This is a genomic window from Nocardioides marmoribigeumensis (assembly GCF_031458325.1).
Classification (GTDB): domain Bacteria; phylum Actinomycetota; class Actinomycetes; order Propionibacteriales; family Nocardioidaceae; genus Marmoricola_A; species Marmoricola_A marmoribigeumensis.
Map to the genome: position 1 here is coordinate 4,176,029 of NZ_JAVDYG010000001.1, position 54,148 is coordinate 4,230,176.

The window sequence follows — 54,148 nt, forward strand, 5'->3', positions numbered from 1 at the left end:
AGCTTGTCGGCGGGGAAGACGTCCTCGTCGACGATCGAGGTGGTCGCGGTCGAGAGCAGCTTGAGGAACGTGGTGTCCGGGGTGTTGAGGTGGAACGTCACGGTGGTGTCGTCCGGCGTCTCGATCGAGTCCGCACGGAACTTGCCGTCCTTGTCGGTCAGCTGGCCGAGGAGCACCGCGGAGCCGTTGGGGTCGGCGATGTCGATGTTGCGCTTGAAGCTGAAGAGCACGTCGGAGGACGTCAGCTCGTCGCCGTTGGAGAACTTCAGCCCGCTCGTGAGCTTGCAGGTGACGGTCTGGGGGTCGTCGTAGTCGCAGCTCGCGGCGTCGGCGACCGGCTCGGTCTCGTTGGCGTTGATCGTCATCAGCTGCTGGAAGATGGCGTACTGCATGTTCCACGAGCCGAAGTCGTAGGAACCGGCCGGGTCCATCGCGGTGACGGACTCGGTGGTGCCGAGGATGTACTTGCTGCCGTCGCCTCCCCCGCCGCCGGTGTTGCTGCTGCTGCCTCCGTCGTCGCCGCCGCACGCGGCGAGCGAGGCGACCATGACGCCCGCGCTGACCGCCGCGAGCATGCCCCTCTTGCGCATCACTTCGTACCTCTTCAGGTCGTTGTTCGAGTCGAGAGCTCCGCCGCCGGCGGAGCCCGGCTCGCAAGGTAACGCTGAGCGGGGAGCCTCGACCACCACTGAAACGGCACGGGAAGGTCGCGAATCGACAACGATTCCGGATCCGGCCCGGTGATCGGGCCCTCCGGCCCCGGTGATCGGGCTCAGTCGAGGTCCAGCGACCTGAGCTGGTCGAGGCCGACGACGGCCAGCGTCTCGCGGAACACGCGGCGGTCGCTCGGCGCCACCGGCACGTGGTTCTCGATCACCAGCACCACGCAGCCGGCAGCCTCGGCGGAGCGCGCGCCGGTGTTGGAGTCCTCGATGGCCACGCAGTCCTCGGGGCGTACGCCGAGCAGCCGTGCGGCCTGGAGGTAGGGCTCGGGGTGGGGCTTGCCGAACTCGACCTGGTCACCGGTCACGACCTCGGCGAACGAGCCCTCGGGCAGCGAGGCGAGCACCGGCTCCACGAACCGCTGGTAGGACATCGTGACCAGCGCGCACGGGACGCCGGCGACGCGGAGCTCCTCGAGCAGCTCCCGTGCCCCGGGCCGCCACGGCACCGAGCGCTGCACCCGGGCCACGACGCCGTCGAGCAGCAGGTCGACGATGACCTCCGGCTCGAGGTCGATGCCGGACTTGTCGCGCAGCATCGTCGCGGACACGATCAGCTCGTTGCCGACCAGGTCGAGCGCCTGGTCGTGGCTCCACGTGCCGCCGTGCGCCTCGACCACCTCGGTCTCGACGGCGATCCAGTAGGGCTCGGTGTCGACCAGGGTGCCGTCCATGTCCCACAGGACGGCCGCGGGGAACCGGCCCGGACCTCGTCGGTCGGCCGGGGTCGGGTCGTCCACCTCAGTCCTCGGGCTCGTAGCCGAGGTTGGGGGCGAGCCACCGCTCGGCCTCCTTGAGCGTCCACCCCTTGCGGCGGGCGTAGTCGGCGACCTGGTCGGGGCCGAGGCGGCCGACGACGAAGTACTGCGAGTCGGGGTGGGAGAGGTACCAGCCGCTCACCGAGGCGCCCGGCCACATCGCCATGCTCTCGGTCAGCCGGATGCCGACCCGCTCCTCCACGTCGAGCAGCTCCCACAGGGTGGCCTTCTCGGTGTGGTCGGGGCAGGCGGGGTAGCCGGGCGCCGGCCGGATGCCGGCGTACTCCTCCTTGATGAGCTGGCGGTTGTCGAGGTGCTCGTCGGGCGCGTAGCCCCAGACCTCGGTGCGCACGCGCTCGTGGAGGCGCTCGGCGAAGGCCTCGGCGAGCCGGTCGGCGAGCGACTCCAGGAGGATCGCGTTGTAGTCGTCGAGCTCCGTGCGCAGCCGCGCGACCTCCTCGGACGAACCGATGCCCGCGGTGACCGCGAACCCACCGACGTGGTCGTGCAGGCCGGACCCCTTGGGCGCGACGAAGTCGGCCAGGCAGCGGTGCGGGAGCCCGTGGCGCTGCTCGCCCTGCTGACGCAGGTGGTGCAGCACGGCACGCACCTCCTGGCGCTCGTCGTCGGCGTAGACCTCGACGTCGTCACCGGTGGAGGCGGCCGGGAAGAGGCCGACCACCCCGTTGGCGCGCAGGATGCCCGAGGTCTCGAGCCGGTCGAGCATGGCCAGCCCGTCGTCGTACAGCCGGCGTGCGGCCTCGCCGGACGTCGGTGCGTTGAGCAGGTCGGGGAAGCGCCCGCGGATCTCCCAGGCGTTGAAGAACGGCTGCCAGTCGATGTAGGTGCGCAGCTCGGCGAGGTCCTGGTCGAGGACCAGCAGCTCGCGGCTCTTGGGCTGCGGCGGGAGGTACGTCGTCCAGTCGAGCTGGGCCTTGTTGGCGCGGGCCTTGTCGATGGGCGTCAGCGGACGGCGCTTCTGCCGGCTGGCGTGGCGCTCCCGGATCGAGTCGAAGTCCTCCTTGACGTCAGCGAGCAGCGCGTCGCGGCGCTCGTCGGACAGCAGCTGGCTGACCACCGGCACCGACCGGGAGGCGTCCTTCACCCAGACGACCGGGCCGTCGTACGACTGGTCGATCTTGACCGCGGTGTGCGCCCGGCTCGTCGTCGCGCCGCCGATGAGCAGTGGGATCTCGAAGCCCTGCCGCTTCATCTCCGTGGCGACGTTGACCATCTCGTCGAGCGAGGGGGTGATCAGGCCGGACAGGCCGATGATGTCGGCCTTCTCCTCGCGCGCGGCCTCGAGGATCTTCTGCGCGGGCACCATGACGCCGAGGTCGACCACGTCGTAGTTGTTGCACTGCAGCACGACCCCGACGATGTTCTTGCCGATGTCGTGGACGTCGCCCTTGACGGTCGCGGTGACGATCTTGCCCTTGGCCTTCACCGGCGCGTCGGGGTCCTTCTCGGCCTCGATGAACGGGATGAGGTAGGCCACCGCCTTCTTCATCACGCGGGCCGACTTCACCACCTGGGGCAGGAACATCTTGCCGGCGCCGAAGAGGTCGCCGACGACGTTCATGCCGTCCATCAGCGGGCCCTCGATCACCTCGAGCGGCTTGCCACCACGCTCGGAGATGAGGGCGCGCAGCTCCTCGGTGTCGGCCTCGACGTGGTCGTCGATGCCCTTGACCAGCGCGTGGGTGATGCGCTCGTCGACCGGCAGGTCGCGCCAGGCCTCGGTGGCCTGCTCGGCCTCGGCGCCGTCGGAGCGGTAGGACTCGGCGATCTCCAGCAGGCGCTCGGCGGCGTCGGGCCGGCGGTTGAGGATGACGTCCTCGATGCGGTCGCGCAGCTCCGGGTCGATCTCGTCGTAGACCACGAGGGCACCGGCGTTGACGATGCCCATGTCGAGGCCCGCCTCGATCGCGTGGAACAGGAAGACCGCGTGGATCGCCTCGCGCACCGCGTTGTTGCCGCGGAACGAGAACGAGACGTTGGAGATGCCACCGGAGGTCAGCGCGCCGGGGAGGTTCTGCTTGATCCACCGGACGGCCTCGATGAAGTCGACACCGTAGTTGGCGTGCTCCTCGATGCCGGTCGCGACCGCGAACACGTTGGGGTCGAAGACGATGTCGCGCGGGTCGAACCCGACCTTGTCGACGAGCAGGCGGTAGGCCCGCTCGCACACCTCGACCCGTCGCTGCAACGAGTCGGCCTGGCCGTCCTCGTCGAAGGCCATGACGACCGCCGCGGCGCCGTACTTGCGGCACAGGCGGGCGTGCTCGAGGAACTTCTCCTCGCCCTCCTTGAGGGAGATCGAGTTGACGATGCACTTGCCCTGGGTGGTGCGCAGGCCCGCCTCGATCACCTCCCACTTGGAGGAGTCGATCATCAGCGGGACCTTGCTGATGTCGGGCTCGGTGGCGATGAGCTTGGTGAAGCGGTCCATGGCCGCGACGCCGTCGATCATGCCCTCGTCCATGTTGACGTCGATGACCTGCGCACCGGACTCGACCTGCTGCCGCGCGACCTGCAGGGCCGTCCCGTAGTCCTCGGCCTTGATCAGGTTGCGGAAGCGGGCCGACCCGGTGATGTTGGTCCGCTCCCCCACGTTGACGAACAGCGAGTCGCCGGTGATGTTGAACGGCTCGAGGCCGGAGGTCCGGGTCGCCGGAGGTACGACGGGCAGGGTGCGCGTCGTGCCCGCTCGCGCCGCCGACTCGATCGCGGCGATGTGCTCCGGGGTGGTGCCGCAGCAGCCGCCGAGGATGTTGACCAGCCCCGAGGAGGCGAACTCGCCGAGCACCTCGGCCATCTGGTCGGGCGACTCGTCGTACTCCCCGAACTCGTTGGGCAGGCCGGCGTTGGGGTAGGCCGAGACGAAGCAGTCCGCGACGCGGGAGAGCTCGGCGACGTAGGGCCGAAGGTCGGCCGCGCCCAGTGCGCAGTTGAGGCCGACAGCGAGCGGGCGGACGTGGCGCACGGAGTTCCAGAACGCCTCGGTGACCTGGCCGGACAGCGTGCGGCCGGAGGCGTCGGTGATGGTGCCGGACACGACGACCGGCCAGCGGCGGCCGTGCTCCTCGAACAGCGTCTCCAGGGCGAAGATCGCGGCCTTGGCGTTGAGGGTGTCGAAGATCGTCTCGACCAGGAGCAGGTCGGCGCCGCCCTCGACGAGCCCGCGGGCCTGCTCGAGGTAGGCCTCGACCAGGTCGGTGAAGGAGACGTTGCGCGCCCCCGGGTCGTTGACGTCGGGCGAGATCGACGCGGTCCGGTTGGTCGGGCCGATGGCACCGGCGACGTAGCGGGGCCGGGAGGTGTCCTCCGCGGTCACCGCGTCGCAGGCCTGCCGGGCCAGCCGGGCCGAGGCCAGGTTGAGCTCGCGGGACAGCTCCTCCATGCCGTAGTCGGCCTGGGAGATGCGCTGGGCGTTGAAGGTGTTGGTGGCGACGATGTCCGCGCCCGCCTCGAGGTAGGCGCGGTGGATCTCCTCGATGATCTGCGGCTGGCTGAGCGAGAGCAGCTCGTTGTTGCCCTGGACGTCCCGGTCCCAGTCGGCGAACCGCTCGCCGCGGTAGCCCGCCTCGTCGAGGTGGTGCCGCTGGATCAGCGTGCCCATCGCTCCGTCGATGACCAGGACGCGCTCGGCCATCACGTCCGCCAGGGCAGCGGTGGCGTCGGGTCGCAGGTCGGCAGCGTGGCTCACGGGGTTCCTTCACAGGTGGGGGACGGATCAACGGTAACGACCGCAGGCACGCAGGCGCGCCCGCATCTCATGCCCGTGGTTCGCAGGTGCCCAGGTCATAGGCTGGTCATGTGATCGAGATCGAGCCGGTGGGCCCGCTGCGCGACCCCGTCCTGGTCGCCGCCTTCGAGGGGTGGAACGACGCCGCCGACGCCGCGTCGGGGGTCGTCGACCACCTCCTGTCGGTCTGGGAGAGCACGCTCGTCGCGGTGATGGACCCCGAGGACTTCTACGACTTCCAGATGAACCGCCCGCTCATCGAGACCGACGAGCACGGCCACCGCCGGATCACCTGGCCCTCGACCCAGCTGTCCGTCGTGTCTCCCCCGGGCTCCCTGCGTGACGTGATCCTGCTGCGCGGGATCGAGCCCAACATGCGCTGGCGGCAGTTCTGCGCCGAGCTGCTGGCCGCGGCCGACGAGCTCGAGGTCAGCCACGTGGTGACCTTCGGTGCCCTGCTCGCCGACAGCCCGCACACGCGGCCCATCCCGATCTCCGGCAGCTCCACCGAGCCGGGGATCCAGGACCGGCTGGGCCTCGAGCCCTCCCACTACGAGGGCCCGACCGGCATCGTCGGGGTCTTCCAGGACGCCTGCATCCGCACCGACATGCCGGCCACGTCGTTCTGGGCGGCGGTCCCCCACTACGTCGCCCAGCCACCCTGCCCCAAGGCCACGCTCGCCCTGCTCGGCCAGCTCGAGGAGCTGCTCGAGATCCCGATCCCGCTGGGCGACCTGCAGGAGGAGTCGCGGGCCTGGGAGCGCGGGGTCACCGAGCTCGCCGAGGAGGACGCCGAGATCGGGGAGTACGTCCGCGCCCTCGAGGAGTCCCGTGACACCGCCGACCTGCCCGAGGCCAGCGGTGAGTCCATCGCCCGTGAGTTCGAGCGCTTCCTCCGCCGCCAGGACCCCCCGGCCGGCAGCTGAGCGGGCGCCGCGACGTACGCCCGCCCCACCCGCGGCCCGCGCGTACTCCGACGTACGCGTGGTCAATGTCCATAATGTCCAGCGCGTACGTCGGAGTACGCGCGGCGGGGCGCGGTGGGTCAGAGGAGGATGCCGAGGCGGGCGTCGATGAGCTCGCGGACGGTCTCGGCCCCGGAGCCGTCGCCGGGGTACCACCCCTCGGCCCAGTCGTCGAGCAGCTTGATCGCCCGGGGGGTGTCGAGGTCACCGGCCAGCGCCTGGCGGACCGAGACGACGAGCTGGTTGGCCTGGACCTGGGTGGTGGAGCCCAGCTGGGCCCGCCACGCGGCGAGCCGCTTCTCGGCCTCGGCCAGGTCGTCGTCGTGCCACTCCCAGTCGGAGCGGTAGTGGTGGGCGAGCAGCGCCAGGCGCAGCACCATCGGGTCGACGCCCTGCTCGCGCAGCCGGGAGACGAAGACCAGGTTGCCCAGCGACTTGGACATCTTCTCGCCCTCGTAGCCGACCATCCCGGTGTGCACGTAGTTGCGGGCGAAGAGCAGGCCGGGGAACGCCGCCTGCGCCTCGGAGGCGCTCATCTCGTGGTGCGGGAAGACCAGGTCGTTGCCGCCGCCCTGGACGTCGAAGTGCTCCCCCAGGGTGCTGAGCGCGATGGCGCTGCACTCGATGTGCCAGCCCGGTCGGCCACGGCCGAGCGGGGTGTCCCAGGCGGGCTCGCCGGGCCGCTCGGCGCGCCAGAGCAGGCAGTCGAGGGCGTGGCGCTTGCCGGGGCGGTCGGGGTCGCCGCCCCGCTCGCCGAAGGTCTCGAGCATCTCGGCGTCGGTGAGCTTGGCGAGCTGGCCGAAGGCCGGGTCGGCGTGCACGTCGAAGTACCAGTCGTCGTCGACCTGGTAGGCGTGGCCGAGGTGCTGCAGCTGCTGGACGAGCTCGACCACGAGGGGGATCGTCTCGACGGCGCCGAGGTACTCCGCCGGCGGGAGGATGCGCAGCGCCTCCATGTCGCCGCGGAACCGCTCGATCTCGCGGTCGGCGACGTCGCGCCAGTCCTCGCCGTCACGCTCGGCGCGCTCGAGCAGCGGGTCGTCGACGTCGGTGACGTTCTGGACGTAGCGCACCTGCAGGCCCATGTCGCGCCAGGCACGGACCACGAGGTCGAAGGCGAGGTAGGTCGCGGCGTGCCCGAGGTGGGTGGCGTCGTAGGGCGTGATGCCGCAGACGTAGATGCGCGCCTCGTCCCTCGCCGTGGTCGAGGGGCGGAGCGCGCGACGCTGGGTGTCGAAGAGCTGGAGGGTCGGGGAACGCCCGTGTCGCTCCAACGACGGCACGTCCGTGCCCTTCCAAGCCCGCATGGACCAGAGCCTACAAGTCCGGCCGCAGTCAGAACGCGGGCCACGGGATCGACGGCCAGCCGCGTCCCGGGACGGGCATCGAGCCTGCCCGCAGCAGCCGCTCCGCACGTCGTTCGAGGACCACGACCTCGGCCGCGGTGAGCAGGTCGGCGAGCCGGTCGCGCAGCCCGTCGGGCTCGCGCAGGGCCGCCAGCACACGGCGTACGCCGGACTCCACGTCGTCGTCCAGCGCCTGGCCGGCCCAGCCCCACAGGACGGTGCGCAGCTTGTTCTCGACGTGGAAGCACACCCCGTGGTCGACGCCGTAGCGGTGGCCGTCGCCCATCGCCAGGACGTGGCCCCCCTTGCGGTCCGCGTTGTTGACCAGCACGTCGAAGGCGGCCATGCGCCGCATCGGGCGGGAGTCCTCGTGGATCAGCGAGACGTCGTTGCCGGCGCCGTCCTCGGCGTCGAGGACGTGCAGGAAGCCGGCCGGGACCCGCCCCCGGGGGCACAGGTCGACCGGGTCGGGCACGCCCGGCCTGGGCTCGGCGGGCTCCTGCCACTGCTGGACCATCCCCGGACCGTGGGGCCCGTCGCGCAGCAGCGTCAGCGGCACGACGTCCCAGCCGAGGGCGTCGGAGACGAGGTAGGCCGCCCGCTCGCGCCCGGCGAGCGTGCCGTCCGGGAAGTCCCACAGCGGCCGCTCCCCCGCCACCGGCTTGTAGATGCAGGCGACGGACACCTCACCCAGCACCGCGTCGGCGAGGAAGGCGGCGTTGGAGGCGGGCAGGATGCGCCCGCGGAGCTCCAGGTCACCCTCGGCGAGGGCGCGGTCGGTCGACGGCGAGGTCAACGGCGACGGAAGCCGTTCATGCGCGGGCACAGGTGGCCGTCGGGGTCGAGCGGGTTGCCGCAGAAGTCGCAGCTAGGCCGCCCCGCCGAGACCACGACCTTGGCGCGCTCGCAGAACGCCCGCGCCGCCGTGGGCGGCAGGACGACGACCACGACCTCGCGCTCGGTCTCGGGATCGACCAGGTCCTCGGGCCCCGCGACGTCCTCCTCGATCGCGAACACCTCGACGATCACCCGCTGGGCGTCGTCGTCCCAGGCCAGCGTCATCGTGCCGGCCCGGAACTCCTCCTCGATCGGGGTGTCCAGGGGCTCGCGGTCGACCGAGTCCTCGGGGGTCAGCGCCGGGACGATCTGCTCGTCGGAGGCACCGGTCAGGGTCTGCAGCAGGTCGTCGAGCATCGCCTCGATGCGCTCGGCGAGCAGCTGCACCTGCTGCTTCTCCAGCGCGATGCTCACCAGCCGTCCCTGGGCGCGCGCCTGGATGAAGAACGTGCGCTGCCCCGGCTCGCCGACGGTGCCGGCGACGAAGCGGTCAGGTGGGTCGAAGCGGTGCTCCATGCCAGTGACCCTATCCAGGCCTCACGCACCGCCGCCGACGACGGCGTCGGAGGAGCGGCGGGCCGGCGTGCGGCCCTTCTTCTGCGGCGGGGTGAGCCCGGCCAGGTCACCCGCCGTGGTGTTGCTCATCAGCACGAAGGGCCGCTCGGGGGTGTAGCGGACCACCGAGATCGAGGCGGGCTCCACGTGGATGCGCTGGAAGGCGTCGAGGTGCATCCCCAGCGCGTCGGCGAGCACCGCCTTGATCGGGTCGCCGTGGCTCACCGCGACCCAGACCGCCCCCGGGCCGTGCTCGGCCTCGACCTCCGCGTCCAGCCGGCGCACGGCGGAGACCACGCGGGCGGACATCGCCGCGAGCCCCTCGCCCTCGGGGAACGTGGCTGCCGACGGCTGGGCCTGGACGACGCGCCAGAGCTTCTCCTTGGCCAGGTCCTTGAGGGCCCGGTTGGTCCACTCGCCGTAGTCGACCTCGACGAGGCCCCGGTCGCTGGACAGGGGCACGTCGGGGTGCGCCCTGGCCAGCGGCCGGGCGGTCTCCCGGCACCGCTCCAGGGGGCTGGTGACGATCCGCGCGACGCGCGTGCCGGCGAGCCGCTCGGCGGCCCGCTCGGCCTGCCCGCGTCCGGTGTCGTCGAGGTGGACCCCCTTGGTGCGTCCGGCGAGGACGTGGGCGGTGTTGGCGGTGCTGCGCCCGTGGCGCAGAAGGACGACCGTAGCCATGGGCTCACCGTAGAGTGCCGGTCATGATCGTGGACTGCGCGTGGTACCGCGACTGCAAGCGCCGCGCGGTGGACGTGACCCCGGGGCTCCTCGAGCGCATCCGCGAGGAGCCCGCCGAGACCCGCGGCTTCGTCTGGGTCGGGCTGCACGAGCCGTCGCAGGACGAGATGCAGCTGATGCAGAACGTCTTCGACCTCCACCCCCTCGCGGTCGAGGACGCGATGTCCAACCGGCAGCGGCCCAAGGTCGAGCCCTACTCCGACATGCTCTTCATGGTCCTCAAGACCCTTTGGTACGTCGACGAGCGCGACGAGGTCGAGACCGGCCAGGTGGCGATCTTCCTCGGCCCGGACTTCGTGGTCACCGTCCGCCAGGGCGCCGGTGTCCAGCTCGGCAGCATCCGCCACGACCTCGAGCAGCGCGACGACCTGCTCACCCACGGGCCGACCGCGGTGGCGTACTCGGTCTGCGACCGGATCGTCGACGGCTACGAGGACGTCGCGGCCGAGCTGGAGGTCGACGTCGACGAGGTCGAGGAGTCGGTGTTCTCCCCCGGGCGCACCCGTGACTCCCAGCGCATCTACGTCCTGAAGCGGGAGGTCGCCGAGGCTCGTCGGGCGGTCCACCCGCTGCGGGTCCCGATGGGTCGCTTCGCGTCGGCGTCGTACGCCTTCCTGCACGAGGACTCCGCGCCCTTCTGGCGCGACATCGCCGACCACGTGGTCCGTGTGGACGAGGCGGTCGAGACCCTCGACCAGCTGCTGTCGACGGCGTTCGACGCGCACCTCGCGCGGATCTCGGTCGACCAGAACGAGGACATGCGCAAGATCTCGGCCTGGGTCGCGATCGCCGGTGTGATGACGCTGGTGGCCGGCGTCTACGGGATGAACTTCCAGCACATGCCCGAGCTCGGCTGGCACTTCGGCTACGCCTACGCGCTCGGCCTCATGGCGGGGCTCTCGGCGATCCTCTACCGGATCTTCAAGAAGTCCGGGTGGCTCTAGCGGGTCAGCCGCCGACGGTGAGGACGCCCGCCCAGGCGAGGAGCAGCGTGGCCGCACCGAGGGCGATGCGGTAGACCACGAACGGTGTGTAGGAGTGCGTGGTGACGTAGCGCAGCAGCCACGCGATCACGCTGTAGCCGACCACGAAGGAGACGATCGTCGCGACCAGGGTCGGGCCGCCGCCGTAGGCGTTGGCGCAGGTGTCGGTGGAGGACCCGTCGCACTGGAGCACGTCGAGCAGCTCGAAGACGCCGGCCCCGATGACCGCGGGGATCGCCAGCAGGAACGCGAAGCGGGTGGCCGCCTCGCGGTCGTAGCCGAGGAAGCGGCCCATGCTGATCGTGGCGCCCGAGCGCGAGACGCCCGGGATGAGCGCGAGGGCCTGCGCGGCGCCGTAGAGCACCGCGTGCGGGAGCGTGAGCGACTCCGTCGTGCGCTCGGTGCGGCCGACGCGGTCGGCGATGCCCAGCACGATGCCCAGCACGATCAGCGTCGTGCCGATGATCCACAGGCTGCGGAAGTCCTTCTCGATGACGTCCTTGAGCAGCACGCCGAGGACCACGATCGGCAGGGAGCCGATGATGACGTACCACCCCATGCGGGCGTCCTGGTGGCCGCGCCACGCCGGCTGGACCAGCGAGCGCAGCCACGCCGAGGCGATGCGCCAGATGTCCTTGGCGAAGTAGAGGAGGACCGCGACCTCGGTGCCGATCTGGATGATCGCGGTGAACGCCGCGCCCGGGTCGCCCCAGCCGAACAGGTCGGGGAAGATCCGCAGGTGGGCGCTGCTGGAGATCGGGAGGAACTCCGTCAGCCCCTGGATCAGGCCGAGCACGATCGCCTCGAGGTAGTCCTGCACGGCCTCTCCTGAGGGTCCGGTGGTTGGGCGGCCGACAGCCTACGGTCCCGGACCTGCCAACCACCGCAACGGGTGTACGGCGAGCCGCGCGGCCCGCCGGCGCGCGCCGCCGTACCGTGTCGGCATGCAGCAGCGCCACCTCGGCCGCACGGGGCTGACCGTCTCCCGGCTCGGTCTGGGCACCCTGACCTGGGGGCGCGACACCGACGAGCACGAGGCCCGCGACCAGCTCAAGGCGTTCGTGGAGGTGGGCGGGACCCTGCTCGACACCGCGGCGGGCTACGGCGACGGCGCCTCGGAGGAGCTGCTCGGCTCGCTGCTCGGCGACGTCGTCGACCGCGACGACGTCGTGCTCGCGACCAAGGCCGGTGTGCAGCGCACGCGCGGCGCGCGCCAGGTCAACGTCTCCCGCGGCCACCTCCTGCGCACCCTCGACGCCTCCCTGCGGCGTCTGGGCACCGACCACGTCGACCTGTGGCAGGTCCACGCCTGGTCCGACGAGACGCCCTGGGAGGAGACGCTCGCCGCCGTCGACACCGCGGTGTCCTCGGGCCGTGCGGCCTACGCCGGGGTCTCCAACTACTCCGCCTGGCAGATGGCGCAGGCGGCGACCTGGCAGTCGGCCGTGCCGGGCCGCGCTCCGATCGCCTCCAACCAGGTCGAGGTCTCGCTGCTCAACCGGGGCGCCGAGACCGAGCTGCTGCCCGGGGCGCAGGCGATGGGCGTCGGGGTGCTGGCCTGGTCGCCGCTGGGCCGGGGGGTCCTGACCGGCAAGTACCGCTCCGGCACTCCTGCGGACTCCCGGGCCGCCTCCCCGCACTTCACCAACTTCGTCGGCGCCTACCTCGACCCGCGCTGCACCCGCATCGTCGAGGCGGTCGCCCGCGCGGCCGACGGCCTGCAGTGGTCCCCGCTCGAGGTCTCCCTCGCCTGGGTGCGCGACCTGCCCGGCGTCACCTCGGCGATCGTGGGCGCGCGCACCGCGGCCCAGCTGCGCGGCTCGCTGACCGTCGAGGAGTGCACCCTGCCGACCGAGATCCGCCGGGCGCTGGACGACGTCTCGTCCGGGGTGGCCTCAGACGACCGCTGACCCTGGTCAGACGGCGGTGCGGGTCTGCCGGATGATCCGGCGGCGCAGGATCACCTTGCGGGTGCCGTCGTGCAGCACGCGCAGCCGGTCGATCTCCCAGCCACCGTGCTCGGCCCGGTCGACCAGCAGCCGGGTGACGTAGCTGCGGGAGAAGTCGCGCGGGATCGTGATGCGGTCGAACTCGTACTCGGTGGCGCTGCGGCTCGGTGCGCCGTACTTCCTCGTGCCGGTGGTGTGCAGCGAGTGCACAGGGGGGCGCGCCATGCGGCCCATCGTAGGCGTGGGTCAGAGGCTTTCCAGCACCGCCACGGTGCGATCCCACGCGGCGCTGGAGGGGTCGATGACGACGAAGTGGTCCCCCTCGACGGCCACCAGCTCCGCGGTGCCCCCCGCCGCGGTGGCCGCGCGCACGTAGTCGCGGGAGTACGCCGGTGGCACGACCGTGTCGGCGTCCCCGTGCACGCACCACGCCGGGACGTCGAGCGGGACCTGCGCCTGCGGGTCCGCCTGGGCGTACGACGGGTCACCGGGTCCGGCGCCCATGAAGGCGGCCACCGCTCCCCCGCCGAGCCCCTCCTCGTGGGCCCGGGCCAGGTCGAGCACGCCGGCCTGGGAGATGACGTGGGTGACCGGGACCCCGCCCTTCCACCGGTCGAAGCGGCCGCGAGCGGCGGCCCAGGTGGCGAGGTGCCCGCCGGCCGAGTGGCCGAGGGTGACGACCGTGTCGAGCGAGAGCCCGTCGACCCCGCGGAGCAGGTCGAGGCCGGCGGCGACGTCGTCGCACGTGGCCGGCCAGCCCCCGCCGCCCCCGGGGCCGGAGCCGACCCGGCGGTACTCCAGGTTGAGCACCGTCCACCCGCGCTCGACGAGGTCGGCCGCGAGGGGCTCGCCCAGCGAGGCGTCGTACTCCGCCTTCCAGAAGCCGCCGTGGATCACCACCACGACCCCCTTCGACGGGCCATCGGGCCGGCTGAGGTCGGCCCACTGGGACGGGTCGTCGCCGTAGGTGAGGCGCTGGGTGGTCACGTCGTTGCTCCTTCGCGGGGTGACGGCGGGGGTGCCGGACGGGGTGACAGCCGGGGTGACGGACGGGGTCTCGGCCCGGCCGGTGCCGCAGGCGGCCAGCGGCGCGGCCAGCGCGCCCGCCAGGAGGACGCGCCGCGTGAGTCGCATCAGAAGCGCTCCTGCCGCAGCCGCTTGGTCTGCCCGCGCTGCTTCTTGGCGTCGAGGCGGCGCTGCTGGGAGCCCTTGGTGGGCCTGGTCGGCCGACGCTTCCTGGGTGGCGGCGCGAGCGCCTCCTCGACCAGGGCGGCGAGCCGGTCGCGGGCCTCGCGCCGGTTGAGCAGCTGGCTGCGCTCGGTCTCGGAGGTCACCGAGAGGACCCCGCCGGTCAGCCGCCCGGCGAGCCGCTCGAGGACCCGGTCACGCCGCGCCGGGGACAGCGCCGTGGTGGCGCCGACGTCCCAGGACAGGGTGACGCGGCTGTCACTGGTGTTCACGCTCTGACCTCCCGGACCCGACGACCTCGAGAAGCGTTCGCGCAGCTCGCCCCCGGGGATGGTCAGGCCGCGGCCGACGGGCAGGTCGTCGGGCATGTGGTCCGCGCCGTCAGTAGAGGTCGAGGAAGCGGTCGAAGGTGCGTGCGCCGAACTCGAGCGCGTCGGTCGGCACCCGCTCGTCGACCCCGTGGAACAGCGCGGTGAAGTCGAGGTCGGCCGGCAGCCGCAGCGGCGCGAAGCCGTAGCAGGCGATGCCCGCCTTGGCCCAGTGCTTGCCGTCGGTGCCGCCCGGCATGAGGTAGGGCACGACCTGCCCGTCGGGGTCCTCGGCGAGGATCGAGCGGGTGATCGCGGTCGCGACGTCACCGGCGTACGGCGTCTCGACGGCCTGCTGCTTGGACAGGAAGTCGATCTCGATCCCGTCGCCGACCAGCTCGGAGAGGGTGGCGAAGAACTCGTCCTCGTGACCGGGGAGGAACCGTCCGTCGACGTGCGCGCTCGCGCGGCCCGGGATGACGTTGACCTTGTAGCCGGCGTCGAGCATCGTCGGCGCCGCCGAGTTGCGGATGACCGCGCTGAGCATCCGTGCGGCGGAGCCGAACTCCTCGATCAGGTCCGCAGCGTTCTCCGGGGTCGCCTCGGTCCCGGCGAGGTCGGCGACGGCGGCCAGGCAGACCTCCATCGCCGGCGTGAGCCGCACCGGCCACTGGTGGGCGCCGATGCGGGCGACCGCGGCCGCCAGCCGCGTCACGGCGTTGTCGGGGTTGCGCATGGAGCCGTGGCCCGCGGTGCCGGTGGCGGTCAGGCGCATCCACGCCATGCCCTTCTCGGCCGCCTGGATGAGGTAGAGCCGCTGGTCGCGGACCGTGGCACTGAAGCCGCCGACCTCGCCGACGGCCGTCGTCACGCCGTCGAGCCACTCGCGGCGGTGCAGGAGGACCTGCTCGGCCCCCTGGTGGCCGCCTGCCTCCTCGTCGGCGGTGAAGGCCAGCACCAGCGGCCGGGCGGGCAGGCGGCCGGCCCGGGCCCGGGCGCGGACCACGGCGAGCATGATCGCGTCGAAGTCCTTCATGTCGACCGCGCCGCGGCCCCAGAGGCAGCCGTCCTGGATCTCGCCGGAGAACGGGTCGACCTGCCAGTCCGCGGCGTCGGCCGGCACCACGTCGAGGTGGCCGTGCACGAGCAGCGCGTCCCTGTCGGACGCGGCGGAGCCGTCACCGCCCCACCTCGCGAGCACGTTGGTGCGCCCCGGGACGCCCTCGTAGAGCTCGGCGGTGATGCCGACCTCCTCGAGCAGCCCGGCGACGTGCTCGGCGGCCTTGCGCTCCCCCGGTCCCTGGCCGTCGCCGGTGTTGGTCGTGTCGATCCGGATCAGGTCGCGGCACAGGTCGACGACCTCGGCGTCGACGTCGGGGGTGGTGGCTTCCTGGGAGGGGCTGCGGTCGCTCACCCGGCCATCCTCACACGCAGCCCCCGGTCGGTCCCCGATGCGGGAAGGACGGCCCGGCTTTGCTAGAGTTTCGGTCGCACTCGTCCGGGTGGCGGAATAGGCAGACGCGCTAGCTTGAGGTGCTAGTGCCCCAAAAGGGCGTGGGGGTTCAAGTCCCCCCTCGGACACCAGCCAGCACGACGAACCCGCAGGTCATCGACCTGCGGGTTCGTTGTTTCCCCAGGTCGGGTCAGGCGGGGTTCTCGACCACGAGGACGGCGATGTCGTCGTCGGCGGCGGAGCCGACCATGCGGTCGATCACGGCCTCGGTCAGGTCGGCGGTGGAGACCTGCTCACGCAGGCAGTCGCCGACGACCTGCGTGAGACGGGCGAGGCCGGCGTCCAGGGGCTCGTCGCGTCGCTCGACGAGGCCGTCGGTGTAGAGCAGGACCCGAGCCCCCGGCTCGAGCAGCGTCGTGGTGTCGGTGCGGCCGACCCGGTGCTGCACCCCGAGCAGCAGGCCGTCGGGGACCTCGATCAGCTCCACCTCGCCGCCGGGGTGGATCAGCAGCGGCGGCGGGTGACCGGCGCTGGACCAGCTCATCGCGAGCATCCCGGGAGACACCTCCGGCACTCGGGTCACCCGACCCACCAGCGCGCTGGCCATCACCTCCAGCCGGAGCCCGAGGACCGCCAGGTCGAGGCGACGAAGGACGCTGGCGGGGCTGGTGTCCTCCATCCAGGTGAGGACCCGCAGCATGCTCTTGAGCTGGCCCATGGACGCCGCCGCCCGGGTGTCGTGCCCCAGCACGTCGCCGATCACGATGGTGGTCGCCGTGGGGAGGTCGATGACGTCGTACCAGTCGCCGCCGACCTGGTCCACCGCAGGGCGGTAGCTCGCGACCAGGCCGAGGTGCTCCACCTCGGGCAGGGCGCTGAGCAGGGCGGTCTGGAGGGTCGCGGCGATGGACCGGTCGTGGGCGAGGGCCTCGGCGAGCTGCCGGTTGACCGTCTCCAGCTCCGCGGCCCGGAGCCGGAGGGCGTCCTGGGCCTCGTCGACCTGCAGCTGCAGGCCCTCGGAGATCGTGTCCGCCAGCACCCTGGCGGCGCGCGCGTCGACCAGCTCGGTGACGTCCTCGGTGTAGTGCACGACCAGGTCGGCGCGACCGTCCGCGCCCATGAGCGGCACCTCGACGACGTTCCACAGCCGACGGTCGAACGCGCCGGAGGCGTTGGGGATGTTGTAGGGGTACTCCTGGAGCCGCTGCGTGCGCCCGTGCTCGATCGCGCCCATCATCACGTTCTTCAGCGACTGGGCCTGGCTCGGGCCCGGTGCCTCGGGGTCGTCACCGAAGACGTCGAAGACGTTGCGGCCCGCGATGTCCTCCAGCTCCATGCCGACGGCCTGGAGGTACGCCGGGTTGGCGTGCACCATCGTCAGGTCCCGGTCGAAGACGAGGAGCGCGACCGGGGTCGCGTCGAAGACGTCCGCCAGCCGATCAGGACTGATCGGGGGCATGCTCACCGAGCACCTCGTTCCGGGTCGTCTCGCCGAGGGTGATGGCCGCCCGACCCCCTCGGTGGGCCATCATGCCTCCCCGCAGGTGCGCTGTCCCCGATTGACGGTGCGCCGGAGTGGGAGAGCGCTCTGACAGGCTGGACGCATGATGATCCGGCCCGCCGAGCTCGCGGCGATCAAGCGGGGGGAGATCGACCTGGCCTTCCGCCGGTGGGACAGGCCGCGGGTCAAGGTCGGGACCCGGCTCCGCACGGGGGTCGGGCTGGTCGAGATCACCTCGGTCGAGCGGGTGACGGTCTCGTCGCTGCGTGCCGACGACGCCCGGAGAGCGGGGGCGGCGAGCCTGGCCGCGCTCAAGGAGGCCGTGTCCTACCGCGACGACCGCCCGCTGTGGCGCATCGGCCTGCGTCATGCCGGTCCCGACCCGCGCGAGGCCCTGCGCGACCAGGTGCCGGACGCCACCGAGGTGGCCGAGATCCTCGCGTGGCTGGACCGCCTCGACCAGGCTGCGCCGCACGGTCCCTGGACGAGGGCGACGCTGGAGGCCATCGACCGCTCCCCCGGCGTCCGGGCACCCGAGCTGGCGGCCGCGCTCGGTCGCGAGACCCAGGAGTGGAAGCGGGACGTCCGCAAGCTCAAGGAGAAGGGCCTCACCGAGTCGCTCGCCATCGGCTACCGGCTGGCCCCGCGGGGCGAGGTGGTCCTCGACCACGGCGGCCCACCCCGGGAGCGGGCACCGCGGCCCTCGGGCACACCGCTGCCTCGCAGCATCGGCGCCCCGGCGACCCGCGCGCTGCGCGCCCAGGCGGTGCACTCGCTCGAGCAGCTCGTGGACTGGTCGGAGAGCGAGCTGCGCGCGCTGCACGGCGTGGGGCCGCTGGCCGTCGCCCGGCTGCGTGAGGCCCTCGCGGAGCAGGGCAGAGGGCTGCGCGGCGACTGACCCCGGCTCACAGGTGGCGGACAGGTCGAGCCCACGTCCGCCCCATGGTGCCGGGTCACGCTGAGGTCATCACGACCTGAGGAGACGACCGTGGCGGTCACGCACACCCCCCACCCGGGCAGGATCGTCCACCGGAGGGCGCGGCACCCGCTGGGGAGCCGTGCGCGGCGCGACGCCGCCGTCCGCACGGGCGCGGGGGTCGCCCTGTGGTCGGGCCTGCTGCTGGTCTCCTACTGGTGGGCGACCGGCGGTGGGGTCGGCGACGTCCTCGCCTCCTGGGCCCAGGCTCTGGTGTCGGTCGGGCGGCTATGCGGTCTGGTCGCCAGCGTGCTGCTGCTGGTCCAGGTGGTCCTCATGGCCCGCGTGCCGCTGCTCGAGCGAGCCTTCGGCCAGGACCGGCTGGCACGCGACCACCGCATCATCGGGTTCACCTCGTTCAACCTCATGTGGCTGCACATCGTCGCGATCACGTGGGGGTACGCCGGCGGGTCGACGCCCAACGTGCCCGCGATGCTGTGGCGGCTGGTCGTCGACTACCCCGGCATGCTGCTCGCCGCCGCCGGGACGGTCGCCCTGGTCCTCGTCGTCGTCACCTCGGTGAAGCGGGCGCGTCGCCGGCTGCGCTACGAGTCGTGGCACCTGCTCCACCTCTACGCCTACCTCGGCGCGGGCCTCGCCCTCCCGCACCAGCTGTGGACCGGGCAGCAGCTGGCCACCTCGCCCCTGCGGACCCTGTTCTGGTGGACGGCCTGGGGCGCGGCCGCGGGCAGCGTCCTGCTCTGGCGCGTCGGGCTGCCGCTGTGGCGCAACGCCCGGATGGGCCTGCGCGTCGCCGAGGTCGTGCCCGAGGGCCCCGGGGTCGCCTCGGTCCACCTCACCGGCCGGGACCTGCACCGCTTCGACCACGAGGCCGGACAGTTCTACACCTGGCGGTTCCTGGGCCGGAAGGGCTGGACGCGGGCGAACCCCTACTCGCTGTCCGCCGCCCCCGGCCCGCACCACCTGCGGATCACGGTGCAGGACGTCGGCGACGGCAGCCGTGCCGCGCACGACCTGCGGCCGGGCATGCGGGTGCTCGTCGAGGGTCCCTTCGGCCGGCTCAGCGAGCGCGCGCGGACCCAGCCCAAGGTCGCGCTGATCGCCGCCGGCGTCGGGATGGCCCCGATCCGGGCGCTGGCCGAGGGGCTCGCCTACGGTCCGGGTGAGGCGGTCGTGCTGCAGCGCTACACCGACCACCCGCTCTACGCCGCCGAGCTCGACTGGCTCGCCGACAAGCGGGGGCTGCGTGTGCTCCGGCTCCCGGGCCGCCGGCGCGGACCGCACTCCTGGCTCGGCCACGGCCTGGGGCCGGTCAGCGACCTCGACGCACTGCGCTTCTGGGTCCCCGACATCGCCGAGCGCGACGTGTTCCTGTGCGGGCCCGGGCCCTGGGGCGACCTGGTGGTGCGCGACCTGCGCGCGGCCGGGGTGCCCGAGTCCCAGATCCACTCCGAGACGTTCAGCTGGTGATCCCGTGAGACGCATCGTCCTGTGGTGCATGAGCACCCTGTCCGTCCTGGTCCTGCTGCTCGGCTACCACACCTCCACCTCCTCCACGATGGCCTCGACCCCGACGTCGGCCTACCGCTCGGGCCTGGAGCCAGGGAGCCCGAGCGCCTCGGCCGGCGGCGCCTCCTCGGGCACGTCCACCGGCAAGCGGGCCTCGTCGAGCGCGCACGCGCACCCGGCCAGGACCGTGAACGGTGACACCGTGGCGACCCAGTGGGGGCCCGTGCAGGTCTCGCTCAAGGTCAAGGGGAGGCAGATCACCGAGGTCTCGGTGCCGGTCTACCCGAGCGGCAGCTCCACGGACTCGCAGATCAACGGCTACGCCCTGCCCGTCCTGGTCCGGGAGACCCTGGACCAGCAGAGTGCCCAGATCGACATGGTGAGCGGCGCGACCGTCACCAGCACCGGCTACGTGCAGTCGCTGCAGAGCGCGCTCGACCGGGCCGGGCTGTGAGCGCCACGGCGGTCCACCGCCGGGTCGCGCACGTGATGGGGATGCCCATCTCGCTGGCGCTGCGCGGCCGCCACACCACCGACGCCGCAGCCGACCGCGCGTGGGAGGCCGTGCTCGCGTCGCTGCGCGAGACCGACGCGGTCTTCAGCACCTACCGGCCCGACTCGTGGGTCTCCCGGCTCGGTCGTGACGAGGTGAGCGTCGCCGACTGCCCGCCCGAGGTGGCCGAGGTGCTCGCCCTCGGCGAGGCCGCCCGGGCGCAGTCCGCCGGCGTCTTCGACGTACGACGGCCAGGGGCGGGGGGCGTGACCGTCCTGGACCCCAGCGGGGTCGTCAAGGGGTGGGCCGTGGAGCGGGCGGCCGAGGCACTGCGACGGGTCGAGGACACCGACTGGTGCCTCTCGGCCGGTGGCGACATGGTGTGCCACGTGGCGCGTGCCGATGGGGAGCCGTGGCAGGTCGGGGTGGAGGACCCGCTCGACCCTCGACGGGTGGTGGCCCGGGTGCCGGTGCGACGCGGGGCGGTGGCCACGTCCGGCACCGCCCATCGTGGTGAGCACCTGGTCGACGCGCGCACCGGACGGCCGCCCCGCGGCGTCGCCTCGGTGACGGTGGTCGGGCCCGACCTCACGTGGGCGGACCTGGACGCGACGTCCGCCTACGCCCAGGGCACGGCCGCCCTGGACTGGCTGCGCTCCCGGGAGGGGCGGTGCGGCGTCGTGGTGTGGTCCGACGGGCGCGCCGAGGTCTTCGGTGCCCCTGGTCCCCCGGACGTCCGGGGGCCCAAGGCGCGTCAGAGCGTGGAGTAGGGCGAGGTCTGCACGAGCTTGACGGCACGGTCGAGGTCGAACGGGTCGGCCTGCTCGTAGAGCCACGGCCGGCCGAACCACATGTAGGCGTCGCAGAAGCTCGCCGCCTTGCGGCGTGCGGTCGCCGAGAGCCCCCACAGCGGGTTGGCGACGTCCATCGTCGGGGGGATGCCGAGGGTCACGCAGCCGCTGTCGAGGACGGTCTCGCACACCCGGGCGTTGTCGAAGTTCGTGCCCCTGTAGGTGTAGCCGGCGAAACCCTTGCCGTTGGACGAGGTGTTGACGATGAACCGCTTGCCCCTGATGCCGCGGAGGTAGAGCTCGCGCACCACGGCGCCACCGAAGCGGACCTCGCGCTCGGTCGGGCTGTAGTGCGTGGCGTTGAGGGCGAACCCCCGGACGTACTGGACCCCGGCGGGGATGAGCAGCTGCGCGGCACGCTTGACGTCGTCACGCAGCCAGTCGCCCGCGCCGGCGTCGATGTAGACCGCCGCGTTGGGCAGCGAGCCGAGCTTGCGTGCCGAGTAGGCGATCAGGCTCGAGTAGACCTTGGAGCCGCGGGGGGCGCAGAGCGCGAAGGGACCGTCCGCCTGGAGGACAACGGCCACGTGGGCGTTGCCGATCCCCTGGGCGAACGCGTCGGTCCAGCGCCGGTAGAACGCCCTCTGGCTGGTCGTGGGCAGTGATGTGCACGCGGCGTGCTCCCACGGCTTCATCGCGAAGGTGGTGAGCTGGACCAGGGCGTCGGGGTCGCCCGCCTGGGCGTTGGCGATGTGGCTGCGCACCTTGCTGGCGAGGTCACGCGGCTTGATCCACGCGCCGAACCACTTCGACTTGGGACGCAGCGCGATCTCGGCGAGCAGGTCCCGGGTGTCCCCCGTCGACCTGAGGTAGGGCTGCCACGCCTGCTCCTGGTTGCCCATGTAGACCCCCCACGTGCGGTCCGCCAACGGGTTGGTGGGGTTCCGCGGGTTGGCCGCCCAGCGGCCGTAGACGGTCGTGGACGCCACGTCGGTGACCCGGCCCGACACGGCCGGGCCCGAGGGTGCCGCAGCGGGCACGGTCGAGGGCGCGGCGACGCCGGCCAGGACGACCAGCGGCAGGCACGCGCCCAGCGTGCGGGCGACCAGGCGACCGCGGAGGGGGCGCGGCGCAGCAGACATGGACGACATTTCTTCCTCCCACAAGAAATCCGCGACGAGGCCTCGTGGGGATGAGGTCCCGACCACGACAGGTCCTTGGTCCCGATCATGACAAAGAGGCCGGGGGGTCGGGCGGGACTTTCGCGCCATCTGTGACCCGTGTGGCCAGAGGGGCGAATGAGGTCGCCGCACGCGTCTAGACCGGGCGGGAAGATGTGCGCGTGACGAGGAGGTCCCGGCAGACCGCTGCGGAACGTCTTGAGTCATCCCATAACGGGATCAACCGTGCGCCGACGGAACGTCGCACTGCCCTGGAGGGGAGCTGCGTCACCCCGGAGGTGCTCGAGGGCGAGGATTCGGCCGTCCCGGGCGGGGGCAGACACCAGGCAGGCGGGCGGGAACAGGACCTAGGTCCTGTACGGTTCCCGCAACCGGGATGAGGGACGTGTGGGAGAGAAGCTCATGTCGAAGCGTCGTGGATCGTCCGCTCTGGGCGCGCTGGGCGCGCTGGGCGCGCTGGTCGCCGGGTTCGCCCTGCTGCTGTCGCCGTTCGCCGTGCCGCAGGCGCAGGCGGCGTACTCCTGGGAGGGCGCCAGCGCCTCCGCGCTGCAGGACTACGCCAACCGCCTGGTCACCCAGGTCAACAAGCGCCGCGCCTCCCACGGCCTGCCGGCGCTCAGGATGAACACCTGCGTGGACGGGTTCTCCAGCTCCTGGGCGACCTGGCTGGACACCTACGACAAGTTCCAGCACGCCGACCTGGGCAGGCTGATGAACCGCTGCAGCCTGGTCTACGCCGCCGAGAACCTCGCGGGCTGGTCGGGCAGCGTCGCCCCCAGCAACGTGGTCAAGCTCTGGATGAACAGCGACGGCCACCGGCAGAACATCCTGTCCAGCAGGGCCCGTCGGGTCGGCGTGACGGTCGTCTACGACAGGTCGCGCCGTCAGTACCTCGCGGTGATGGAGTTCGCCCGCCTCTGAGGGCGGTCACCAGCCCGCCGGCAACGGCCTTCCCTCGTGGAAGCCGGAGGCCGACTGGACCCCGACCACCGCACGGTCGGTGAACTCCGGCACGGTCCGCGCACCGGCGTAGGTGAACGAGGACCGCACTCCTGCGCAGACCTGGTCGAGCAGGTCCTCCACGCCGGGACGCCCCGGCGCGAGGTACATCCGGCTGGAGGAGATCCCCTCCTCGTAGAGGCCCTTGCGGGCCCGGTCGAAGGCCGACTCCGTCGTCGTCCGGTTGGCGACCGCCCGGGCCGAGGCCATGCCGAAGCTCTCCTTGTAGCGCCTGCCCTCGGCGTCCTCGTGGAGGTCTCCCGGGCTCTCGTGGGTGCCGGCGAACCACGAGCCCACCATCACCGCGCTCGCCCCGGCAGCGAGGGCCAGCGCGACGTCGCGCGGGTGCCGCACTCCCCCGTCGGCCCAGACGTGGGCGCCGAGCTCCTCGGCCTGGCGGGCGCACTCCAGGACCGAGGAGAACTGAGGCCGCCCGACGCCGGTCATCATGCGGGTCGTGCACATCGCGCCGGGACCGACGCCGACCTTCACGATGTCGGCACCGGCCTGGACGAGGTCGCGGGTGCCCTCTGCGGACACGACGTTGCCGGCCACGACGGGCACCTGCGGGTCGAGCTCGCGCACGGCGGCCAGCGCCTCGAGCATCCGCTCCTGGTGGCCGTGGGCGGTGTCGAGCACCAGGCAGTCGGCACCGAGGGCGAGCATCTCCTTCGCCTTGGCGCGGACGTCACCGTTGACGCCGATCGCCGCGCCGACCTTGAGGCGCCCGGAGGCGTCGAGGGCCGGGGTGTAGATGGTCGCCCGGAGGGCGGAGGTGCGGGTGAGCACGCCCACCAGGCGCCCGTCCGCGTCGACGACCGGCGCCAGCCGCCGGCGCTCCCGCTCGAGCTGCTCGAAGGCGGCCCGGGGCTCGACGTCGTCGCGCAGCGAGGAGACCGTCGCGCTCATCACCGTCTGGACCTGGGTGAACCGGTCGACCCCGATGCAGTCGTCCTCGGACACTACGCCGACGGGCCGGCCGTCGACGACGACGAAGGCGGCGCGGTGCGAGCGCTTGGGGATGAGGGCCAGCGCGTCGGCCACGGTGTGCTCGGGGTCGAGCACGATCGGGGTCTCGAAGACCGGGTGGCGCTGCTTGACCCAGCTGACCACGTCGGCCACCACCGGGCCGGGGATGTCCTGCGGGATGATCGCCATGCCCCCGCGGCGCGCCAGGGTCTCGGCCATCCGGCGGCCCGACACCGCGGTCATGTTGGCCGCGACGATCGGCACGGTCAGACCGGTGCCGTCGGGGGACGACAGGTCCACGTCGTAGCGGGAGGCGACCGACGAGCGCCGCGGCACCATGAACACGTCGTCGTAGGTCAGGTCGTGGGCCGGCAGTCCGGTCTCGTCCAGGAATCGCACCGCCCCAGCCTAGGTCGCCCGCCCGTCGGACCTGTGGAGAGCCGGAGCAGGGCTTCGCCGGGGTCCTGCATCCTGACGCCTCCCGATCCGAGGAGGACGTGTCATGGATGTGGATCTGTCGAAGATCGACCACGAGCTGTGTCTGGTGCTCGAGCGGCTGACCCGCGAGCAGGGCCCCCTGGAGGGCGGCTGGCTCGTGGCCCGGGCGCGCCGGGAGCTGCGCGACGCTCGGGTCGACCATGACGCGATCGTCTCCGCGGTCGATTCCTCCACCTTGCTCGCCTGGCTCCCGACCGGTGAGGTCGCTCACCTGGGCGAGGTCCTGGACGGAGCCATCCTGACCCTGCGGGTGCGGGCGGGGCTGGCGGGGCGCACCGACCTATGGTGCTCGGTCTCCGTCCAGCCCCTGCTCAACCTGGCCGCGTGCGCTCCGATCCCGCTGGCTGACGGCAGTGGGGTGGTCTCCCGGCCTGACACCGGTCACGAGGTGCTGGTGGGCCCGCCGGGGTGGCTTCCCCCGGTCGACCGCTACGAGGTCATCGGACTACGCCTGGGTGGAGGTCGCCTCTCGGTCGAGCGGGTCGACGAGGCGTCCTACCCCGACCTGGAGGAACAGCAGAGGGTCAAGGAGCTGCTGGTCAAGCACTACCGGCTCGAACGCTGGTTCGTCGGCGAGGACGACCTCGCCTCTCGGCCGGCGGAGGTGGTCAGGGCCCTCGCCCACGCGCGGCTCGAGGACCCGCACCTGCTCTGCGCGCCGCACCCACCCCTGGAGGAGCTGCTCCACCTCGCCCTGCGGAAGGACGAGGAGCACCACTACTGGCGCGACTACGCCGCCCAGGTCGAGGGGACGTCGTCCTTCTGGGTCGGGGGCATGCCCGACGCCTTGCACCACGAGCTCTCGGCTCGCGCGCGTCTCTACGGCATGTCCTTCGACCAGTACGTCGTGGCGGTGCTCGGTCAAGCGGCGTGGCGCACGCCGTTCGCCGAGGACATGGGGCCGTGGCAGGACTGGGACCCCTCTCCTCCCGACCAGGAGGCCGCCCCGGTGGTCGCCATCTCCGATCCCGCACGATGAGGGTGCGGCACAATGACGATCGTGACGACCCTGCCATGGAGTAGGCCGCTCACCGCGGCCGATCTCGAGCTGATGCCCGATGACGGGCACCGCTACGAGCTGCTCGACGGGGCCCTGATCGTGACGCCGTCCCCGGTCCCTCGGCACCAGCTCGCCTCGAGCCGGCTCCAAGGGCTCCTCATCGCCGCCTGTCCGGATGACCTCGTCGTGCTGTCCGCGCCGTGCGACGTGGTGCTGGCCGACGACACCGTGCTGCAGCCCGATCTGCTCGTGACAGATCGGGCGTCGGTCGTGGCGAACCGCAAGGTCACGGCACCGGTCCTGGTGGTCGAGATCCTCTCGCCCAGCACGCGGATGCTCGACCTCCACACCAAGCGCGCCCGCTTCGAGCTCAGCGGCATCGCGTCCTACTGGGTCGTCGACCCGACGACCCCGTCACTCACCGCCTGGGAGCTCCGCGACGGCGCCTACGCCCAGGTGGCTCACGCCGAGGCCGACGAGCCTTGGACCGCGACCGCGCCCTACGGGCTCACGGTCACCGCAGCGGAACTGCTCCGCTGACGCTCTCACTGGTGGACCTTGGTCCACGACAGGAGTAGGCCTTCTGTCTGCACCCCGGGTCTGCCGAGTCACTGCCAGGCTGACCGAGTCGCCCGTCTGGGACGACCTGCCTGAGAGTTGCGGGGCTCGGTGGCCCGGGACGTGCAGATCGGCCATAGGGCTTTGCGCCAAGGCTTGCCGGCCTGGAGCGCCTCAGTGAGCGACCGACCGTCACGTCCCGGACCGGAGTGCTGAATCCGTGGGCTAGACGGAAGGAGAGCACTCACATGGAGGCTACGCCCGCACGAATCACCTTTGCCGGGATCGACTGGTCCTGGCAGCACCACGCGGTCTGCGTGATCGACGCGCAGGGTCACCGGCTCGAGGAAGCCACGCTCCCGCACTCGCGTTCCGGCCTGGCCAAGATCACCGCGCTGCTGCGCCGCCACGAGATCACGCAGGTCGGAATCGAACGTGGCGACGGACCGGTCGTCGAGCACCTCCTGCGCGAGGGGTTCGAGGTCGTCGTGATCTCCGCACGCCAGGTCAAGTCCCTGCGGGACCGCTATGGCTCGGCGGGCAACAAGGACGACCGCTTCGACGCCTTCGTCCTGGCCGACGCGCTGCGCACCGACGCCGGACGCTGGGCGATCGTGCGTCCCGATACCCCCGAGACGGTGGCACTTCGGATGCTGGTCCGCGCCCGCCAAGACCTGGTCGGGCACCGGATCGCGGTCCACAACCAGCTGCTCGCGGTGCTGCAGCACAACTTCCCCGGCGCGATCGGCCTGTTCAGCGGCCTCGACATCGCCATCAGCCTGGCGTTCCTGCGCCGCTTCCCCTCCGAGGCCAAAGCCGCCTGGCTCTCGCAGAGCCGGCTGGCGCACTGGCTCAAGGCCAACGCCTACTGCGGACGCCAGACACCCGCCGAGCTCGTGGCACATCTCCATGAGGCCGCGACCGGACGCGTCGATGGAGCAGCCGCTGAGGCGAGCGAGCTCATCGTCCTGACCCTGGTCGAGCTGCTCACCACCCTGCGACGCCAGCAGACCGCGCTCGAGACCCGGATCAAAGAAGCACTGCTCGCCCACCCCGACGGACCGATCTTCCAGTCCCTGCCCCGCTCCGGCACCGTCCGCGCCGCCACCCTGCTCGCCGAGATCGGCGACTGCCGGGCTCGCTTCCCCGACGCGGGCGCTCTGGCCGCCGCCGCCGGCGTCGCACCCTCCACCCGGCAGTCCGGGACTTTCCGCAACGTGGGCTACCGACGCGGCTGCAACAAACACCTCCGCGACGCCCTCGTCGACTGGGCCCAGGACACCCCACGCGCCAACGCATGGGCCCGCGACACCTACGACCGCGCCCGCCAACGCGGCGCACGCCACCCCCACGCAGCACGGATCCTGGCCCAGGGCTGGACGCGGATCCTCTGGCGCTGCTGGACCGACCACCAGCCCTACAACCCCGACCTACACGGCCGCCTCAACGACCTCCAACACCAGGCCGCTTGACATAGGGCTCTCAGGCGCGCTCCTCCGCGATGCTGTTGCCGCCGTCGACGACCAGGCACTGCCCGGTGACGTAGCCCGCGGCGTCGCTGCACAGGAACCCGACCGCCCCCGCCACCTCGGCTGGCGTGCCGCTGCGTCCGGCCGGTGTGCGGAGGCCCTGCCTCGACTCGTCCTCGGTCTGGCTCCCGGTCGCGATCCAGCCCGGGGCGACCGCGTTGACGGTGACGCCGTGGCTCGCGTGGTCGACGGCCAGCGAGCGGGTCAGGCCGACCAGGCCGGCCTTGGCCGCGGCGTACGCCGGGTCCTCGCGAATGGCCATGACCGGCCCGGTCACCGAGGCGACGTTGACCACGCGACCCCACCCGCGTGCGGCCATCGGCGGCACGAACGCACGGCAGACCAGGAAGGCGGAGTCGAGGTTGCGGGACAGCGAGGCGCGCCACCGCTCGTGGGGGAAGGACCCCAGCGCACCGGACTCCGTGCCCGGGCCGTCCATCGCAGGCGCGGCGAGGCTGGTCATGCCGGCGTTGTTGACCAGGACGTCGACGCGGCCAAGGTCGTCCAGCACCTGTCGGGCGAGCGCGGCGACTGTCGTCTCGTCGGTGAGGTCGCCGACCGCGGCCCGCGCCTCGACCCCGAGGGCCCGCAGGTCCGCGGCCCGGTCGTGAGCGCGGTGGGTGGTCGCCCCGACCACGACGGTGGCACCGAGCCGTCCCAGCAGCGACGCCGTGGCGAACCCGATCCCGTCGGCCGCACCGGCACCGGTCACCACCGCGACACGTCCGTCGAGCGAGAGCTCGGGCGGGATGCTCACGCGTGCTTCTTGGGGGGCAGGGGAATGAAGCCGCTCGTCCGGCGCACGTAGTCGACGTACTCCGGTCGGCGGTCGTGGATGTCCTTCTCCAGCAGGGCGGCGCCGGTCCCCTTGGCCAGCAGCCAGGTCATCACCACCGGCGAGAGGACCGTCCACCAGCCGCCGGCGTCCACCGCGACGAGCCAGATGCCCCACCAGGCGGTGGCGTCGCCGAAGTAGTTGGGGTGGCGGGTGTAGCGCCACAGGCCCGTGTCGAGCACCTTGCCCTTCGAGGTCGGGTCGTCGCGGAACTGCTGGAGCTGCCAGTCCCCCACCGCCTCGAAGAAGAGCCCGACGGCGAAGACGACGAGGCCGATCCACGCGAGGACGCCTGGGTCCCCGTCGCCGGTGACCGCGGCCTGGACGGCCCAGGAGACGAACCACATGATCACGGCCTGCGGGAGGTAGACCCGTTGCAGGGCGTAGGCGTTGGCGCTCCTGGGGGCCCTGCTCAGCAGGGCTACGTAGCGCGGGTCCTCACCGTGACCGCGCGAGCGCAGGTAGATGTGTCCGGCGAGCCGGAGGCCCCACAGCGCGACCATCACCACGACCAGCACCCCGCGGGCGTCGGCACCGGTGACCAGCAGCGAGACGACCGCGACCACGACGAAGCCGAGGCCCCAGGTGACGTCGATGACCGCGTGCTTGCCCACGCGTAGGGCGACTGCGAAGGTCACCGCCATCACCACGAGGATCGCGAGCGCGGTCCACCCGAGCGAGACGCCGAATGCTGCGAGGTCGACCGAGCCCATCTCAGAAGTCTCGCACCCAGGGCATCCCGCTGCGGCCGTCCGCGCTCGACTTGACCGCGAGGACCTGGTCGACACCCATGCGGCCCTCCTCGAAGGCCAGCGCGCCCCCGACGAGGTAGAGCCGCCACACGCGCGCCATCTCCTCTCCCACCATCGCGACGACGCGGTCCCAGTTGGACTCGAACGTGGCGTACCACGCGTCGACGGTGCGGACGTAGTGCTCGCGCATCGCGTGCACGTCCCGCACCTCGAGGCCCGCCTCCTCGATCAGCGCGACCGTCTCGCCGACTGGGCGCATGTGCATGTCGGGGGCGATGAACGCCTCGATGAACGGACCGCCGCCGGGCCTGGTCGTGCGCGACATCTGCTGGATCAGCATGCGGCCGCCGGGCGTGAGCAGCCGCTCGATCTGCGCCAGGAAGACGGGGTAGTTGCGCTTGCCGACGTGCTCCCCCATCTCGATCGAGGACACCGTGTCGAACGGCCCGTCCGCTACCTCGCGGTAGTCCTGGAGCCGCACGTCCACCCGGCCCTCGAGCCCCTCGCGGACGATCCGCTCGTCGATGTAGGCCTTCTGCTCCTTCGAGATCGTCACGCCGACGACCTCGACGCCGTACGCCGCGGCGGCGTGCAGCGAGAGCGATCCCCAGCCACAGCCGATGTCGAGGTGTCGGTGACCGGGCCTCGCGTTGTCGAGGCCGAGCTTGCGGCAGACCAGGTCGAGCTTGTCGCGCTGCGCGTCCTCCAACGGGTACGACGGGTCGTCGCTGGTGAAGTAGGCGCACGAGTAGGCCTTGTGCCGGTCGAGGATGAAGTCGTAGAACTCGTTGCTCAGGTCGTAGTGGTGGGCGATCGCGTCGCGGTCCCGGCCGACCGTGTGCAGACGTCCGCGCAGGTTGGCCTGCGTGACCGGTGGGGCGGGCGGCGTCCCGAGGACACCCAGTCCCTTCATCGCCCGGAGCCCCGCCACGACCGTGCCGGCGTCGAGCCGCGAGGTGAGGCCTCGCTCGCGGGTCAGGGCCCACACCCGGCGGAACCCATCGAGCAGGTCGCCCTCGACGTCGATCTCACCGGTGACGTAGGCCTGCGCCAGGCCGAGCTCGCCCGGGTGGTACATCAGCCGGGTCAGCGCCTTGGGCGTGGTGATCCGGACGGTCGGCGCGTCGCCGGGCCCGGCCACCGAGCCGTCCCAGGCCGCGACCCGCACCGGCGGCTCGCCGCCGAACACCCGTCGCAGCAGCCCGAGCAGGGTCTCGGCGACGGGCTGGTCGGGGGTCGGTCCGGTCTGGGGGGACTGCGGCAAGGTGGCGGTCATGCGTGGGACCTTCCTGGTCGGTGTCGCGCAGGTGCGCCGGTCCCACGTTATTCGGTGCTGGTGGGCGCCCGGCTCGGTCGGCCTCGGTGGTCGAGCCATCTCGGTGGTCGAGCCATCTCGGTGGTCGAGCCCAGTCGAGACCCCCGGGCGCGGGTGAGGTGTCTAGCTCGGGTCCCAGAGCCCCGCGAGGACGCTCGCGAACGTCGTGACGTAGACGAAGTACGCGGCGAGCCCGAACAGGGCGACCATCTGCATCTTCATGAGGTCCACGCTGGCGTGCCGTGGTGACGCGACCCCCGCGACGGCGTGTCCTCCGGGTGAACTTCCCGTGCACCGGCGCGGGCAGGGACGATGAGTTCCGCGGTCGCGAGAGGTCGGGCCACCACGAGCAGACGTCGAGACGAGACGAAGTGACGCAGATGGTGAGGGTCCACAACTTCAACGTGTCGAGGGACGGCTATGCCGCCGGTGAGGGACAGAGCCTCGAGCGCCCGTTCGGCCATGCGGACCCCACCGCGATGTTCTCCTGGACCGGCGCGACCGCGAGCTGCCCGACTCGCACCGACCCCGGCGGCAGCCGGGGCCTCGACGACTACCTGGTCCGCGACTTCCACCGCAACGTCGGGGCGGAGATCATGGGCCGCAACAAGTTCAGCCCCTACCGCGGACCGGGGGAGGACCAGGACTGGAACGGCTGGTGGGGTGACGAGCCGCCGTTCCACACGCCGGTCTTCGTGATGTCCCACCACGAGCGGCCGCCGCTCACGCTGTCCGACACGACGTTCGTCTTCGTGGACGGCTCACCCGAGGAGGTCCTGCACCTCGCGCTGACGGCAGCGGACGGCAAGGACGTCCGCCTGGGCGGGGGCGCGTGACGGTGTAGCGGGCGCGCGGCCGGGACGTGGTGAGCGCCTTGTGGACCACCTTGGCGACGGCCTCGGGAGGTCCGCCCAGCTTGGACATCGGGCCGGTGTGCGCCGCCGCGGTGCCCTTGCGCACCGAGCGGTTGAACCGGGCGTAGGGACCCTCGTCGCCCGAGGCGCCGGTCGCGCCTGAGTCGACGCTGGCGACCGCGGTGGTGGCGAACTCGGTCGTGATGAGGCCGGGCTCGACCAGCACGACCTTGACGCCGAAGCCCTGCACCTCGAACCGCAGGGCGTCGCTGAGCGCCTCCACGGCGTACTTCGTGGCGTGGTAGACACCGCCGCCCGGGAACGTGAGCTTGCCGCCCATCGAGCCCATGTTGACGATGCGGCCCTCCCCCGCGGCCCGCATGCCCGGGAGCACCAGCTGGGTCAGCCGCAGCAGGCCGAAGACGTTGGTCTCGAACGGGGCCCGGACGATGTCGAGGGTGAGCTCGACCCGCAGGTCGCCGCGTCGGCTCACCTGCCGTTCGTCCGCAGCGGCGCGGCGCGGGCACGGGGCGGCAGCGGGCTCGGCCTCGCGATCGCCACGGAGGTCGTGACGCAGCACGGCGGGACGCTGACCCTGAGGTCGCGCCCCGCCGGCGGCACCGAGGCGGTGCTGTGGCTCCCGGCTGCTACTTGAGCTGCGCGGAGGACAGGCCCAGCACGCGGCGGGCCACGATCAGCTGCTGGATCTGCTGGGTGCCCTCGAAGATGTCGAGGATCTTGGAGTCGCGCGCCCACTTCTCGAGCAGGTCGTGCTCGCTGTAGCCGAGGGTGCTGGTGAGCTCGACGCAGCGGAGCGTCACGTCGCTGCCCATGCGGCCGGCCTTGGCCTTGGCCATCGAGGCCTCGAGCGAGTTGGCCTGGCGGTTGTCGGCCTTCCAGGCGGCCTCCAGCGTCAGCAGGTAGGCCGACTCCCAGTCGGCCTCGAGCTGCAGCAGCGTCGACGCGGCGGCGTGCTGGTTGAACGCGGGAGCGTCGTAGTCGACCTCGACGCCGCTCTGCGCGAGCAGGTCACGGGTGAAGTCGAGCGCGGCGCGCGCGCAGCCGAGCGCCATCGCGGCGACCAGCGGACGGGTGTTGTCGAAGGTCGCCATCGCGCCGGCGAAGCCCTGCTTGGTGTCGATGTCCGGCGACCCGAGGAGGTTCTCCTTGGGCACGCGGCAGTTCTCGAAGATGAACGCCGCGGTGTCGGAGGCGCGGATGCCGAGCTTGTGCTCGAGGCGCTCCAGGCGCATGCCGGGGGTGCCCTTCTCCACGACGAACGACTTGATCGCCGCGCGGCCGAGGCTCTTGTCGAGCGTCGCCCACACCACGATCGCGTCGGCGCGCTCCCCGGCGGTCACGTAGATCTTCTCGCCGTTGAGGACGTACTCGTCACCGTCGAGGACGGCGGTGGTCTGGATGTTGGCCGAGTCGGAGCCGACGCCGGGCTCGGTGATGGCCATGCCGGCCCAGACGCCCTTGAAGCGCTCGAGCTGCTCCTCGTTGGCGACCGAGGCGATCGCGGAGTTGCCCAGGCCCTGGCGCGGCATCGAGAGGAGCAGGCCGGTGTCGCCCCAGCACATCTCGAGGATGGACAGCACGGAGGCGAGGTTGGCGCCGTTCTTGACGCCCTTGTCCTTCTCGGCCGGCGTCTCGTCACGGCGTACGCCGGAGGCTCCGGCACCCTCGCCGGCGCCGGACTCCGAGAGCCCGTCGATCATCGCGGCGAGCATGTCGAGCTCGACGGGGTACTCGTGCTCGAGGGTGTCGTACTTGCGGCTGTTGGGGCGCAGCAGGTTCATCGCGACCTGGTGGGCCTGACCGATGAGCGGCCGGTGCTTCTTGGGGGTCTCGAGGTTGATCATCAGACCAACACCCCTCCTTCCATGACTCCGATGGCTCTGAGGTCGCGGTACCACCGCTCGACCGGGTGCTCCTTGACGTAGCCGTGGCCGCCGAGCAGCTGCACGCCGTCCAGGCCGATCTGCATGCCCTTGTCGGCGCAGAGCTTGCGGGCAAGCGCGACCTCGCGGGAGAAGTCCTTGCCCTGCGCGGCGCGGGCGGCGGCCTTGTAGGTCGCCAGGCGCATGCCCTCGAGCTCGATCGCGATGTTGGCGACCATGAAGGCGACCGACTGGCGGTGGCTGACGGGCTCGCCGAACGCCTCGCGGCTGTTGACGTAGGGGACGACGTAGTCGAGCACGGCCTGGCCGGTGCCGACCGCGAGGGCGCACCAGCCGAGCCGGGCGAGGCGGACGGCCTCGAGGTAGGTCTCGGCGTCGCCGAGCAGCGCGATCGAGCCGACCTCGACGTCCTCGAGGACCAGCTTGGAGATGCCCGCGGCGCGCACGCCCATCGACGGGTCGTTCTCCACGGTGAGGCCCGGCGTCGAGGACTCGACGAGGAACAGGTGAGGCCTGCCCTCCAGGTCGGCACCGACGACGAACAGCTCGCCGTCGTGGCCGCGCGGGACCCCGGACTTCACGCCGTTGAGCACGAAGCCGTCGCCCTGGCGGCGGGCGGTGGTCTGGAGGTCGCGCGGGTCGAACAGCGGGCGCGGCTCGGCGAGCGCCAGCGCGGCCGCCGGCACATCGTCCTCGGTGAACGCCGGCAGGTAGGTCTTCTGCTGCTCGTCGGTGCCCCACAGCGACAACGCGGTGCTCACCGCGGCGGGCGCGAGCACGGCGACGGCCAGGCCCATGTCGCCCTTGGCCAGCGCCTCGGCCACGAGGGTGCCGGCGACGGCGGAGCGCTCGGTGGCGATGCCACCGAGGTCCTCGGCCACGCCGAGGATCGGGAGGCCGATCTCGTTGGCGGCCTCGAGCACCTCCGCCGGCGCCTCGCAGGTCTCGTTGGCGCCGGACGCGGCGGGGAGCACGACCTCCGCGGCGAACTCGGTCACCACGTCGACGAGCATCTGCTCGTCCTCGCTCGGGGTCAGGTCGAAGACGCCGGTGCGCTGCGCGGACGGCACGCGCTGGCCCTTGCCCTTGCCTCCGGCCCGCTTGAACTGCCGGTTGACCGCACCGATGGTCTGGAAGCCGGACTTGGTCGCGGTGTAGACGACCTGCTCGGCCGGCTTGCGCAGGCCGAGGCGGTCCAGGGCCGGGGTCTGGGCGAGGCGGTTGAGGAAGGCGACGGCGAAGCCGATCGGGTCGGTCTTCTCGCTACGGGCGAGGCCGCGGCGGCGCTGGCTGCCGCTGGCCGGGGCGTCGGTGTTGAGCGTCATGCGTGAAACTGTAACTCGGAGTTACAGTTGCGGACCAGGGCGGTGCTGCGTGGCGCAGGTCACGCTGTTCGGCCGGTCGCGAGGCCCCTCCTTACGATGTCGCCCATGCCCCCCGACTCCCCCGACTCGCCCCTCACCTCCGTCGGCCCCGAGCTCCCCGACGGCGGCACCGTCCGCCCGATCACCCGGTGGGGCGCCGACGTCATGCACCGGCCGCAGCAGCCGGTCACGGCGTACGACGACGAGCTGCGGTCGCTGGTCGCCGACATGACCGCGACCATGTACGCCGCCGAGGGCGTCGGCCTCGCCGCCTGCCAGATCGGGGTGGACCTGGCGGTGTTCGTCTTCGACTGCCCGGACGACGACGGCGTGTTCCACCGCGGCGTGGTGTGCAACCCGGAGGTGACCCTGCCGGAGGGCAAGGACCGCCGGCTCGACGACGGCGACGAGGGCTGCCTGTCCTTCCCGGGGGCGTTCACCGAGTGCGCACGCCCCGACTGGGCGGCCGTCGACGGCACGGGCCTCGACGGCGAGCCGGTCCACTACGAGGGCACCGGCCTCCTCGCCCGTTGCCTGCAGCACGAGACCGACCACACCAGGGGCACCGTCTTCGGCGACCGGCTGAGCAAGCGCTCCATGAAGCGGCTCACCAAGCAGCACGACTCGGTCGCGGAGGACTACCCGGCCGAGTGGCCCGCCACGTAGAACGCGACCGCGCTCGCGGCCGCCACGTTGAGCGAGTCGACGCCGGCGGCCATCGGGATGATCGCCCGCCGGTCGGCGGTCGCCTGCCAGCGGTCGGAGATCCCGTGCCCCTCGGAGCCCAGCACGAGCGCGACGCGGTCGACCCCGGCCAGGGCCTCCTCGATCGGCACGGCGTCGTCGGCGAGGGTCAGGGCCACGGTCGTGAAGCCGCGCGCGCCCAGGTCCGGCAGGGCGTCGTACCACTCGGGCAGGCGGGTCCACGGCAGCGAGAACACCGCGCCCATCGCGACCTTGACCGAGCGGCGGTAGAGCGGGTCCGCGCAGCGCGGTGCCAGCAGCGCGGCGTCGACGCCGAGCGCGGCCGCGCTGCGCAGGATGGCCCCGACGTTGGTGTGGTCGACCACGTCCTCGAGCACCACGACGGTCCGGGCGCCGTCGAGCACCTCGTCCAGCGACGGCAACGGCCGGCGGTGCAGGGAGGCCAGCGCGCCCCGGTGCACGTGGAAGCCGGTGACCTGCTCGGCGAACGCCTCCGACACGACGTAGCAGGGCGCGTCGGTCCTCCCGAGCACGTCGGCCAGCCCGTCCAGCCAGCGCGGCGCCATCAGGAACGAGCGGGCGGCGTAGCCGGCCTCGACCGCCCGGCGCACGACCTTCTCCCCCTCGGCCAGGAAGAGGCCCTCGGCGGCCTCGACGGACTCGCGGAGCTGCACGTCGCGCAGGTCGCGGTAGTCGGAGAGCCGCGGGTCCGCGGGGTCCTCGATCTCGATCAGCTGCGCCACGGGACCAGCCAACCAGAGGGCGGTCGCTAGCCCGCGCCCACGTCGTACGCCGCGGGGTTGGCCACGGCGACCACGTCGCCGACCACGACGATCGCCGGCGGCCGCACCTCGTGCCTCTCGGCGTCGACCTCGACGGTGCCGAGGGTCGACCAGACGGTCCGCTCGGTGGGCATCGTGCCGTCGCAGACGATGGCCACCGGGGTGTCGGAGGGCCGCCCGCCGGCGATGAGGACCGCGGCGATCCGCGGCAGGTTCTGCACCGCCATGAGGAGCACGACCGTGCCCCGCATCCGGGCGACGGCGTCCCACTGGACCAGCGACTCCGGGTGACCGGGCGGCAGGTGGCCCGAGATGACGGTGAACTCGTGCGCGACGCCGCGGTGGGTCACCGGGATGCCGGCGAGGGCCGGCACCGAGATGGCGCTGGTGATGCCCGGGATCACCTGGCACGGGACCCCGGCCTCGGCGCAGGCGAGCAGCTCCTCGTAGCCGCGCCCGAAGACGTAGTTGTCGCCGCCCTTGAACCGCACGACCCGCTTGCCGGCCCGGGCGCGGTCGACGATGACCTGGTTGATCGCCTCCTGCGCAGCGGCCCGGCCGCGCGGGAGCTTGGTGACGTCGATGAGCTCGACGTCGGCCGGGAGCTCGTCGAGCAGCGCGCGCGGGGCGAGCCGGTCGGTGACGACGACGTCGGCCTCCCCGAGCGCGCGGCGCGCGGCCACGGTCACCAGGTCGGGGTCGCCCGGTCCCCCGCCGACGAGGACGACCCCCGCCTCGTGCGGGGCGGTCGAGCCGGGGTCGCGCAGCAGCCCGTCACGCAGGCCCGCGATGATCCGGTCGCGCAGGGCGGCCGACCGTCGCGGCTCGCGGTTGGCGACGACCGCGACCGTGAGGCCCTCGTGCCGTCCCGTCGCCGGGGTCCAGGCGCTCGCCTGGCTGGCGTCGTCGGCGCGCACGCAGAAGACCCGCAGGGCCTCGGCCTCCTCCGACACCGCGGCGTTGGCGGCCGGGTCGTCGGTGGCCGCGATGACGTACCACGCCCCCTCGAGGTCACCGGGCGCGTAGCGGCGCTGCTCCCAGGTGATCTCCCCGCCCGTGGCCATGCCCTCCAGGGCAGGGGTCACCTCCGGCGACACCAGGCGTACGACGGCCCCTGAGCCGAGGAGCCCGGGCACCCGGCGCTGGGCGACGTGACCGCCGCCGACCACGAGCACCTGGCGGCCCTGCAGCTGCAGGGCAACCGGGTAGGGGGCGGGGGTGGGGTCGGCATGCACCCGGTCATTGTGGGCAGGGTGGCGAGTGGACCTTGACCGCCGACCAGAGCGCGGACCAGGGTGCGGAGAAGGCCCGTGCTGTGCTCGACCCCCGAGAGGAAGCCCATGTCGCTCGACCGTCCTGTGAGCCCCGATCCCTACACCCTGCTGCCCGAGGTGCCGTCCTTCGAGGTGACCAGCGACGACGTCACCGACGGTCAGCCGCTCAAGGACGACCAGGTCAACGCCGAGGGCGACACCTCACCTCAGCTGAGCTGGAGCGGCTTCCCGGAGGAGACCAAGAGCTTCGTGGTCACCTGCTTCGACCCCGACGCCCCGACCCCGTCCGGCTTCTGGCACTGGGTGGTGTGCGACATCCCGGCCGACGTGACCTCGCTCGACACCGGGGCGGGCGCCGAGGGTGGCGCGGGACTGCCCGAGGGGGCGTTCATGTGCCGCAACGACGGCGGCACCAAGGCGTTCATGGGCGCGGCCCCGCCGGAGGGCGACCAGGTCCACCGCTACTTCTTCGTGGTGCACGCGGTCAAGGAGGACACGCTCGGCGTCGACAGCGACGCCAGCCCCGCCGTGGTGTCGTTCAACCTGGCGTTCAAGACCGCGGCGCGCGCGATCCTGCACGGCACCTACCAACACTGACCTCTCACTCGTCGAAGGCGGCGTCGAGCGGCACGGTGCGCTCGGCGTCGGCCTCGACCAGGTCGTCGGCGCCCGGACGGCCGCGCGTGACCAGCACCGGGCAGTCGGCGTGCCGCACGATCTGCTCGGTCACCGATCCGAGCAGCAGCCCCTTGAAGCCGCCCCGACCGCGGGTGCCGACCACGAGCAGCGACGCGTCGCGCGAGGCCTCGAGCAGCGCCTGGGCGGCCGGCTGGTGGGGCGTCTCGTAGACGACCTCCACGTCAGGGTGCTCGGCCACGAACGCGGCCACGTCGGTCTCCAGCTCACGGCGTACGGCGGCGGCGAAGTCCGCGAACGGCGGCACGAAGCCCTCGCGCATCGACTCGGGCCGCGGGGCGCTGGTCAACGACCACGACCGCAGGATCCGCACCGGCTGCCCGGTCCTCTCGGCCCACGTCAGCGCGGTCCGCACCGCCCGGTCGGCGAACCTCGACCCGTCGTGACCGACCACCACCGCGTTGGTTGCTCCCATGACCGCAGGATAGGGGCCCCCGGCTCAGCGCAGCGCGGCGTACTCCTCCGAGGCGAGGAACCGGGGCACGAACCACGCGGCCGCCTCGGCCAGGTCCAGCTCGGGCACCCGTGCGGGGTCGACGAACACGATCTGCCGACCCTCGCCCAGCACGATGTCCTCGTCGGTGAGGTCGGCCCTGCCCACCCACAGCTGCCAGCGGTTGCGCACGCCGAGCCGGGCCTTGGTCTCGGGGGTGTGGTCGCCGTCGTACCAGATCCGCAACGTGCCCTCCGGCAGCCGCAGCCCGGTCTCCTCGGCCAGCTCGCGCCGCATCGCGTCGGGGAACGGCTCCCCCGGGTCGACGTGCCCGCCGACGAGGCCCCACTTGTCGGGGGCGACCGGCGCGTGCTCGTCGCGCTCCTGCAGCAGCACCCACCCGCGGGCGTCGACGACGATGATGCCGACGATGTCGCAGCCGCGCTCGGGGCAGGGCAGCAGGTGCTCGGGGTCGTCGTGCCGTCCGACGGGGGTCGCGCTCATCCGGCCAGTCTCCTCCGCGCCGGCTGGCGTCGTACGGAAGGATTGCCCCGTGTCCCCCGCTGCTCGCCCCGCGTGGCAGGTCGACGTGCTCGGCCGGCCCTACTACGCCGAGACCTTCGAGCTCCCGCCCGACGACGAGGGCCCGGTCGTCGCCACGCTGGTCCGTCGCAAGGCCTCGCGCAAGCGGTCCCGCCGCGCGGTGCTGCACCTGCACGGGTTCTGCGACTACTTCTTCCAGACCGCGGCGGCCGACTTCTGGACCAGCCGCGGCTACGACTTCTACGCCCTCGACCTGCGGAAGTACGGCCGCTCCCTGCGGGAGCACCAGACGCCCAACTTCGCGCGCGACCTGGCGGAGTACCACCCCGAGATCGATCTCGCCCACCAGGTCATCACCGAGCGCGACGGCCACGACCACGTCGTGCTGAGCGGGCACTCCACCGGCGGCCTGATCGGGGCGCTGTGGGCCGAGGCGCGCTCCCCCCGGCTCGCGGGACTGTTCCTCAACGCCCCCTGGCTGGACATGCACGGCTCGTTCCTGCTCCGCACGGCCGGCACCCGCGCGATCGACCAGATCGGCGCGCGGCGGCCCTACCAGGAGATCCCGCGCTCGGTCAGCGGGCTCTACGCCCGCAGCCTGCACCGCGACCACGACGGTGCCTGGGACTTCGACCTGGCCTGGAAGCCCCTGGCCAGCTGGCCGGTGCACGCCGGGTGGGTGCGCGCGGTGCGCCGCGGCCACGCCACGGTCCACAAGGGCCTCTCGCTGACCCTGCCGACGCTGGTGATGACCTCGACGCAGTCGGTGTTCCCCAAGGCGTGGGAGCCCGCCGTCGACGCCAGCGACATCGTCCTCGACGTCGCCCAGATCGCCCGCTGGTCGACCAAGGTCTCGCGCCACCTCACGCTCGTGCGCGTCGAGGGCGCGCTGCACGACGTCACGCTGTCCCGCCCGGCGGTGCGGGACGAGGTCTTCGACCAGCTCGGCCGCTGGCTCTCGGCGTACGTCGAGCCGACCGACCCCGCCTGACCCCGCCTCAGCTGCGGACGAGGAAGACCACGAGGGCGGTCCCGCCCACCAGCAGGATGACCCCGCGCAGCAGGGCCGGGGAGAGCCGGCGGCCCAGCGTGGCGCCGAGCACGGCACCCGCGACCGAGCCGCCGCCGATCAGGGCCGCGACGACCCAGTCGACGTGGGCCACGGTGACGAAGACCAGCGCGGCGACGGAGTTGACCAGGGCGGAGAGCACGTTCTTCAGCGCGTTGAGCCGGTGCACGCCCTCGGCCAGGGCCACGCCGAGGAAGCCGACGAGGATGATCCCCTGGGCCGCGCCGAAGTAGCCGCCGTAGACCCCGGCACCCATGGTCGCGGGCCAGGCCCACCACGCGTCGGGGCGGTCCTCGGGCGACTCGTGGGCCTTCGCCACGCGGCGGTTGATCGCGGGTCCCGCGGCCACGAGGACGAGGCCCACCACGATGAGCCCCGGCACGATCAGGTCGAAGGCCGAGCTCGGCAGGGCCAGCAGCAGCACCGCCCCGAGGAACGCACCCACCGCGCTCGCCGTGGCCAGGCGCAGCACGCGGCGGCGCTGCCCGACGAGCTCCCTGCGCCAGCCCACCGCGCCCGCGACGCTGCCCGGGATCAGGCCGACGTTGTTGGAGACGTTGGCCACCACCGGGGGCACGCCGAGCGCCACGAGGGTCGGGAACGTGATGAGCGTGCCCGAGCCGGCGACCGTGTTGATGAAGCCCGCCCCCACTCCGGCCAGGGCGACGAGCAGCAGCTCCAGCGGGGTCACGTGCTGCGACGGCGCAGGCGACGGCGGGCGGCGTAGCGACCGGCTGTCTGCTCGAGCACCAGCGGCATCCCGAACGTGGCCGACAGGTTGGCCTCGGTCATCACGTGCTCCAGCGGTCCGGCGACGACGACCTTGCCGCCGCGGAGCATGAGGACGTGGGTGAAGTTGGGCGGGATCTCCTCCACGTGGTGGGAGACCAGCACGATCGCGGGGGCCACGCCGTCCAGCGCGAGCACCGACAGCGTCGAGACGAGGTCCTCGCGACCGCCCAGGTCGAGCCCGGCGGCGGGCTCGTCGAGGATCAGCAGCTCGGGGTCGGTCATGAGCGCCCGGGCGATCTGCACCCGCTTGCGCTCGCCCTCGCTCAGGGTGCCGAAGGTCCGGTCGGCCAGGCGCGCCACCCCGAGCTCGTTGAGCAGCGACTCGGCCCGCTCGTGGTCGGGCCGGAAGTACTCCTCGCGCCAGCGCCCCACCACGCCGTACGACGCGGAGACGACGACGTCGCGCACCGCCTCCGAGCGCGGGATGCGCTCGGCGAGGGAGGCGCTGGCCAGCCCGATGCGGGGACGGAGCTCGAAGACGTCGGTGGCGCCGAGACGCTCGCCCAGCACGTGGGCCTCGCCCTCGCTGGGGTGCAGCTGGGCGGAGACGATCTGCATGAGCGTGGTCTTGCCGGCGCCGTTGGGCCCGAGGACCACCCAGCGCTCGTCCTCCTCGACCACCCAGTCGATCCGGTCGACCAGGGTCGCGGCCCCACGACGGACCGAGACCGCCTCGAGCTGGACCACCGGATCGATCACGACGGCCACCCTACGTCTCGCACGGAGCCCCCTTGGACCCGGCTCGCTAGTCTGCCGAGGTGGAGCAGGAGCACCCCTCGTGGCAGCGCTGGCAGGCCGAGCTGGCCGGCAGCCGGGCCGCGCCCGAGCGACGCCAGGTGGGTCTCCACGACGACCCCGACGCCTATGCCGCGGTCGGTCTCTCGCTGTGGTGCGACGCCTGGCTGCACGGCGCGGTGAGCCTCGACGACGCGGCCGACCACGTCGCCTCGGGCGACGCGGTGCACCTGGTCGACACCGGCTCGGGTCCCGAGCCGCTGATCATCGGGCTCGGCCGGCTGCGCGCCCTCGGTGCGGTCTCGGCCGGCGCTGCGCTGCCGGTCCCTGGTGATCCGGTCGGGCTGGCCGGGCCGGCGGGGTTCAACCAGGCGGCGCTCGAGGCCGAGGAGGCGGTGCTCCTCGAGGGGGCCGGCCTCGGGCTGGTCCCCGAGCGCGTCGGGTCGTCGGTGACGTGGCGGGCGCTCCCCGCCACCACCCGGCGGCAGACGATCGACCCCGGTGACGCCGACCGCGAGCTCCGGGCGGCCCTGCCCCGCGCCGCCGACCGGCTCGCGGCCCTCGACGTCGCCCGGTGGCGGCCCGAGGTGGCCGACGCGCTGCTCAACCTGCGGCGCGAGCAGCACCTCGACCTGCCGCCGCACGTCGCCGCCCGCGCGGCCCGGATGCTGGTGCTCGGCCTGCGCTGCCTCGACATCGTCGCCCTCGCGTCCCAGGACGACGGCGGGTCCGTCACCGCGGCCGAGGCCGGTCAGCGCCGGGCTGCCCTCGACGACCTCGCCTCGGCCGCCAGGCGTGCGGTCGTCGCCGCGACCTGCGCCCCGTCGTACTGACTGGGTGTGTCCCTATTCGGTCAACACTGGCTTCACTTGACCGCCGCCCCGTTGAGGGCGGTGGTTCTTGGTTGCCATCCGAGCGCCACCACACGGGTGAGCTTGTCTCGGTTCCGACCCAGGGTCCCTTCGTGAAGCAGGGTGGCGATCGGCTCTACGGCCCGGTCCATCCAGGCACGGACACGCTGTGCGCGTGTCAGGCAGCCGCGGGTAGCGGCGGTGAAGCAGTCGTGTCCGGCGGGACGGGTGGGGTGTAGCGGGCCAGGTTGATGGCCGCGTTGGGGTCCCGGTCGATGACCAGGCCGCATGACCCGCATTCATAGACCCAGTCGGCGAGGGTGAGGTCGGTCTTCACGACTCCGCACCCCGAGCAGGTCTTCGATGAGGGGAACCAGCGGTCCGCGATGACGAGCTCGGTGCCGTACCACGATGTCTTGTACTCGAGCTGGCGGCGCAGCTCGCCGAACCCGGCATCGGAGATGTGTCGCGCGAGCTTGCGGTTGCGGGGCATGCCGGCGGCGTTGAGGTCCTCGATCACCACGACCGCCGAGCCCTTCGGGAGCTCGGAGCTGATCGAGTGCAGCAGCGCATTCCTCGCACGTCGAGGGTGAACTTGAACGTCGTGGCCCGAGTCAACCGCATGCCGGTGTGCGACACGAGCGTGTCAGCAGGTCCGGCAGCAACGGGCACGAGATCGACGGCGCCGCCCGGCACCGACAATCCCGCCAATAGGGACACACCCTCTGAGATCGTGGTCGGGGCGACCGCCCACCTCGTCTAGCCTTCTGCCGTGTCCGTCGACGATCACGAGACCCCCAGGACGCTGCTGATCACCCTCACCGGCGTCGACCGTCCGGGCGTGACGGCAGGCCTGTTCTCGACCCTGTCGCGCTACGGCGTCGAGGTGCTCGACATCGAGCAGATCGTGCTCCGCGGCAACCTGGTGCTCGGCGTCCTGGTCACCGCCCCCAAGCAGTGGAAGGACCTGCGCAGCGCCGTGGAGGCGGAGGCCGCCGACCTCGGGATGGGGGTCACCGTCGACAAGGGCCACGGCGACAACGAGCGTCGCCGCGAGGGCCGCTCCCACGTCACCGTGCTGGGCAGTCCGCTCAAGGCCTCGGCGATCACCGCCGTCGCGGGCCGCATCGCCGACATCGGCGGCAACATCGACCGCATCGAACGGATGGCGCGCTACCCCGTCACCGCCATCGAGCTGCACGTGTCGGGGACCGACCACCAGCGCCTGCGCCTGCTGCTCGCCGAGGAGGCCTCGCGCCACCAGGTCGACATCGCCGTCCAGCCCGCCAACCTGCTGCGCCACGGCGTGCGCCTGGTCGTGATGGACGTCGACTCCACGCTGGTGCAGGGCGAGGTGATCGAGATGCTCGCCGAGCGCGCGGGCTGCCTGGACGAGGTGGCCGAGGTGACCGCGGCGGCGATGCATGGCGAGCTGGACTTCACCGAGTCGCTCACCCGGCGGGTCGCGCTGCTCGAGGGCCTCGACGCCTCGGCGCTCGACGACGTCTACGACAACCTCGTGCTGACGCCCGGGGCCCGCACGCTCGTGCGCACCCTCAAGCGCCTGGGCTACCGGTTCGCGATCGTGTCCGGTGGCTTCAGCCAGATCACCGACCGTCTCGCCGCCGAGCTCGGCATCGACTTCGCCGCGGCCAACGAGCTGGAGATCGTCGACGGCCGGCTGACCGGTCGCATCGTGGGCGCGGTCGTGGACCGGGAGGGCAAGGCCGACGCCCTGCGCCGCTTCGCCGCCCAGGTGGGCGTGAGCCAGGCCGCCACGGTCGCGGTCGGGGACGGCGCCAACGACCTCGACATGCTGGCCGCCGCGGGCCTGGGGGTGGCCTTCAACGCCAAGCCCGTGGTGCAGCAGGCCGCCGACACGACCGTCAACGTGCCGTTCCTCGACACCGTGATCTACCTGCTGGGGATCAGCCGCGAGGAGGTCGAGGCCGCCGACGCCGAGGCCGGCATCGTCACCCCGGCGCCGCCGCTGGTCCCGGCGCCGTGAGGGCTCAGCTCGCGCTGCCGTCGTGGAAGTGGGTCGGCTTGGCGCCGAGCATGTCGAGCCCCGCCCACGCCGCCGAGGTCTCGTAGACCGCGAGCGCGCCGGGGAGCATGCCGTTGAGCAGCTGCTGGAGCACCTCCATCGGCCCGTCGGCGTCGGCGAGCACCGACGCGACGTAGGCGACCGACGGGTTGTGCCCGATGAGCAGCACGGTGTGGGCGGTCTCCGGCACCGACCGCAGCACCTCGAGCACGCTGTCGGCGGAGGCGGCGTAGATGCGGTCGTCCACGACCTCCACGAGGCCGTCCGGCGGGTCCAGGGCGGCGCGCAGGTGCGCCCACGTCTCGGTGCACCGCCGCGCGGGCGAGACCAGCACGTGGTCGGGCACGACCCCGATCGACCGGAGGAACTCCCCCGCCTCGGCCGCGGTGCTGCGCCCCCGCGACGTCAGCGGACGGTCGGCATCGTTGGAGGCGTGCGGCGCCGCAGCAGCGTGCCGCATGATCACCAGCCGTCGTCCGTCCACGGTGCCAGTGTGGCAGCCGGTTTCCACCAAAGCGCACCTTATGTCGTGCTCTGTCCCGCGCGGGATCTCCATCGCGGGACGAAATGTCCGTTCGGGGCCCGGCGGTAGTCCCGGCGAGCGTGCGGGCCGTGGGCCTTTCAGGGACCCCCGCCCTCGATCCCGGTCAGAGACCCATGGCGTGGAAGCCGCCGTCGACGTGCACGATCTCGCCCGTCGTCGCGGGGAAGAAGTCGCTCAGCAGCCCGACCACGGCGCGCGCCGTCGGCTCGGTGTCGGTCTCGTCCCAGCCGAGCGGGGCGCGGTCGCGCCAGGAGGTCTCGAGGCTCTCGAAACCCGGGATCGCCTTGGCCGCGAGCGTGCGCAGGGGCCCGGCGGAGACCAGGTTGACCCGCACGCCCTGCGGCCCGAGGTCGCGGGCGAGGTAGCGCGAGCACGACTCGAGGCCGGCCTTGGCCACGCCCATCCAGTCGTACGCCGGCCACGCGACGCCGGCGTCGAAGGTCAGGCCGACGATCGAGCCGCCGCCGTCCTTCAGCAGCGGCAGGCAGGCCTTGCTCAGCGACATCAAGGAGTAGGCCGAGACCTGGACCGCCTGGGAGACGTCCTCCCACGGGCCACGCAGGAAGTCGCCGCCGAGCAGCGTCTCGGGGTTGCCGTAGGCGATGGAGTGCACCACCCCGTCGAGCCCGTCGACGTGCTCACCGAGCACCTGCGGGAGACGCTCGAGGTGCTCGGGATCGGTCACGTCGAGCTCGATGACCGGGGCCGGCTGGGGCAGGCGTCCGGCGATGCGCTCGGTGATGCGCAGCGCACGGCCGAAGTTGGAGATCACCACCGTCGCACCCTGCTCCTGCGCCACGCGGGCGGCTGCGAAGCCGATCGAGGCGTCGGTGGTCACGCCGGCGACGAGGATGCGCTTGCCGTCGAGGATTCCCATGGTCGTGTCCTTCTCCTGGGGGTTCTGGGGACGAGCAGGTGGTGGGCGGTCGGCCGGTCAGTGGCCCATGCCGAGGCCGCCGTCGACGGGGATCACGGCTCCGGTGACGTAGCCCGCGGCGTCGCCGGCCAGCCACGTCACGGTGCCGGCCACCTCGTCGGACGTGGCGTAGCGGCCCAGTGGGATCTGGGCGAGGTAGGTGCTCCTGAGCTCCTCGGAGAGGGTCTCGGTCATCTCGGTCTCGACGAAGCCGGGCGCCACGACGTTGGCGGTGATGCCGCGGCTGCCGAGCTCGCGGGCGATCGACCGGGCCATGCCCACCAGGCCCGACTTGGAGGCGGCGTAGTTGACCTGGCCGGCGGAGCCGAGCATCCCGACGACGGAGGAGATGAAGACGATGCGGCCCCGGCGGGCGCGGAGCATGCCACGCGCGGCGCGCTTGGCCACGCGGAAGGACCCGGTGAGGTTGGTGTCGATGACGCGGCTCCAGGCGTCGTCGCCCATGCGCAGCAGGAGGGTGTCGTCGGTGATCCCCGCGTTGGCGACCAGGACCTCCACGGGGCCCTGCTTCTCCTCGATCTCGGCGAAGGCGGCGTCCACGTCCTCGGCGGAGGTGACGTCGCACCGCACGGCGAGGAAGCCCTCCGGCGGCTCGCCGGAGCGGTAGGTGATCGCGACGTCGTCGCCCAGCTCGCGGAAGGCCTCCGCGATGGCGCGCCCGATGCCCCGGTTGCCTCCGGTCACCAGCACCGATCTCGCCACGTCCCGCACCTCTTCTGTGTCCCTCGAGTCGTCTCGCGATCGACGCTAGGGGCTACCCGTGGGTACCCGAAATCGGGCGGGTGCCGGGCGGGCTCAGTCGATGTCGCCGTCGTCCTCGAGGCGGAAGCCGACCTTGAGGCCGACCTGGAAGTGCTCGACCGTGCCGTCCTGCACGTGTCCGCGGATCTGGGTCACCTCGAACCAGTCGATGTGGCGCAGCGAGGACGCGGCTCGCTCGATGCCGTTGCGGATCGCGGTGTCGACGCTCTCCTTGGAGGTGCCGACGATCTCGGTGACGCGGTAGGTCCGGTTGCTCATGACGTCAGGCTAGTCACACCCGCGCGCACCTCGGCGGGTTGGTCGGCGAGGGTAGGTTCGAGGCGTGCGGAAGAAGACCGACGACTCGGTCAGGATCACCAGCGCGACCGTCCCTCGCAGCCAGGACATCGCGGCGCGGCAGCGTCGCTACCTGTTCTCCATGAGCATCCGGACGGTCTGCTTCATCCTCGCGATCGTGTTCCGCAACACCCCGGCGTGGCCCTTCTTCATCGCCGGCGCGATCATCCTGCCCTACGTCGCGGTCGTGCTCGCCAACGCCGGCGCCTCGCCCGACCCCGGTGGCATGGACGTCTACGTCCCCGAGCGCCCCGAGCTGGAGACCGACCGGGGCACCCGCTCGCTCGACTGCTGAGCACCCGAGGCGGCCTGAGGCGCCGTCAGCCTCCGATGGCCGACATCGGCCGGGCCGGCTGCAGGAAGGTCGGGTCGTCGATGCCGTGCCCCGGCAGCTTGGTGGCCATCGCCTGCTGCCAGCGGCGGGCGATCTCCTCGTCGCTCGCGCCACCGCGCAGGGCCGCCCGCAGGTCGGACTCCTCGCGGGCGAACAGGCAGTTGCGGACCTGGCCGTCGGCGGTGAGGCGCACCCGGTCGCAGTCGCCGCAGAACGGCCGGGTGACCGAGGCGATCACGCCGACGTGGCCCGGGCCGCCGTCGACCCGGAACAGCTCGGCGGGCGCGGTGCCGCGGGGCTCCTCGGCCGGCTCCAGCACGAAGTGCTGCTCCAGCGAGGCGAAGATCTCGTCGGCGGTGACCATGTCGTCGCGTCGCCAGCCGTGCTGGGCGTCGAGCGGCATCTGCTCGATGAAGCGCAGCTCGTAGCCCCGCTCGAGGCACCAGCGCAGCAGCTCGGGCGCCTGGTCGTCGTTGACGCCGCGCATGAGCACCGCGTTGACCTTGACCGGGCTGAGGCCGGCGGCCTGGGCTGCGGCCAGACCGGCGACCACGTCGTCGAAGCGGTCCCGCAGCGTCATCTGCTTGAAGGTCTCGGCACGCACGGTGTCGAGGCTGACGTTGACCCGGTCGAGGCCCGCGTCGCGCAGGGCGACCGCCTGGCGCTTGAGGCCCAGGGCGTTGGTGGTCACCGACAGCTGGGGGCGCGGCTCGAGCTCGGCGCAGCGTCGCACGATGTCGACGAACCCGCGCCGGACCAGGGGCTCGCCGCCGGTGAAGCGCACGTCGTCGACGCCGAGCAGGCGCACGCCGATCGAGACCAGGCGCACCACCTCGTCGTCGGTGAGCACGCGGTCGTCGGGCAGCCAGTCGAGTCCCTCGGCGGGCATGCAGTAGGTGCAGCGAAGGTTGCACCGGTCCGTGAGCGAGACACGCAGGTCGCGTGCGACGCGGCCGAAGCGGTCGGTCAGGGGGAACGGGGCATCCACCCGGCCCACTTTATGTGCGACTGGGTAATTTGGGCTCATGCGCCTCGGCTTCCTGCTGTCCCGGAGGTGGGTGCTCTTCTTCGCCGCCGTCCTGCTCATGGCCTGGGGGGCCGTGCGGCTCGGCGAGTGGCAGTTCCACCGGCTCCACGACCGCGAGCAGCGCAACGCCTGGACCGAGCGCAACCTGGCGGCCTCCCCCGCCCCGGTCGCCGACGTCCTCTCCGTCGACGCGCCCCTGCCCGAGAGCCGCGAGTTCCGCCGGGTGACGGCCTCGGGGACCTACGACGCCGCCGGCACCTTCGTGGTCCGCTACCAGACCCGGGACGGGGACGGCGGCGTCGACGTGGTCACCCCGCTGCGGCTCGACGACGGGTCCTACGTGCTGGTCGACCGCGGGTGGACGGCCACCCAGGACCCCGGCTTCGGCCCCGACGACGCACCCAACCCGCCTGCGGGCCGGGTCCAGGTGACCGGCTGGGCACGGGCGGACTCGACCGGCGACAAGACCGGGATCACCGGCGGCTCGACCCGCGAGGTCTCCAGCCGCGCGGCCACCGACCGCGTGGACGGGCCGCTGCGGCAGGGCTTCGTCGACCTGCAGCGCGAGACCCCGACGGTCACCCCCGCCCTCGTGCCGGTCGACAAGCCCGACCTGGGCGACGGGCCGCACCTGTTCTACGGCATCCAGTGGTGGTTCTTCGGAGCGCTCGCGGTCGGCGGCTTCGGCTACCTGGTGTGGGACGAGGCTCGCGGGGGTCAGAGGCCCCGCAGGAAGCCACCGTCGACCGGCAGGGCGACCCCGGTCACGTAGCTCGCCGCCGGCGACAGCAGGAACGCCGCCACGTCGCCCAGCTCCTCGGGCCGGCCGTAGCGGGCCAGCGGGATGCGCGCCTCCTGGGCCGCCCGCGCGGCGGCCGGGTCATCGGCGGCGTCGTCGAGCTCCTGGATGCGCTCGGTCTGGATGCGGCCGGGCAGGACGGCGTTGAACCGCAGCCCGCGAGCGCCGTGCTCCTGCGACAGCGAGTCCATCACCATCGCCAGGCCGGGGCGCAGTCCGTTGGAGATCGCCAGCCCGGGGATCGGCTCGCGGACGGTCGAGGACAACACGAAGACGACCGAGCCCCCGTCCTCGAGCCGGTCGACCGCCTCACGGGCGACGCGCACGGCACCGAGGAACACGCTCTGGAAGGCCTGTGTCCACTGCTCGTCGGTGATGTCGGCGACCGTGCCGCCAGGGGGGCCGCCGACCGAGACGAGCACGCCGTCGAGCCGGCCGGTGGCCGAGTGCGCGGCGTCGAAGAGGCGCCGCGGGGTGTCGGGGTCGGCCAGGTCGGCGGCGACGCCGGTGGCCCGCTCCCCCAGCTCGGCGACGGCCCGGTCGACCGACTCCTGGGAGCGGGACGAGACGACCACGTGGGCACCGTCGCCGACCAGCGCACGGGCGGTGGCCAGGCCGAGACCGCGCGACCCCCCGGTCACGACGTAGGTGCGGTCGGCGAGTCCGAGGTCCATCAGGCCTCCACGGGCTGGTCGGCGAACTGGGTGCGGTAGAGGTGGGCGTAGAGCCCGCCCTCCGCCAGCAGCTCGGTGTGGGTGCCCTGCTGGACGATCCGGCCCTCGTCGAGCACCAGGATGCGGTCGGCGTTGCGCACGGTCGAGAGCCGGTGGGCGATGACCAGCGACGTGCGTCCCTCCAGCGCGGTGTCGAGTGCGCGCTGCACGGCCGCCTCGGACTCGGAGTCCAGGTGGGCGGTGGCCTCGTCGAGGACGACGATGCGGGGGGCCTTGAGCAGCAGCCGCGCGATCGCCAGGCGCTGGCGCTCGCCGCCGGAGAGGCGGTAGCCGCGGTCCCCCACGACCGTGTCGAGCCCCTCGGGCAGCGACCTCACCAGCCGGTCGATCTGCGCCGCTGACAGCGCCGCCCACAGCTCGTCCTCGGAGGCGCCGGGGCGGGCGTAGTCGAGGTTGGCCCGGATCGTGTCGTGGAACATGTAGGCGTCCTGGGTGACGTAGCCGACCGCGTCCTCCAGGGACTGCAGGGTCAGGTCGCGCACGTCGGTGCCACCCACGCGCACGGCACCGCCGGTGACGTCGTAGAGCCGCGCGACGAGGTGGGTGACGGTCGTCTTGCCCGCGCCGGACGGGCCGACCAGTGCGACCATGTCGCCCTCGCCGGCCTGGAAGCTCACGCCGTGCAGGATCTCGCCGGTGTCCTTGGTCTCGCGTCGCGCGACCGCCTCGAGGCTGGCCAGCGACACCTCGTCGGCGCGAGGGTAGCGGAACACGACGTCGTCGAACTCGACGGTCGAGGAGCCCGCGGGCAGCTCCTTGGCGTCGGCCTTCTCGGGGACCGTCGTCGGCAGGTCGAGGATCTCGAAGACCCGCTCGAAGCTGACCAGCGCGGTCATCACGTCGATGCGCACGTTGGAGAGGCCCTGCAGCGGGCCCAGCAGACGCAGCAGGAGCGTGCCGAGCGCGAGCAGGGTGCCGATCGACAGGTCGCCGCGCACGACCAGCCAGCCGCCGACCCCGTAGACCAGGGCGGTCGCCAGCGCGGGGATGAGCATGAGGGTGGCCGCGAACAGCCGGGTGATCAGCGAGATGCGCACGCCGAGGTCGCGCACGACGGCGGCCTTGGCGGTGAACTGCTCGTCCTCGACCTCGCGGCGGCCGAAGAGCTTGAGGAGCATGGCCCCGCCGACGTTGAACCGCTCGGTCATCGCGTTGCCCAGGGCCGCGTTGCCGTCCATCTGCCGGCGGGTGAGCTCGGAGAGGCGGCCCCCGACCCAGCGCGCGGTCAGCACGAGCACGGGGAACAGCACGAGGCACAGCAGCGTGACCTGCCAGCTGAGCGTGATCATCGTGGCCCCGACGACCACGACCGCGATGCTGTTGCTCACCGTGCTCTGCAGGGTGGAGGTGAAGGCGCGCTGCGCCCCGATGACGTCGTTGTTGAGCCGGCTGACCAGGGCCCCGGTCTGCGTGCGGGTGAAGAACGCCAGCGACAGCCGTTGCACGTGGGCGAAGACCGCTGACCGCAGGTCGAGGATCAGCCCCTCGCCGATGCGCGAGGACAGCACCCCGGACCACACCGTCAGCCCCGCCTCCAGCAGCGCCACCGCCGCCATGATCGCCGCCAGGACGGCGATGTAGGACACGCGGGAGTCCTTGATGCCGACGTCGACGATCTCCTTGACCACCAGCGGGTTGACCACGACCAGGAGCGAGTCGAGGACCGTCAGGACCAGGAACACCGTGATGACGGGCTTGTGCGGCGTCGCGAACGCCAGCACCCGGCGCAGGGTGTCGCGCCCGAGCCGCACGTCGGCCGCGCTGCGGTCGGTGCGCATGTGTCGCCAGACCGGCCCCATGCCGGTGTGCATCGCCATATCGACCACCCAACCAGCACGGACCCTCATTTTGTTCCGGACCTCGGTCCTGCCCTCCGACGGCTGTGGAGGAGCACCATGCAGGCATGGCTGGTCCACCGGAGCCGCGCAGCTCGATCGAGCCCGACGAGGGCGAGCACCTCGCCACCGGCTGGGAGCCGGACCTCCCCGACTCCGACACGCTCGTGCGCCGCGCGGTGGCCGTGCACGCCTCGTGGGGCGTGGCCGTCGCCGACTCGCTGGGCCGGCCCTCCCGCCGTACGCCTCGGTGGGCGGGCGGGTTCGTCGGCGACAAGGGCGCGCTGACCAACCCGGTGGTCGTGACGGCACCGCTCGCGCCCGGGGAGTACGCCGAGGTGCTCGGCGAGGTGGGCGGCCTGGTGCCGGACCGGGCGCCGTACTTCCTGGTGAGCCCGTTCCCCACCCCGGACCTCTCGGCCCACGGGCTGGTGAGGATCGGGCACCCGCCGCTGATGGTCCGCTTCCCCGGCGGCGCCGCTCCCCCGCTGCGTGACGGCGTCGGGCTGCGGCAGGTCGCCGACGAGGACACGCTCGCGGTCGCGGAGCGCGTGCTGGTCGAGGGCTACCCGATGCCCGAGCTGCAGCCCCTGGTGCCCGGCAGCATCCTCGCGCCGCCGCTGCTGGACGGCACCACCCGCGTCTGGTTGGCGTACGTCGACGGGCAGCCCTCGGCGGTCGCCGCGGCGCACGTGGCGGGCGGCGCCGTGCTCGTGGAGTACGTCGCCGCGCTCCCGTCCGGGCGGGGCCGGGGTGCCGGCGCGGCCGCGACCTGGGCCGCCACGCTGTGCGAGCCCGACCTGCCGGCCGTGCTCGTCGCGAGCGACGACGGGCGGCCGCTCTACGAGACGATGGGGTTCGTCGCGGTGGAGCGGTGGACGGCCTGGCTCAGGCCTGCCCGCTGAGCTGCCGGGCGAGGTCGCGCAGCCGGCCGACCTGGGTGCGGCGCTCGAGGAGGCGCTGGGAGTCGAGGTCGTTCTCCGACGCGGCGAGCACGATCTGCTTGGTCGCGGCGACCGCGCCGTGGGGCGGGCCGCAGAACCGCGCGACCGCGGCGGCGACCTCGTCCTCGAGCGACTCGGCGGACGTGAGCACGTTGACGAGCCCGATCGCGGCCGCCTCCTCGCCGCCGACGACCCGGGCGGTGGCGCAGAGGTCGAGAGCGCGGGAGTAGCCCACGGCCTCGACGAGCGGCTTGGTGCCGGTCAGGTCGGGGACGAGGCCGAGCGCCGACTCCTTCATGCAGAAGGCCGCCTCGGGGGTGGCGATCCGGTAGTCGCACGACAGGGCGAGCTGGAAGCCCGCGCCGTAGGCGTGCCCGTGCACGACGGCGATCGAGATGAAGCGCGGGTCGCGCAGCCAGGTGAACCCGTGCTGGCAGACGTCGACCCAGTCGACGATCGCGTCGTCGGACTGCGACATCAGGCCGGGGATGTCGTCCTCGCCCTCGATGCCCGAGCCGTCGATCAGCCGGCGGTCGAGGCCCGCCGAGAACGACTGGCCCTCGCCGCGCAGGACGACGACGCGCACGTCGTCCGGGAGGGAGTCGCCCACGTGGGCCAGCGCCGCCCACATCGACGGGGTCTGGGCGTTGCGCCGGTCGGGACGGTCCAGGGTCACGGTCGCGACGCCGTCGGCGACGTCCACGCGCACGCCGCCGGCCTCGAGGATCTCGGGGTTCATGGGCTCAACCTAGGGCAGCGTCGCGAGGCGACCCGCGCGGTGGGCGCGGACGCCGCTACGCCAGGGCAACCAGGTCGGCGTAGTCCGCGGTCCAGAGGTCCTCGACGCCGTCGGGGAGGATCAGCACCCGGTCCGGCTCGAGCGCGTGGACCGCGCCCTCGTCGTGGGTGACCAGGATGATCGCGCCCTCGTAGGCTCGGATCGCGGCCAGGACCTCCTCGCGCGAGGCGGGGTCGAGGTTGTTGGTCGGCTCGTCGAGCAGCAGCACGTTGGCGCTGGAGACCACGAGGATCGCCAGGGCGAGACGGGTCTTCTCGCCGCCGGACAGCACGCCGGCGGGCTTCATCGCGTCGTCGCCGGAGAAGAGGAACGACCCCAGGACGCTGCGCGCCTCGGTGTCGGTGAGCTGGGGCGCGGCGGTGTGGAGGTTCTCCAGCACCGAGCGCGAGGTGTCGAGGGTCTCGTGCTCCTGGGCGTAGTAGCCGAGCTTGAGCCCGTGGCCCGGCTGGACCTGCCCGGTGTCGGCCCGGTCGACCCCGCCCAGGATGCGCAGCAGCGTGGTCTTGCCGGCGCCGTTGAGCCCGAGGATGACGACCCTGCTCCCCCGGTCGATCGCGAGGTCGACGTCGGTGAAGACCTCCAGCGAGCCGTAGGACTTCGACAGGCCGCTCGCCGTCAACGGCGTCTT

The 54,148-nt window shown here is 72.5% G+C and carries 56 protein-coding genes, 1 tRNA gene and 2 pseudogenes (2 of these 59 cut by a window edge); 22 read left to right on the forward strand and 37 right to left on the reverse strand.

The genetic code is table 11. The features are described 5' to 3' along the window. From J2S63_RS19940 to metH, 3 genes are all read right to left on the reverse strand, one after another. Positions 1 to 590, reverse strand: the start of a protein-coding gene (locus J2S63_RS19940; protein WP_310306048.1) for an ABC transporter substrate-binding protein. Its footprint begins 1,015 nt before the window's first position; 590 of the gene's 1,605 nt are visible here — the first part of the coding sequence; it begins with the start codon at positions 588 to 590; the stop codon falls past the left edge of the window. A 182-nt stretch (positions 591 to 772) separates the two neighbouring features. Continuing rightward, the gene (locus tag J2S63_RS19945) at positions 773 to 1,462 is read right to left on the reverse strand and encodes an HAD family hydrolase (protein ID WP_310306049.1); all 690 of its coding nucleotides are present in this window, start codon (positions 1,460 to 1,462) and stop codon (positions 773 to 775) included. A 1-nt stretch (position 1,463) separates the two neighbouring features. After that, positions 1,464 to 5,135, reverse strand: a complete 3,672-nt coding sequence (gene metH, locus J2S63_RS19950) for a methionine synthase (RefSeq protein ID WP_374725148.1) — start codon at positions 5,133 to 5,135, stop codon at positions 1,464 to 1,466. Positions 5,136 to 5,299: 164 nt separating this feature from the next. Here metH and J2S63_RS19955 point away from each other — a divergent pair, with 164 nt between their 5' ends. After that, entirely contained in the window at positions 5,300 to 6,154 is an 855-nt protein-coding gene (locus J2S63_RS19955; protein WP_310306053.1) for a PAC2 family protein, read from the forward strand. Between the two features lie 119 nt (positions 6,155 to 6,273). Here the strand turns inward: J2S63_RS19955 and mshC are convergent, their stop codons facing one another. From mshC to J2S63_RS19975, 4 genes are read right to left on the reverse strand one after another with little or no spacing between them, the layout of a single operon-like run. Then, complete coding sequence (mshC, locus tag J2S63_RS19960) at positions 6,274 to 7,500, reverse strand: cysteine--1-D-myo-inosityl 2-amino-2-deoxy-alpha-D-glucopyranoside ligase (RefSeq protein WP_310306055.1); 1,227 nt, start codon at positions 7,498 to 7,500, stop codon at positions 6,274 to 6,276. A gap of 28 nt (positions 7,501 to 7,528) precedes the next feature. After that, positions 7,529 to 8,335 (reverse strand): Rv2133c family protein, encoded by an 807-nt coding sequence (locus J2S63_RS19965; protein ID WP_310306057.1) that lies wholly within the window; start codon positions 8,333 to 8,335, stop codon positions 7,529 to 7,531. Then, entirely contained in the window at positions 8,332 to 8,892 is a 561-nt protein-coding gene (locus tag J2S63_RS19970; protein WP_310306058.1) for an Rv2134c family protein, read from the reverse strand. Before J2S63_RS19970 ends, J2S63_RS19965 begins: the two co-directional genes overlap by 4 nt. A 21-nt stretch (positions 8,893 to 8,913) precedes the next feature. Beyond that, positions 8,914 to 9,612 (reverse strand): histidine phosphatase family protein, encoded by a 699-nt coding sequence (locus J2S63_RS19975; protein ID WP_310306061.1) that lies wholly within the window; start codon positions 9,610 to 9,612, stop codon positions 8,914 to 8,916. A gap of 23 nt (positions 9,613 to 9,635) precedes the next feature. On the opposite strand from J2S63_RS19975, the gene J2S63_RS19980 reads away from it, so the two are divergent. Next, on the forward strand, positions 9,636 to 10,616 hold the full coding sequence (locus J2S63_RS19980) for a magnesium and cobalt transport protein CorA (RefSeq protein WP_310306063.1): 981 nt from the start codon (positions 9,636 to 9,638) through the stop codon (positions 10,614 to 10,616). A gap of 4 nt (positions 10,617 to 10,620) precedes the next feature. On the opposite strand, the gene J2S63_RS19985 is transcribed toward J2S63_RS19980, so the two are convergent. Further along, positions 10,621 to 11,475: an undecaprenyl-diphosphate phosphatase gene (locus J2S63_RS19985; protein WP_310306065.1), complete on the reverse strand. Its 855-nt coding sequence runs from the start codon at positions 11,473 to 11,475 to the stop codon at positions 10,621 to 10,623. 124 nt (positions 11,476 to 11,599) lie between these two features. Here J2S63_RS19985 and J2S63_RS19990 point away from each other — a divergent pair, with 124 nt between their 5' ends. Next, on the forward strand, positions 11,600 to 12,565 hold the full coding sequence (locus J2S63_RS19990; protein WP_310306066.1) for an aldo/keto reductase: 966 nt from the start codon (positions 11,600 to 11,602) through the stop codon (positions 12,563 to 12,565). A 6-nt stretch (positions 12,566 to 12,571) separates the two neighbouring features. Here J2S63_RS19990 and J2S63_RS19995 read toward each other — a convergent pair whose 3' ends face one another. Genes J2S63_RS19995 through J2S63_RS20010 form a run of 4 tightly spaced genes read right to left on the reverse strand, consistent with a single transcriptional unit; the run spans position 12,572 to position 15,514 of the window. After that, a complete protein-coding gene (locus J2S63_RS19995; RefSeq protein WP_425573299.1) occupies positions 12,572 to 12,829 on the reverse strand; it encodes a DUF5703 family protein in 258 nt (85 codons plus the stop codon). Positions 12,830 to 12,850: 21 nt separating this feature from the next. Next, positions 12,851 to 13,738, reverse strand: coding sequence for an alpha/beta hydrolase family protein (locus J2S63_RS20000; RefSeq protein WP_310306068.1), 888 nt, complete (start codon positions 13,736 to 13,738; stop codon positions 12,851 to 12,853). Continuing rightward, positions 13,738 to 14,160: an alternative ribosome rescue aminoacyl-tRNA hydrolase ArfB gene (arfB, locus tag J2S63_RS20005; protein ID WP_310306070.1), complete on the reverse strand. Its 423-nt coding sequence runs from the start codon at positions 14,158 to 14,160 to the stop codon at positions 13,738 to 13,740. The genes J2S63_RS20000 and arfB overlap by 1 nt, the downstream gene beginning before the upstream one ends. Before the next feature lie 13 nt (positions 14,161 to 14,173). Further along, positions 14,174 to 15,514 carry a M20/M25/M40 family metallo-hydrolase gene (locus J2S63_RS20010; RefSeq protein WP_310306072.1) on the reverse strand — a complete coding sequence of 447 codons (1,341 nt, stop codon included), beginning with the start codon at positions 15,512 to 15,514 and terminating at the stop codon, positions 14,174 to 14,176. A gap of 82 nt (positions 15,515 to 15,596) precedes the next feature. Between J2S63_RS20010 and J2S63_RS20015 the strand changes: the two genes are divergently transcribed. Further along, positions 15,597 to 15,684: transfer RNA gene (locus J2S63_RS20015), tRNA-Leu, on the forward strand. A gap of 59 nt (positions 15,685 to 15,743) precedes the next feature. Here the strand turns inward: J2S63_RS20015 and J2S63_RS20020 are convergent. Continuing rightward, entirely contained in the window at positions 15,744 to 17,012 is a 1,269-nt protein-coding gene (locus tag J2S63_RS20020; RefSeq protein WP_310306756.1) for a PP2C family protein-serine/threonine phosphatase, read from the reverse strand. A gap of 145 nt (positions 17,013 to 17,157) precedes the next feature. Here J2S63_RS20020 and J2S63_RS20025 point away from each other — a divergent pair, with 145 nt between their 5' ends. The 4 genes from J2S63_RS20025 to J2S63_RS20040 all read left to right on the forward strand — a co-directional run bounded on the left by J2S63_RS20025 (position 17,158) and on the right by J2S63_RS20040 (position 20,763). Next, positions 17,158 to 17,952 (forward strand): helix-hairpin-helix domain-containing protein, encoded by a 795-nt coding sequence (locus J2S63_RS20025; protein WP_310306074.1) that lies wholly within the window; start codon positions 17,158 to 17,160, stop codon positions 17,950 to 17,952. 90 nt (positions 17,953 to 18,042) lie between these two features. Next, positions 18,043 to 19,461 carry a ferredoxin reductase family protein gene (locus tag J2S63_RS20030; RefSeq protein WP_310306076.1) on the forward strand — a complete coding sequence of 473 codons (1,419 nt, stop codon included), beginning with the start codon at positions 18,043 to 18,045 and terminating at the stop codon, positions 19,459 to 19,461. 28 nt (positions 19,462 to 19,489) lie between these two features. Beyond that, positions 19,490 to 19,954, forward strand: a complete 465-nt coding sequence (locus tag J2S63_RS20035) for an FMN-binding protein (protein ID WP_310306078.1) — start codon at positions 19,490 to 19,492, stop codon at positions 19,952 to 19,954. A gap of 41 nt (positions 19,955 to 19,995) precedes the next feature. Next, on the forward strand, positions 19,996 to 20,763 hold the full coding sequence (locus tag J2S63_RS20040) for an FAD:protein FMN transferase (RefSeq protein WP_310306080.1): 768 nt from the start codon (positions 19,996 to 19,998) through the stop codon (positions 20,761 to 20,763). On the opposite strand, the gene J2S63_RS20045 is transcribed toward J2S63_RS20040, so the two are convergent. Next, positions 20,748 to 21,926, reverse strand: coding sequence for a glycoside hydrolase family 6 protein (locus J2S63_RS20045; RefSeq protein WP_310306082.1), 1,179 nt, complete (start codon positions 21,924 to 21,926; stop codon positions 20,748 to 20,750). The genes J2S63_RS20040 and J2S63_RS20045 overlap by 16 nt on opposite strands. Before the next feature lie 441 nt (positions 21,927 to 22,367). Between J2S63_RS20045 and J2S63_RS20050 the strand changes: the two genes are divergently transcribed. Continuing rightward, a complete protein-coding gene (locus tag J2S63_RS20050; RefSeq protein ID WP_310306084.1) occupies positions 22,368 to 22,886 on the forward strand; it encodes a CAP domain-containing protein in 519 nt (172 codons plus the stop codon). A 6-nt stretch (positions 22,887 to 22,892) separates the two neighbouring features. Here J2S63_RS20050 and J2S63_RS20055 read toward each other — a convergent pair whose 3' ends face one another. Beyond that, positions 22,893 to 24,332 (reverse strand): GuaB1 family IMP dehydrogenase-related protein, encoded by a 1,440-nt coding sequence (locus tag J2S63_RS20055; protein WP_310306086.1) that lies wholly within the window; start codon positions 24,330 to 24,332, stop codon positions 22,893 to 22,895. Between the two features lie 103 nt (positions 24,333 to 24,435). On the opposite strand from J2S63_RS20055, the gene J2S63_RS20060 reads away from it, so the two are divergent. The 3 genes from J2S63_RS20060 (at position 24,436) to J2S63_RS20070 (ending at position 27,461) form a co-directional block, all read left to right on the forward strand. After that, positions 24,436 to 25,410 carry a hypothetical protein gene (locus J2S63_RS20060; RefSeq protein ID WP_310306088.1) on the forward strand — a complete coding sequence of 325 codons (975 nt, stop codon included), beginning with the start codon at positions 24,436 to 24,438 and terminating at the stop codon, positions 25,408 to 25,410. Positions 25,411 to 25,422: 12 nt separating this feature from the next. Beyond that, positions 25,423 to 25,971, forward strand: a complete 549-nt coding sequence (locus tag J2S63_RS20065; RefSeq protein ID WP_310306090.1) for a Uma2 family endonuclease — start codon at positions 25,423 to 25,425, stop codon at positions 25,969 to 25,971. Positions 25,972 to 26,237: 266 nt separating this feature from the next. Then, positions 26,238 to 27,461, forward strand: coding sequence for an IS110 family RNA-guided transposase (locus tag J2S63_RS20070; protein WP_310306093.1), 1,224 nt, complete (start codon positions 26,238 to 26,240; stop codon positions 27,459 to 27,461). Between the two features lie 10 nt (positions 27,462 to 27,471). Here the strand turns inward: J2S63_RS20070 and J2S63_RS20075 are convergent, their stop codons facing one another. From J2S63_RS20075 to J2S63_RS20085, 3 genes are read right to left on the reverse strand one after another with little or no spacing between them, the layout of a single operon-like run. Continuing rightward, complete coding sequence (locus J2S63_RS20075; protein WP_310306095.1) at positions 27,472 to 28,275, reverse strand: SDR family NAD(P)-dependent oxidoreductase; 804 nt, start codon at positions 28,273 to 28,275, stop codon at positions 27,472 to 27,474. After that, positions 28,272 to 29,066, reverse strand: coding sequence for a DUF1295 domain-containing protein (locus J2S63_RS20080; RefSeq protein ID WP_310306097.1), 795 nt, complete (start codon positions 29,064 to 29,066; stop codon positions 28,272 to 28,274). The genes J2S63_RS20075 and J2S63_RS20080 overlap by 4 nt, the downstream gene beginning before the upstream one ends. Before the next feature lies 1 nt (position 29,067). Beyond that, the gene (locus tag J2S63_RS20085; RefSeq protein ID WP_310306098.1) at positions 29,068 to 30,381 is read right to left on the reverse strand and encodes a class I SAM-dependent methyltransferase; all 1,314 of its coding nucleotides are present in this window, start codon (positions 30,379 to 30,381) and stop codon (positions 29,068 to 29,070) included. Between the two features lie 410 nt (positions 30,382 to 30,791). Between J2S63_RS20085 and J2S63_RS20090 the strand changes: the two genes are divergently transcribed. After that, positions 30,792 to 31,256 (forward strand): dihydrofolate reductase family protein, encoded by a 465-nt coding sequence (locus J2S63_RS20090; RefSeq protein ID WP_310306100.1) that lies wholly within the window; start codon positions 30,792 to 30,794, stop codon positions 31,254 to 31,256. Here the strand turns inward: J2S63_RS20090 and J2S63_RS20095 are convergent. Further along, positions 31,144 to 31,854, reverse strand: a complete 711-nt coding sequence (locus tag J2S63_RS20095) for an SDR family NAD(P)-dependent oxidoreductase (protein ID WP_310306102.1) — start codon at positions 31,852 to 31,854, stop codon at positions 31,144 to 31,146. The two genes, J2S63_RS20090 and J2S63_RS20095, sit on opposite strands and share 113 nt — an antisense overlap. Here J2S63_RS20095 and J2S63_RS20100 point away from each other — a divergent pair. After that, positions 31,810 to 31,929 (forward strand): annotated as a pseudogene (locus J2S63_RS20100) (ATP-binding protein); the annotation flags it as partial. The gene J2S63_RS20095 and the pseudogene J2S63_RS20100 overlap by 45 nt on opposite strands. Here J2S63_RS20100 and J2S63_RS20105 read toward each other — a convergent pair. Together J2S63_RS20105 and J2S63_RS20110 are read right to left on the reverse strand one after the other, a co-directional pair. Further along, positions 31,922 to 33,139: an acyl-CoA dehydrogenase family protein gene (locus J2S63_RS20105; RefSeq protein ID WP_310306104.1), complete on the reverse strand. Its 1,218-nt coding sequence runs from the start codon at positions 33,137 to 33,139 to the stop codon at positions 31,922 to 31,924. The pseudogene J2S63_RS20100 and the gene J2S63_RS20105 overlap by 8 nt on opposite strands. Then, entirely contained in the window at positions 33,139 to 34,503 is a 1,365-nt protein-coding gene (locus J2S63_RS20110) for an acyl-CoA dehydrogenase family protein (protein ID WP_310306106.1), read from the reverse strand. Before J2S63_RS20110 ends, J2S63_RS20105 begins: the two co-directional genes overlap by 1 nt. 105 nt (positions 34,504 to 34,608) lie before the next feature. Between J2S63_RS20110 and def the strand changes: the two genes are divergently transcribed. Then, positions 34,609 to 35,208 carry a peptide deformylase gene (gene def, locus J2S63_RS20115; protein WP_310306108.1) on the forward strand — a complete coding sequence of 200 codons (600 nt, stop codon included), beginning with the start codon at positions 34,609 to 34,611 and terminating at the stop codon, positions 35,206 to 35,208. On the opposite strand, the gene J2S63_RS20120 is transcribed toward def, so the two are convergent. Together J2S63_RS20120 and cobA are read right to left on the reverse strand one after the other, a co-directional pair. Next, complete coding sequence (locus J2S63_RS20120; protein WP_310306110.1) at positions 35,181 to 35,990, reverse strand: TrmH family RNA methyltransferase; 810 nt, start codon at positions 35,988 to 35,990, stop codon at positions 35,181 to 35,183. The two genes, def and J2S63_RS20120, sit on opposite strands and share 28 nt — an antisense overlap. Positions 35,991 to 36,016: 26 nt before the next feature. Continuing rightward, the gene (cobA, locus tag J2S63_RS20125; RefSeq protein ID WP_310306112.1) at positions 36,017 to 37,264 is read right to left on the reverse strand and encodes a uroporphyrinogen-III C-methyltransferase; all 1,248 of its coding nucleotides are present in this window, start codon (positions 37,262 to 37,264) and stop codon (positions 36,017 to 36,019) included. Positions 37,265 to 37,369: 105 nt separating this feature from the next. On the opposite strand from cobA, the gene J2S63_RS20130 reads away from it, so the two are divergent. Next, positions 37,370 to 37,900: a YbhB/YbcL family Raf kinase inhibitor-like protein gene (locus tag J2S63_RS20130; RefSeq protein WP_310306114.1), complete on the forward strand. Its 531-nt coding sequence runs from the start codon at positions 37,370 to 37,372 to the stop codon at positions 37,898 to 37,900. A 4-nt stretch (positions 37,901 to 37,904) separates the two neighbouring features. Here J2S63_RS20130 and J2S63_RS20135 read toward each other — a convergent pair whose 3' ends face one another. Together J2S63_RS20135 and J2S63_RS20140 are read right to left on the reverse strand one after the other, a co-directional pair. After that, the gene (locus tag J2S63_RS20135; protein WP_310306116.1) at positions 37,905 to 38,414 is read right to left on the reverse strand and encodes a universal stress protein; all 510 of its coding nucleotides are present in this window, start codon (positions 38,412 to 38,414) and stop codon (positions 37,905 to 37,907) included. A 24-nt stretch (positions 38,415 to 38,438) separates the two neighbouring features. Further along, positions 38,439 to 38,936, reverse strand: a complete 498-nt coding sequence (locus J2S63_RS20140; RefSeq protein ID WP_310306117.1) for an NUDIX domain-containing protein — start codon at positions 38,934 to 38,936, stop codon at positions 38,439 to 38,441. Positions 38,937 to 38,985: 49 nt separating this feature from the next. Between J2S63_RS20140 and J2S63_RS20145 the strand changes: the two genes are divergently transcribed. Next, a complete protein-coding gene (locus J2S63_RS20145; protein ID WP_310306119.1) occupies positions 38,986 to 39,966 on the forward strand; it encodes an alpha/beta hydrolase in 981 nt (326 codons plus the stop codon). A 7-nt stretch (positions 39,967 to 39,973) separates the two neighbouring features. On the opposite strand, the gene J2S63_RS20150 is transcribed toward J2S63_RS20145, so the two are convergent. Further along, complete coding sequence (locus tag J2S63_RS20150; RefSeq protein ID WP_310306121.1) at positions 39,974 to 40,735, reverse strand: sulfite exporter TauE/SafE family protein; 762 nt, start codon at positions 40,733 to 40,735, stop codon at positions 39,974 to 39,976. After that, complete coding sequence (locus tag J2S63_RS20155) at positions 40,732 to 41,532, reverse strand: ABC transporter ATP-binding protein (protein ID WP_310306758.1); 801 nt, start codon at positions 41,530 to 41,532, stop codon at positions 40,732 to 40,734. Before J2S63_RS20155 ends, J2S63_RS20150 begins: the two co-directional genes overlap by 4 nt. 62 nt (positions 41,533 to 41,594) lie before the next feature. Here J2S63_RS20155 and J2S63_RS20160 point away from each other — a divergent pair, with 62 nt between their 5' ends. After that, positions 41,595 to 42,404 (forward strand): Rv1486c family protein, encoded by an 810-nt coding sequence (locus J2S63_RS20160; RefSeq protein WP_310306123.1) that lies wholly within the window; start codon positions 41,595 to 41,597, stop codon positions 42,402 to 42,404. Positions 42,405 to 42,600: 196 nt separating this feature from the next. Here the strand turns inward: J2S63_RS20160 and J2S63_RS20165 are convergent. After that, positions 42,601 to 42,996 (reverse strand): annotated as a pseudogene (locus J2S63_RS20165) (RNA-guided endonuclease TnpB family protein); the annotation flags it as partial. A 198-nt stretch (positions 42,997 to 43,194) separates the two neighbouring features. On the opposite strand from J2S63_RS20165, the gene serB reads away from it, so the two are divergent. Next, the gene (gene serB / locus J2S63_RS20170; protein WP_310306124.1) at positions 43,195 to 44,430 is read left to right on the forward strand and encodes a phosphoserine phosphatase SerB; all 1,236 of its coding nucleotides are present in this window, start codon (positions 43,195 to 43,197) and stop codon (positions 44,428 to 44,430) included. 4 nt (positions 44,431 to 44,434) lie between these two features. Here serB and J2S63_RS20175 read toward each other — a convergent pair whose 3' ends face one another. The 4 genes from J2S63_RS20175 to J2S63_RS20190 form a co-directional block, all read right to left on the reverse strand. Beyond that, on the reverse strand, positions 44,435 to 44,953 hold the full coding sequence (locus J2S63_RS20175) for a SixA phosphatase family protein (RefSeq protein WP_310306127.1): 519 nt from the start codon (positions 44,951 to 44,953) through the stop codon (positions 44,435 to 44,437). A gap of 163 nt (positions 44,954 to 45,116) precedes the next feature. Then, positions 45,117 to 45,890, reverse strand: coding sequence for an enoyl-ACP reductase FabI (fabI, locus tag J2S63_RS20180; protein WP_310306129.1), 774 nt, complete (start codon positions 45,888 to 45,890; stop codon positions 45,117 to 45,119). A 57-nt stretch (positions 45,891 to 45,947) separates the two neighbouring features. Then, a complete protein-coding gene (locus J2S63_RS20185) occupies positions 45,948 to 46,652 on the reverse strand; it encodes a beta-ketoacyl-ACP reductase (protein ID WP_310306131.1) in 705 nt (234 codons plus the stop codon). Positions 46,653 to 46,745: 93 nt separating this feature from the next. Continuing rightward, entirely contained in the window at positions 46,746 to 46,970 is a 225-nt protein-coding gene (locus tag J2S63_RS20190; protein ID WP_310306133.1) for a dodecin, read from the reverse strand. Positions 46,971 to 47,034: 64 nt separating this feature from the next. Between J2S63_RS20190 and J2S63_RS20195 the strand changes: the two genes are divergently transcribed. After that, positions 47,035 to 47,343 (forward strand): DUF3099 domain-containing protein, encoded by a 309-nt coding sequence (locus J2S63_RS20195; RefSeq protein ID WP_310306134.1) that lies wholly within the window; start codon positions 47,035 to 47,037, stop codon positions 47,341 to 47,343. Positions 47,344 to 47,368: 25 nt separating this feature from the next. Here the strand turns inward: J2S63_RS20195 and moaA are convergent, their stop codons facing one another. Next, positions 47,369 to 48,409, reverse strand: a complete 1,041-nt coding sequence (gene moaA / locus J2S63_RS20200; protein WP_374725126.1) for a GTP 3',8-cyclase MoaA — start codon at positions 48,407 to 48,409, stop codon at positions 47,369 to 47,371. Here moaA and J2S63_RS20205 point away from each other — a divergent pair. Beyond that, entirely contained in the window at positions 48,408 to 49,181 is a 774-nt protein-coding gene (locus J2S63_RS20205) for an SURF1 family cytochrome oxidase biogenesis protein (RefSeq protein WP_310306138.1), read from the forward strand. The two genes, moaA and J2S63_RS20205, sit on opposite strands and share 2 nt — an antisense overlap. Here J2S63_RS20205 and J2S63_RS20210 read toward each other — a convergent pair. Next, positions 49,127 to 49,882, reverse strand: a complete 756-nt coding sequence (locus tag J2S63_RS20210) for an SDR family oxidoreductase (RefSeq protein WP_310306141.1) — start codon at positions 49,880 to 49,882, stop codon at positions 49,127 to 49,129. The two genes, J2S63_RS20205 and J2S63_RS20210, sit on opposite strands and share 55 nt — an antisense overlap. After that, the gene (locus tag J2S63_RS20215) at positions 49,882 to 51,759 is read right to left on the reverse strand and encodes an ABC transporter ATP-binding protein (RefSeq protein ID WP_310306143.1); all 1,878 of its coding nucleotides are present in this window, start codon (positions 51,757 to 51,759) and stop codon (positions 49,882 to 49,884) included. The genes J2S63_RS20210 and J2S63_RS20215 overlap by 1 nt, the downstream gene beginning before the upstream one ends. A gap of 86 nt (positions 51,760 to 51,845) precedes the next feature. Here J2S63_RS20215 and J2S63_RS20220 point away from each other — a divergent pair, with 86 nt between their 5' ends. Then, positions 51,846 to 52,682, forward strand: a complete 837-nt coding sequence (locus J2S63_RS20220; RefSeq protein ID WP_310306144.1) for a hypothetical protein — start codon at positions 51,846 to 51,848, stop codon at positions 52,680 to 52,682. On the opposite strand, the gene J2S63_RS20225 is transcribed toward J2S63_RS20220, so the two are convergent. Next, the gene (locus J2S63_RS20225) at positions 52,666 to 53,460 is read right to left on the reverse strand and encodes an enoyl-CoA hydratase/isomerase family protein (RefSeq protein WP_310306146.1); all 795 of its coding nucleotides are present in this window, start codon (positions 53,458 to 53,460) and stop codon (positions 52,666 to 52,668) included. The two genes, J2S63_RS20220 and J2S63_RS20225, sit on opposite strands and share 17 nt — an antisense overlap. 55 nt (positions 53,461 to 53,515) lie before the next feature. Then, a protein-coding gene (locus J2S63_RS20230; RefSeq protein WP_310306148.1) for an ABC-F family ATP-binding cassette domain-containing protein crosses the window boundary here: on the reverse strand, positions 53,516 to 54,148 show its final stretch. It continues 966 nt past the right edge of the window; the window shows 633 of its 1,599 coding nt (coding positions 967–1,599); its start codon lies beyond the right edge, outside the window — the gene reads right to left on this strand; the stop codon is at positions 53,516 to 53,518.

Excerpts from the sequence above, each read along its gene's own strand:
- J2S63_RS20065 (WP_310306090.1), top strand. The coding sequence starts at position 25,423 with ATGACGATCGTGACGACCCTGCCATGGAGTAGGCCGCTCACCGCGGCC.
- J2S63_RS19995 (WP_425573299.1), bottom strand. The coding sequence starts at position 12,829 with ATGGCGCGCCCCCCTGTGCACTCGCTGCACACCACCGGCACGAGGAAG.
- J2S63_RS19990 (WP_310306066.1), top strand. The coding sequence starts at position 11,600 with ATGCAGCAGCGCCACCTCGGCCGCACGGGGCTGACCGTCTCCCGGCTC.
- J2S63_RS19980 (WP_310306063.1), top strand. The coding sequence starts at position 9,636 with ATGATCGTGGACTGCGCGTGGTACCGCGACTGCAAGCGCCGCGCGGTG.
- J2S63_RS20050 (WP_310306084.1), top strand. The coding sequence starts at position 22,368 with ATGTCGAAGCGTCGTGGATCGTCCGCTCTGGGCGCGCTGGGCGCGCTG.
- J2S63_RS20020 (WP_310306756.1), bottom strand. The coding sequence starts at position 17,012 with ATGCCCCCGATCAGTCCTGATCGGCTGGCGGACGTCTTCGACGCGACC.
- J2S63_RS20085 (WP_310306098.1), bottom strand. The coding sequence starts at position 30,381 with ATGACCGCCACCTTGCCGCAGTCCCCCCAGACCGGACCGACCCCCGAC.
- J2S63_RS20060 (WP_310306088.1), top strand. The coding sequence starts at position 24,436 with ATGGATGTGGATCTGTCGAAGATCGACCACGAGCTGTGTCTGGTGCTC.
- J2S63_RS20215 (WP_310306143.1), bottom strand. The coding sequence starts at position 51,759 with ATGGCGATGCACACCGGCATGGGGCCGGTCTGGCGACACATGCGCACC.
- fabI (WP_310306129.1), bottom strand. The coding sequence starts at position 45,890 with ATGGGAATCCTCGACGGCAAGCGCATCCTCGTCGCCGGCGTGACCACC.
- J2S63_RS20110 (WP_310306106.1), bottom strand. The coding sequence starts at position 34,503 with ATGACGCTCAACACCGACGCCCCGGCCAGCGGCAGCCAGCGCCGCCGC.
- moaA (WP_374725126.1), bottom strand. The coding sequence starts at position 48,409 with ATGAGCCCAAATTACCCAGTCGCACATAAAGTGGGCCGGGTGGATGCC.
- J2S63_RS20070 (WP_310306093.1), top strand. The coding sequence starts at position 26,238 with ATGGAGGCTACGCCCGCACGAATCACCTTTGCCGGGATCGACTGGTCC.
- J2S63_RS20135 (WP_310306116.1), bottom strand. The coding sequence starts at position 38,414 with ATGGGAGCAACCAACGCGGTGGTGGTCGGTCACGACGGGTCGAGGTTC.
- J2S63_RS20130 (WP_310306114.1), top strand. The coding sequence starts at position 37,370 with ATGTCGCTCGACCGTCCTGTGAGCCCCGATCCCTACACCCTGCTGCCC.
- J2S63_RS19970 (WP_310306058.1), bottom strand. The coding sequence starts at position 8,892 with ATGGAGCACCGCTTCGACCCACCTGACCGCTTCGTCGCCGGCACCGTC.
- J2S63_RS20205 (WP_310306138.1), top strand. The coding sequence starts at position 48,408 with ATGCGCCTCGGCTTCCTGCTGTCCCGGAGGTGGGTGCTCTTCTTCGCC.
- J2S63_RS20035 (WP_310306078.1), top strand. The coding sequence starts at position 19,490 with ATGAGCACCCTGTCCGTCCTGGTCCTGCTGCTCGGCTACCACACCTCC.
- J2S63_RS20080 (WP_310306097.1), bottom strand. The coding sequence starts at position 29,066 with ATGGGCTCGGTCGACCTCGCAGCATTCGGCGTCTCGCTCGGGTGGACC.
- J2S63_RS20220 (WP_310306144.1), top strand. The coding sequence starts at position 51,846 with ATGGCTGGTCCACCGGAGCCGCGCAGCTCGATCGAGCCCGACGAGGGC.
- metH (WP_374725148.1), bottom strand. The coding sequence starts at position 5,135 with ATGGCCGAGCGCGTCCTGGTCATCGACGGAGCGATGGGCACGCTGATC.
- J2S63_RS20045 (WP_310306082.1), bottom strand. The coding sequence starts at position 21,926 with ATGTCTGCTGCGCCGCGCCCCCTCCGCGGTCGCCTGGTCGCCCGCACG.
- J2S63_RS20225 (WP_310306146.1), bottom strand. The coding sequence starts at position 53,460 with ATGAACCCCGAGATCCTCGAGGCCGGCGGCGTGCGCGTGGACGTCGCC.
- J2S63_RS20190 (WP_310306133.1), bottom strand. The coding sequence starts at position 46,970 with ATGAGCAACCGGACCTACCGCGTCACCGAGATCGTCGGCACCTCCAAG.
- J2S63_RS20210 (WP_310306141.1), bottom strand. The coding sequence starts at position 49,882 with ATGGACCTCGGACTCGCCGACCGCACCTACGTCGTGACCGGGGGGTCG.
- J2S63_RS20025 (WP_310306074.1), top strand. The coding sequence starts at position 17,158 with ATGATGATCCGGCCCGCCGAGCTCGCGGCGATCAAGCGGGGGGAGATC.
- mshC (WP_310306055.1), bottom strand. The coding sequence starts at position 7,500 with ATGCGGGCTTGGAAGGGCACGGACGTGCCGTCGTTGGAGCGACACGGG.
- J2S63_RS20140 (WP_310306117.1), bottom strand. The coding sequence starts at position 38,936 with ATGAGCGCGACCCCCGTCGGACGGCACGACGACCCCGAGCACCTGCTG.
- def (WP_310306108.1), top strand. The coding sequence starts at position 34,609 with ATGCCCCCCGACTCCCCCGACTCGCCCCTCACCTCCGTCGGCCCCGAG.
- J2S63_RS20040 (WP_310306080.1), top strand. The coding sequence starts at position 19,996 with ATGCCCATCTCGCTGGCGCTGCGCGGCCGCCACACCACCGACGCCGCA.
- J2S63_RS19975 (WP_310306061.1), bottom strand. The coding sequence starts at position 9,612 with ATGGCTACGGTCGTCCTTCTGCGCCACGGGCGCAGCACCGCCAACACC.
- arfB (WP_310306070.1), bottom strand. The coding sequence starts at position 14,160 with ATGCCCGACGACCTGCCCGTCGGCCGCGGCCTGACCATCCCCGGGGGC.
- J2S63_RS20105 (WP_310306104.1), bottom strand. The coding sequence starts at position 33,139 with ATGATCAACCTCGAGACCCCCAAGAAGCACCGGCCGCTCATCGGTCAG.
- J2S63_RS20000 (WP_310306068.1), bottom strand. The coding sequence starts at position 13,738 with ATGCGACTCACGCGGCGCGTCCTCCTGGCGGGCGCGCTGGCCGCGCCG.